The organism is Nonomuraea sp. NPDC059023 (assembly GCF_042740095.1).
In the GTDB taxonomy this organism is placed as follows: Bacteria; Actinomycetota; Actinomycetes; order Streptosporangiales; family Streptosporangiaceae; genus Nonomuraea.
The window spans coordinates 1-54,408 of sequence record NZ_JBHYIO010000040.1 but is presented as its reverse complement, the minus strand read 5'-3'; the positions used below and the strand labels follow the sequence as shown (position 1 = coordinate 54,408).

Genomic DNA, 54,408 nt, shown 5'->3' with positions numbered 1-54,408 from the left:
GCTGGCCCTCGCCGCCGAGATCGACGACTCCGACCTTGAGCGGAATGCCGCGTTCGAGCGCTTCGACGATCGCCGCCCGGGTCCGGGCGTGGGAGCCGGGCCTGCGAGTGATCTTGTCGTGCTCGGCGGCCACGTCGCTGTAGTAGCTGGTCGCGACATGCACGCCGGGTCTGCCGTACAGCGCCCACAGGGCGTCGGTGACCCGGTAGAGGTTGGTGAATACCTGCAACTTCAGGCCGGTGCCGAGCACGTGGTCGGCCAAGGCCAGGAAGTCGGGGTGCATGGTCGGCTCGCCGCCGATCAGCTGGATGGTTTCGATCCCGGCCGCCGGTGCGGACGTGATGACATTGTGCCAGCGCTCGCTGGTCATGCTGCCGTGCCCAGCTGTGGGGGACGCGCCGGAGTAGCAGTGGGTGCACGCGAGCTGGCAGCGGTTGGTGAGCTCCAGTTCCAGGAACGTCACCGGGTTCAGCGCGGGCACGAGCGAAGTGATGACTTGTTCAGTCATGGTGGTGCCCTTCCGTGAGGGGATCTTTCCTAGCGTGGTGCTGTTCGAGGTAGTGGCCGCGGCCGTAGATGGTCAGGTGCGCGAGCTGCTCGGCGAGCAGTGGAGAAACCGGCAGATCAGGGCCCGGAGCGGCGAGGCAATAGGCATCCACCACGCTGGTGTCCAGCGTGATGGCGGTCAAGTCGTCGTCGGTGAGCGTCCGGGTGGCGAACAGCAGCACCATCCGGTCTGGGTGGCCGGGACCACCGGCGATCCAGGACGTGAGCAGCAGGTCGTGGGCGGGCAGGTCGAGGCCGATCTCTTCCCGGGCACCCCGCGCCGCGGTGGTGCGGGGACTCTCCCCTGTCCGGGCCTGACCGCCGGGCAGCCGCCAGCGATCGCGGTCGTGCGCGTCACGCACGATGAGCCAGCGGCCCAGCTGATGCATTCCGAGCAGACATGCGGTCACCACGCACGTGGGCGTCTGCTCGCTGATCGAGGCGGCGAGCACCCGCTCGGCCTGGGTCATGGCTCCTCCGTATCAACGATGAGGGGAACGCCGATGATCCTGGAAGCCAGTGCACGCAGGGCGAGGTCAAGGTGCGGCCCGGGTGCGGGCGAACGGACCGGTGAGGCGGCTGGCTCCGGGGCGGGCTGTGCCGTGATGCTCTGCCGGGGCCTGATCCTCACGCGGACGAGGGCAGTGCCGTGGGTGGCATTCTGCGGTGGGCAGGCCGTCTGGTGAGTGCCCGATCCCCGGAAGTAGCAGACCTCGAAGCGTTGAGGCCCCGCGATCTCCAGCCCTTCCGTTTCCAGCTCCTCGCGAAGCACCCGGCCGAGCTCGGCGAGCGCCGCCACAGCGGACTGCCTCGGGTCCTTGGCCGGGTCGACGACGAAGTCAATCTGAAAGAGCTGATCCGGCGCGCCGGACGAATCTTGGCTCGCGCTGTCGGAGTGGCCCTGTCCCGAGCGGCGGAGATTGATCTGCGCGCCGGGCTGCGGCTGGAATGAGGACGACGGGGGCGGCACCTTCATCCCGGCCACTCCCCGGCGTGCGGGGGTCGGCGGCCAGGACCTCGACGACGAGCACCGTCACGGACTGGCAAGAGGTCGTGGCGGTACTCGTCGCGGAGGCCCTGGCCGCCTCGGCTGGCCGGCCCTCCCGGTGTGAGGCGGCCGCCTCCGGGAGCCGGTGACACGGTAGTTACCAGCGCCGACCAGACGTCTGGGTGGTGGAGCTCGAACTCGACCGCGACCAGGCGCTCCTCCAGCGCGGCCTGATCACGGGCGTCGACGGGGTCCACGACCTCGTGGCCGCGATAGAAGGCGGTCAGCCCCTGGCGCCATGGCGACTGCATCACGGCCCACAACTCCGGTGTCGGCTGGAGCGGTATGAGCTGGGGCCTGCTCATGGTCGGGCTCTCCTCAGGGTTGAGCGTGACAGGGGGCGGGGGTGGCGGGCCGAGCTGTCTATCGAGGCTGTGCTCGGGCTCGGCCCGCCGTACGGCCAGACAAACGCCGCCCACGAGGAGGCTGTCCGGCCGTGACCGGTCAGAGCGGCGGCTGCGCGCCGCGCTCTGACCGGGGCCTAGTTGTAGTCGCGGAGACCGCGGCACCTTCCGGTGTCGGCCGCCCGCACCCCCACGGGGGGGGCGGCCCGGGGGGGGTGCTCAACCTCCCCGGCCGGGGCTGGTTCCCGCGGGGAGGGGGCGCACGGGGGGTGCTGGGGGGGGGGGGGGGCGGCGCGCCGCGCGCGGCGGGGGGCTTTGTGGTCGGCGCGGCCCCCGCGCCCCCTGCGGGGGCCGCCCGCCCCCCCCCCCCGGGGGCGGGCGCCCGGCAGGTGGATCTCACCGTCCACGGCCGTGCAGGATCCCGTCGTGGACGGCGAGCTCGTGGAGAGCTGGCCGAGGGCGGCGACGGCGGCCGCCGCCTTCTCGCGCAGCTTCGGGTCGACGTCGAGGATGCGACGCCATAGCCTGCGCACGGTCTCGGCCTCCACGAGGAGGACGGCGGCGTCGTAGAGCGGGTATCCCACGTAGAGCCCGTTGTGCGGCTCCGGCATCACCCGCCAGCGCTGGCCGCACCAGCGTTCGAGGTCGTGCGTCAGGTGCTGCGCGCTCATGGTGGGGCCTCCTCGGGAGTTCAGGGGTCAAGGGGTTGAGGGGTGGCGGGCCGGCTTGCCTATGGGAGCGTGCTCGGCCCGCCGAGCGGCCGGACCCGGATTGGTCCCTCCGGGGTTCTCCTGATCCGTCCGCATAACCGGATCGGGAACGCGCCCCGCCCCCGATCCGGTCGCCTAGCTGCCGGGCCCGCCGCCGCTGAACCTTGCCATTGCGGCGAGGAACTGGGCGTCGCCGACATCGAGTTCCAGCGGGGGATCCGGCCGCCACTTGGACGCCTCGACCAGGCCAGGCTCCTCGATGTCGAGCCCTTCCAAGAGCTTGAGGATCGCGGCGGAGCTGAACGGGTAGATCGGTGCCAGCTGGGCGTAAAGCTTGAGAGCTTTGGCTCTGACCTCCGCAGACAGCAGGTCGTCACAGGCGACGGAGAGAATCAGGAACCCTGACTCGAAAGCGGCCAGGTATTCGCGCACAATGTCGCGCGGGTCCAGGTCATCGGGCCAGAAATGGACCAGCGCAGCCATGATGATCGCGGTCGGCTGCGTGAAGTCCAGCAACTCGCCGGACGCCGCCACCACCCGCGGCACGTCGAGGGCGTCGGCCTCCACGCAGGCGGTGTATCCCGGTACGGCGAAGATCGCCCGCGCGTTCGCCATCACGGACGGGTCGTTGTCCACGTAGACGACCCGGGCATCCGACTGATGCCGGCGCGCGCTGCTAAGGACGGTACGGCCGCCGGGTCCCGGAAGACCACATCCCAGGTCAAGGAATTGGCGGACGCCGGCGTCGGCGGCGGCCTCCACCGCGCGGTGCACGAAGGCGGCGTTCGCCTTGGCCGCAACGGGCAGCTTCGGCAGCAGCGCGCACAGTTCGTCGAGCACCCTGCGGCTCCCGAGCGCGTCCTTGCCGCCCACCAGGTGGTTGTAGCCGCGGGCGGAACCCGCCCTGACGATCATGGGCGAGTCCGGTGCGCGATCGGATGGCATAAGAACCTCAGCAGATCGGGGCCGCCCAGGCGGCCCTGCGATTTCGGTTGACGCTCAGTAAACGCCGCTCGTATGCCGTCAGTCACCGGGCTCCCGTACATATTTCCTATGTACGGCCGCGACCCCCTGACCTGCGCTTCTACGGCGTGGGGCAGCGGTTCTATGTATAGAGACGAGTCGCCGCCCGAAATGCGTGGTTGCCGAACCCGACCCTCAGCCCTGACTCTGCATATAGATCCTCGGTTGGGAGCGTCATGACCCAAGAAGTTCACCGACGACAGGTAAACCGCTTACGAGCGCAGATGATCAGCCACGGCCGACCTGTTGCGGCGATCGCGATCGAGATGCGGATCAAGTTCGGGCTGACACCGTTGGCCGCCTACCGGTTGGCGCTGGGCCTGTCCCAGAGCGACGTGGTAGAGCGCTACCGGGAATGGGGATCCGGGCCCTTCGTCGACCAGGCGCTCCTGTCACGGTTCGAGTCATGGCCGATCGGCGGCAAAGCGCCACAGGCCACGCACATCATGACGCTCGCGACCATCTACCAGACCGCACCGCTTGAGCTCCTCGACACCGAGGCGCTTACCCGTCTGGGCGAAACCGAGCGTGAGGTCCTCATCCGCTGCAACCCGGGGTACGCCGTCGCGTCCCACGTTCCAGCCAGTGAGGTTCTCGCATCCCCCGCACATGCACCGGCACGACCTCTGGTACGGCCAGCAGCATCCAATGATTCCCTGCAGGAGGTAGTCGAAGTGGCCGCACGCAGAGCCCGTAGATTTATCACTCTTCAAAGCAGCAACGTGGGACCCGAGACGTTGCCGCAGTTGCTCGACGACGTGTCGAGGGTCGCCCAGCACTATCCGCGAGTCCCTCTGGTTGAGCTGCTGCCGGAGCTGTCGGAGTTGCAGGACATGACGCACACCCTCCTGGAGGGGCGGCAACCTCCCGGCGAGACCAGCAGTCTGTATCTGCTCGCCGGCGTCATCGGCGGCCTGATGGCCAAGGCGTCGCACGACACCGGTGACGCGCACGCCGCCATGACGCAGGCCCGGTCCGCTTTCATGTGCGCCGAGCGCATCGGGCACGACGGGCTGGCCGCCTGGATCCGCACACTCCAGTCGATGATCGCCTACTGGTCGGGGCGGCCGCACGAAGCAGCACGGTATGTCGAGGACGGGGCGAGACTGGCCGCCGGCGTCGACGGGACCGTCAAGGTGTGGGTCGCAGCCCAGCACGCCCGCGTCCTCGGCGTGCTCGGCGACCACGAGGGCGTGGCGGCCGCCGTCCACAGCGCCGTCGATGTCCGCGACCAGGTACGCGAAGACGACCTCGACCGCCTCGGCGGCATCCTGACGTTCCCCCAGGCGCGGCAGGACTACTACGCCGCCGACGCCAACGTGTGGATCCCTGGCAACGAGCAGCAGACCATCCAGGCGGCCACCGAGGCGATCAACGCCTACGCGCAGGCCGCGCCAGAGGACCACTCCTTCTCCGACGAGGCAGGGGCCCGGTGCGACCTGGCGGTGGCCAGAGTCAGCCTGGGTGAGCTCGATGGAGCCGCCGAGGCGCTCGACCCCGTCCTTGACCTGCCGGTGGGGCAGCGAATCGAGGGCATAGCCGCGAGCATGCACCGCGTGCACGCCGCTCTTCGCGGCCCGCAGTACCGCGGGGCGCCGCTGGCCAGAGACATACAGGTCCAGATCGAGGGATTCACCGCGCTCCCGTCGCAGGCGGCGCTGCCGCCCGGTCGTTAGAGTCCCCGCATGTATCCCGTAGAAGTCACCTCAGGCAGGCTCGGCCTGCGCGAGTTCCAGGCCGACGATGTGGACGCGGTCCTGGCCATCTATGGCGACCCGGCTGTGGCTGAACACATGAGCTTCGAGCCGCGCAACCGGGAGCAGGTCGAGGCCACCATCTCGGCCGTCACCAAGGCGGCTTTGGAAGAGCCGCGGCTGGAGTACTCCCTCGCCGGCGTCCTGCCGGACGGCGAGCTGGTGGCGTACACGCGGCTCGCGATCGACACCCAGCATCCTGACCAAAGCTCCGGCCAGGTCGGGATGGCGTTCCGGCACGACCAGTGGGGGCACGGCCTCGGCTCCGAAGCGCTCCGGCTCCTGATGCGGTTGGCGTTCGACGAACTGGGCCTCTACCGCGTGTGGGGTGCCCGCAGCCCGCTGAACACGGCGTCGGCTCGCATGATGGCCAAGCTCGACATGGTCGAGGAGGGCACCATCCGCGGCCACATCAAGGTCCGTGGCGCGTGGCGCGACTCTGTCGTGCACTCGCTGCTGGCACCCGAGTGGAGTGACGGCCCGCGTTGAACGTGGCTGCCCGGGAGCATCCGTTTCGGCCCCACCGCGCGGCATGCTCCCGGGCACACGAAGCCCGCCGATCCAGAGCTGTCCCTGGTGTGAATACGCGCGGCGGCTAGCGTGCCAGCAGCGTAGAGCCTATGACCCTAGGGTCACAAGATGGAGGTGCCTGGGTGCCTAGGATCATAAGTTCTCATGATCGACTTCGGGGCGGACCGGCCAGTGCACAAGCAGCTGGCCGACCTGGTCCGCGCCGACATCGCCGCCGGCCGGTTGCAGCCGGGAGACCTGCTTCCGTCCGAGTCTCGGCTGGTCCAGATCCACGGCGTCGGCCAGATGGCCGTACGGCAGGCCCTGCGGGTGCTGCGCGGTGAGGGCCTCATCGTGACCATCAAGGGGCGCGGGTCGCAGGTGGCAGGCGGGCCGCGCGAGCCGTACCCGGTCGAGCCTGGCTCCACCATCGTGTTCCGCATGCCGTCCCCTGATGAGCGCGCCCAGCTCGGCGGCGTCCCCGAGGGCGTGCCGGTCGCCGAGATCCGGCCGCCGGGGAAGGGCCGGCACCGGAAGCTGATTCGTGGGGACCGCTACACCTTGGAGATCCCAGAAGGGCCGGACGCGTGATCGCGGCTACTCGTCGTCTGGGTCGGCGGGGTACAGGATGTCGAACGCCTTCCCGGCCATGAAGGACGCGCCCATCGCGGCCACCCAAGGGTTCAGGCCGGACGCGGTGATGAGGACGTCGGCCTGCTCGTAGTTCATGAGGCCAATGGCGGTCAGCGCTATCCAGACGTAGATGAAGACCTCAGCTTGAGTGAGTAGGCGCTTCTGGGCGCGGCTCAGGCCCTTTCTCGTCTCCGCGAGACTTGTTTCCCTCGTGACCAGGATGGTGTCCTCCGCCATGCCGCTGTCGTTGATGATCGTGACAGTCGGCGCGTAGACGGTGGCTTTGACAATGATCGGGGGTAGATCCACGAAAGCGTCTATGCGGCGCTTGGCGTGCGGCAGGACCTGCGGCAGCGAATCAGGGTTCGCCACGAGGGCGTCCAGAACGCCGCGGGCACGGTCGAGGATGCCGGGAAGGTCAGGGAATTCCCCACGCTTCACGTCGAAAAGGCTCAGCTCAAGGGCGTTCAGCAGTTCCTCGCGCGCCTGCTGCTCAGCCGGGCTGGCTGGTGATGGGATGAGCTGAGCCATGATCTTCTCGATGAGGCTCGGAGGCTCCTCAGTGGTGCTCACCCTCCGGACCATAGCGATTCTCGTCCCAGGGATGCGTTGTTCGTTCTGTGATTGGTGGTTTCTGAGTCACGATGTGCGACACGCCGAGAGAATCTGCCGCCCTGACTCTGAATCAGGGTATGGTCCGTGACCATGAGTGGACACGTGAAGCCTGGACCGCAGCCCAAAGGCGGCAAGCGGCACAGCGTCCGTTTTAAGCATGTGGACCTCCTCGAGCTGTGGGAGCAGCTCGGGTTTGCGTCCTTCAGCGACTACGTGGACTTCACGTTCTCCCTGGCCCACGGCCGGTGGGAGGACTTCGGGTTCAAGACCGCTGACGAGGCTGCGGACTACCTCCTGGGCCTCGCCCGCGGAGTGAGAGTGTCGCCGCCGCACCTGCGGCGTGAGCCTGCCACGCCACTCTTCGAGACTGCTGCCGCTTAGCCGTTCGTACGGCTGACGCCGAGAGGAGATATGCCGCCGTAGCCCGGCGGATCTACCTGAAAACCACGAAGGCCCCTGCGCTGTCAACCGCCAAGCTGCTGCGCAAGGACCTTCGAAAGGGCAACCGGATCCCGGCGGGCTTTCGCATGCCTGGAGGCCGGTTCACCAGAAGCTAGGAGCCACGATAACCGACTGGCCCCCGGCTCTGCCAGTCATGCCCAACATGCGCGTGTCGCAATCGGGTGATTCTGGCGTTGCCGTCACGGACAACCTCATAACGCAGCCGAACCATTCCCTGCGCTCGGCTGGACACCTGTTGCTGGACGCGGCCCGCACGTGGGAGCTGTGCGCTCCCCGGCTGGGCGCCCGCGACACGGTCAAGGTCGCCCGCTCCGGGAAGGCCCGCGGGTTCGGCGGCTGGCTCGAGCTGCCGCTGAATCGGCGCCTGCCGGCGTTCACCGCCGCGGTGTTCATCTACCACCACGACATGACCCGGCTCCTCGTCGGCGACTTCGACCCGAAGACAGCGTCGGCCGCTGGCGCTGCCGACCCGGTCGCGTTCGTCGAGGCTGAGGCCGCGGACATGGCCGCCCTCATCGCGGCGTGTGGCGGGGACTGCTTCACCGACGTCAACCCGGTCACCGGTGGCCGCCACGTCTACGTGCTGTGGAAGCGGAAGCTCTACTACCCGGAGATGCTCCCGATCGTCGAGGCCCTCGCCAAGCGGTACCAGTCGTTCGACCCGAAGCCGATGAAGAACCGCAAGGTGGGCTTGGTCATCCCGCCCGGAGCGTGGGTGGCCACCGACGAGTTCCGGCGGCTGACCGACGAGCCCGCCTACGTCGACTGGGTGCTGGACAACCCCTGCGGGCCGCACGTGTGGGACGCGCTGATGGACGCGCTCACCCCCGAGCTGGAGGCGCTCGAGGCCGATCAGGAGCGAGCCGTGGAGATCGCGGCCGCGGGCGTGGCGTCAGCCGTACCGCTCTCGGGCGGGCAACTGGCCGAGGCCGGGCAGTCGGCGGCGTGGACCGTCCGCGACGACGAGCGGGGTGTGAAGTGGCTCCCCCGGCCCGGCGGCCGCCTCCCCGCGCTCTCTCCCCGCATGGAGCACATCGCCCGCACCGGCCAATACCGGCAGGGCAAAGGGCCGGGCGAGTACGTGTCGAACTCCGATGCCCGCCAGGCGGTGATCGCCGGCGCAGTCTCCTGCGGCTGGCAGCTCGCCGACGTCACCGCCCGCCTCACGTCCGGCCGGTGGCCGGGCCTGGCCGACTTCTACAGCCGATACCGGGACGAGCAGGGCCGCATCGACGCGCTTCGCAACGACTGGGAAAACGCCGCCCACCACCTTGCGGGGCGCGAGCTTGGACGTGAGATCCACACAAGGGGGAAAACACACGGCGGGGCGACCGAGCTCCTCTTGGCGGGGCTGCCCGTGCAGGTCAAACATCCGACCTCGCCCATGGAACCTACGGCGGCGCTGCGGGAAACCCGGCGATGGCACTCCGCGTTCGAGGCCGCAGCCAGGAAGAGGTGGACGGGCGCGCACGGGATCACCCTCCGGAGGGTATTGGCGGCCGCGCTGAAAGCCGCCCAGCTTGCCCGTTCGATGGTGATCGGGTTCGGAGTTCGAGAGCTGGCCCTGCTGAGCTGCTTGGACTACTCGACCGTCGCGAAGGCACTGCGCGAGCTGAGGGAGGAGCGTGACCCGTTCCTCGTCCTGGTCCTGGAGAGCTGGCAGGAGCGAGCCGACATCTACCAGCTGGTCATCCCGGACGCCTACGCCGAGGCGGCCGCGTGGCGTCGCTGGCAGCCCGGCAAGCTCGGCGGCATCCACCCCGTCTTCCGAGAACTCGGCGGCCCGGCCGCGCTCGTGTACGAGCGGCTGTCGAGCGAACCGACGCGGAAGACGGACCTGCCGCTCCTCACCGGAGTCGCGTCAACGGCGTGCGGGACGGCGCTGCGCAGGCTGGCCGAGGAGGGCCTGGCCGTCCGGGCGCCGGAAGGCTGGGTGCGCGGGCCGGCTGACCCGACCGACGTCGCCGAACGGCTCGGCGTCTACGAGGAGATCAAGCGGATCAAGAAGCGATACGCCGAAGATCGAAACCTGTGGAGGAAATGGCTGGAGATCCTGGAGGTACTGGCCCCGGAGTTCGACCGCGAGGACTGGTCGTTCCCTCCCGAGGTGATGGAGACGCTCGGGACGCCGGACTGGCTGATCACCGAGCCGACCGGACCGCCGGACCCCGGCGGGTTTCTGAATGCGCCTGCCCGGATAGCGGCGGCCGGTATCGAAGATGTTTTCGATACCGGGCTACGATCGGGGGATGCCTGAGCAGCCTGACCTCGAGCCGCAGCCGGTGAAGATCCCACCGGATGGAGCTGGCTATGTTCACCGCCTGCGGATGGTCGACGGCGAGCCCGAGGCGCTGGTGACCTGGGTTGAGGACATCCGGGAGGGGTTCATCGGCGGGCTGAAGGAGCACCAGGAGTGGATGCCGCTGCTCGCCCTGGAACGGTTCGACGACGTCGACTACACGCGCCTGCCCTGGGACGCCCCACCCGCGCCGGCGGCCGCGGACGCGGCGGCTCTGCCGGACGCATGGCCACCGGACGTGCCGGCGCCCGGCGCTGACGGCTGGCCGGACAAGGCGATCGACTGGCTGCTGGAAGCGATGCCGCCGGACTACCGCAAACACCGCGCTGTGCTGGCCAAGCACCCGGTGCAGTTGGCCCGCTCCGCGTACGAGCACGCCGTCCGCGCCCGCAACGCCATGCAGGAGAGCTACCGCGGCGCCGCCGTCGACCTGCGCGACCAGCTGCCGCCGGAGGCGATCACCAAAGTCCTCGACGTGCATCGCGCCGAACTCGCCCGCCTGGCCGAGCTGCAGCAGGCGATCGAGCACGTCGGCCGAGCCCTGCTGCCCTGAGCCAAGGTCCGTAAGAAACGTGTCGTGGGCCCCAAACGAGCCACGGGATGACGTGAGCGGTCAACCCCTGTTGTGCGACATGTCCAAGATCGTCTAGGGTGAGCCCTTCCGCCGTAGGCAGACGAGGCCAAGGGGGCCGCCGCGTGCCGAAGCGCCACCCAGCACAACCCGACGACTGGCCCGTCACCTATACCCGTACCGTCGCCAGGAACGTCCGCGCCCACCGCGAAGATCGCCGCATGTCCGTGCAGGCGTTGGCCGACCGCTGCACGGCCCTGGGCTACCCGCTCGAGCGCACGAACCTGTACAAGCTGGAGTCCGGCGGCCGTGCGTCCATGTCGGTCGCCGAGCTGCTCGTGCTGGCCCGCGCGCTCAACACCCCGCCCATGCTGCTGCTTGTCCCGCTCGACGGCGACGACCAGGTGGAGATCCTCCCCGGCGTCGAGGCGCCCGTGACCGACGCGGCCGCATGGATCGACGGCACCGCGCCGGCCCCCGACGCCGATGACAGCGAAGTGGGCGCCGACCGCCGCGATGCGCTGCGTCTGCTACGCGATCACCACCAGGCCGTCCGCGAGTGGCAGTCCCGGACGAGGGCGGCGGCCATCGCGCGCGACCGCGCGGCTGACGATGGCGATCAGCACCAGCGGGCTTGGCGCGAGGCCTCCCGCGAGCACGTCGACCGCGCGGACCGGGCGGCCGAGCGCGTGGAGTTCCTGCGTGACGGCATGCGGGTGCGCGGGCTATCCCTGCCTGACCTGCCGCCCGGACTGATCCACCTGGAGTCTTAGGGCACAGCTGTCGGGCGCGGCCGGTCGTAGGTGAGTTCCCATGCGCGGCTGCCGCGCACCATGAGGTCCAGGTTGGGATCGTCGAGGGTCCGGGGGCCGATGAGCAGAGCGCGCTCATCGAGCAGCGCCCCGACGAGCGGCCAGGCCATCCAGGCACCCCAGCGCTGGACGTCGGCTGCTGATCCCTGCGCGGCCGCGCCCAGGATGCCGGAGGCGGACGCCTCCATGTCCTTGGCCGACCACGCCAGGGTGGGCTGGTCGGCATGCACGGAGATCGGGATGAGGGTGTCCCACCCCTGGCCAAGGTCGAGGAGCAGCCGCAATTCGCTACGGCGGACGTTCATATCCCATTCCAGATGGATGTACGTGCCGTACAGCCACGGCCCCGTGTGGTCGTCAGGACGTGATTGTGGGATGACCAGGTAGTAGCACGCGCCGGCGAGCTCGCTGAGCAGCTGCTCGCGGGGGATGGCAAGGTCAGTCTCCCGAATGTCGGGCGTCGGGCCGGGAACGGCTTCGCTGGCCACGGCTTCCGATGGCATGACGATGGCCCGGTCCACGAGCTTCCAGTGGGCCACGGCGGCGACCCGGCCGATGTCGGCCGGGTTGGAGAACGCGGAGCGGCCGCCGCTGGTGACGATCGCGTGGGCGGCGCCCATGGGCAGCCAGCACCACTCCGGCCAGTCCAAGGAGGCGGACTGGCCGCGCTCCCCGGCGAACTGCTTCATCTGGGCCAGCGCAGAGGGGTAGCGGGTCCGCAGCTCACGCACGTGACCGGCAACCCTCGTCGCCGCGGCCAGCACCGGGTCGTCGCTCGGCTCGGCCACGGTGGCGTCGGGGCCGCCTGCCTCGCGCATGATGTTGGCGTAGTTCTTGACCCACGCCGTGGCCGCAGCTTCGGGACTCTGGGCCTCGGGACACTCGTACAGGGCCCACACCACGATGGCGTCCTGGGGAAGTTCGACGGCGACGGTGTCGTCCTGGGCGCCGTCCCGCCAGGTGCGCGCCGCCCGCTCGAAGAGGTGGGGCTGGTCGGCGGCCAGCCGGTCGAGCAAGCCGCGGATCTCCGAGTGCGCCTGCGCCTTGGTCATGCCGCCTGGGCCAATGATCGGCTGTCCGAACTCGCCGGCCATCTCCAGTTGCAGGTAGTTCCACATGGGGTGTCATTCTCCGGGGTCGGGCTGGGCTTGGGCGGTGGCGCAGGTCCCGCGCTCACGGCGGTGGGCCCAACCCTGCCCTACGTAGGCTCGGGACGCACGGGGGAAGCGGCATTCCGGGTCGCTCGGGGCACCACGGTGTCCGCGCGGAGCTGGCCCGGGTTCACGCGTGTGAAGGCCACGGGTGGTACTGCAGGGCGTGAGCTCCGTGTGCGTCGGCGAGGTCGTCGTAGCAGCCGGGGCAGGCCGTACCGGTGGAGGCCGACATGAACCCGCCGGCGGCGTACGTGGTGCCGCACCCGTAGCAGTGCGGAACGTCGAGCCCCGGGCATCCCCGGTCCCGGCGTCCGCGGGGCTGGTGCGGCCGCTCGTCCGACCACTGCATGCCCCGGTAGAAGCCCTGAGCGTCCTGCAGCCTGGTGAACGAGGTGGCCTGCCCCATGTCGGGGTCGTTGTCGACGCCTGCCCAGCCCTGCCCTGCGGCTTGGACGGTGACGCCCCATCGCGTGGTGGTGGTGCCGTCCTCCAGCGTGTCGGTGTACTCCAGCAGGTGTGCGCGCAGGCCGGGCGCGATGTTCTTGGCGAACAGCTCCTGCGCGGCGCGGGACGTGGTCTTCAGCCCGGCGACGCGGTCCTGCTCTGCCTGGTGGGCGGCCTGCTCGGCGGCCTTCTTCTCCGCGGCCTTCGCCGCCCGCCGCTCGGCTGCCTTCGCACGCTTCGCCTGCGCGCGCTGCTGCTCAGTCTTCTCAGCCGTCAGGCGCTCCTGCAGCTCCTCCCACGTGTCGAGCGGGGTGATGGTGCAGTTCAGACGCTCGAAGTGTCTGGGCTCCCACCGGCCATCGCCTTCGCGCACCATCACGACCTCGGTCTCACTGAGCCGGGCGACCATGGTGCGGCCGCACAGGGAGCAGACGTCGCCGTCGCGGGCCGAGCGGATCGGGCAGCGCCGGTAGTGTTCCACCTCGGCGTCCTCGCCATGGCCGACGACGTGGCCGACACCCTGGGGGACCCGGGTGTGACACCAGCGGCATTCTCCCGGCTTGTGGTTGGGCCGCTTGGCCTCGTCGATGACGGTGACCTCGCCGCCGGGCGCGGGGTGCGCGTCCAGCAGCGCGGTGATCTTCTTCATGGTGGTCGCGCCGAACGCCGACGTGGCCGCCTTGTAGTGGCGAGACCACAGCTCGGTCAGGCCGTCGCCGGTGACGAGGTGGACGGCGACTTTCGCGTCCTCGACGGCGTAGCGCTGGCCGGTGCGGTGGTGGTTCGCCCAGCCGAGCGTCTTCTTGTCCACCGCGACGATCAGCGTTCCCGGGGTGGCGTCGACGATGTCGCCGGCGTGGAGCCAGGCGCCGATGATCTGGGCTCCGCCTCGCTCGCCGTCGTTGAGGGCGGCGATGGTCTTGCGCCAGCAAGCGGCGGATTTGAGCCCTTCCGGGAGGGGAGGGACGGTGATGTTCATCGTGGTCTCCAGGTTGACCGCCTTTGCGAATCGTGTCGCCTGGCGGATGGCCGTCCAAGGGGGCGAAGGGCGGGTGGTCCCCGCCCCTTGCGGGGCGGGGACCACTTACCTTTCATTTCTAGTTGGGGTTGCCGGTTGCGACGCTGCTACCTGCGCAGCGCTTCCTGGTTCGCGGGTCGTTGTGGGTGATGTACGACCCGACCGGCTCGTTGAAGACCGTGCCGCAGAGCTGGCACTCGCTCTTGCTGGTCTTCTTGTTTGGCATGTTCCCTCCTCTCTTGCCTGGTTGGCCTTCCGGGTGACTAGTCCGGTAGGGCGGATTCGCCAGGGGCCGCAACCCCTCGGCCTTGATTCAAATAATACAGTCTATTTACTTCAAGGGGAAGGGTCTTGGCGCGAAAAGGCCCGCCGACCTCTGGTCGGCGGGCCTTTGGAGCCGCTCCGATGGGTCCGGGTAGTCAGTCCGGAAGAGCGGCCCGAATCCCAACCAGGCAATGGGAAGGGTTGTCAGGAGATCCTACGTGGTGGCCTCGGGCGCGATCTGAGAGATCCGCTGGTGCGAGTAGCCCAGCACGCTGCCCACGTCGCGGGTGGTCCAGCCCCGGCTGCGGAGGAGCTCGGCGGACTTGAGGACTACATCCTGCTCATCCTGCTCGGCGGTCGCCCGAGCGGCTCGGGCCGCTCGAGCGGTCTCCACCGCGCGCGCCTCGTCGGCATCTTCCGGTACCAGCAGCACGCCCACGGTGTCATGCGCCGAGCCCAGCAGCTCGGCCACTCGCTCGAGCGCGTTGTCTCGCGTCTCCGCCCAGGTCTTGCCCTGGATCTGGAGATGCTGCCCGTCCGGAAGGCCGAGCACGTTGGCGGTCCAGAACTTGCCGGTCCGCTTGGTGGGGGCGAGGAAGGTGGGGACGAGGGCCTCGTCCTCGACGGTCGTGTTGGCCGGGGTTGCCTGGTCGTTTCGGTTCATGCAGGCACCGTAGCTCCAACAGCCTGAACTTGTCCACCCTACTAGCCAAAATTTGGCTAGTAGGGTGGACATGAATCGAGGGGCGGGATTGTCAGTGCCGGTCCGTACCTTGAGGCCCATGTCGTCAGAGGCGATCACGCCGCTGTTCGAGGTGGAGGACCCGGCCGACCCAGACACGGCCGCGCGCCTGCTCACCGCCCGCTACGCCAGCGGCGCCGACCGGCAGATGTGGGAGAGCGAGGGCGTCACCCTCCCGCCGGAGCAGGCGGTCCTGGCCGTCCTCGCCGACCCCTCCCCCGGCCGCGACGCGCTCGTCGCCCTCGTCGCACTCGTGCCCCGCGGCCGCCAGGTGTGGGACCTGTACGAGTACATCGGCATGAGCCTCGCCCGCGGCCTCGACGAGCCCGTGCGGTGGGAGACACTCGGGCGCGCCGCCGGCACCAGCAAACAGGCGGCCCAGCAACGGTTCGAGCGCCGGCACCGCGACAGCGCCCGCCTCGAGGCCCGCCGCCCTGACTACGGCCGGCCGCGCCCCTCGCCGCGGGCGTGGCTGGACGAGCACGCCGCCGAACTACGTGCGGCGGCCGCCGTCCTCCTCGCCCACCACGGGGAGCTCATCGCCATCTCCCCCGAGGTCGCTGTGGTCGTACACCGGCTCGGGGTGATCCACTACATGCTCGGCGACGCCGAGGTCCTCGACGGCGTGCGCCAGGCCGTGGCCGCCGTACGGCGAGAGCAGACACAGCGCGAGGACGACCGGTGGGGTCAACTCGTCCTGTCGGAGCGGGCATGGGCCGCCCTCGCCCGGGTGGAGCATCTACTCGGCACGCAGGATTCGTGATCTACACCACCGTGCCCGGCATCCACAGGTATAAGAAAGCTCTGACCGAAGCGAAGGAGGAGCCCGGACATGGACCTCAGCGACCTGTTCGCCGGCCTTGGCGCCGCCACTGGCACGGCCGCCCTCGTCGTCTCGATCTGGTCAGCACGATCAGCCCGCCGTTCGGCAGTCGAAGCGGGCAAACTCCGGCAGATTGAGGCCGACCGGCGCGGCGATGAGATATCCGCTCAGCATGACGGGCTGGCGCCACCACATCCGGGAGCGATCGATGGCTTCCTCAGACCCAATGAGGGCGACCAGGACCTGTGGGGCACCATCAGCTTCCCGCGCGGCTACCGGGTCCGTGCCGAAACTTGGAGCGGCCGCAGCCTCTCCCCCATCAGCCTGCCGAACGTGCTGGAGCCCCACCACGCCTACGAGTTCTACATCGAGAACATGCCCAACGACGGCACCACCCAGCCGACAACCCAGCAGATCCGCTTCCATCTGTGGCCGCCCCTCGTCGGTGACAACGTGCCCATGTGGTCGTGCCCGTGCGGCGTCGCCACCCCGGAGGGCAGCATGAACCCGGGCCACTGGGAACTGCGTGTCCCGCTCAAGTACCTGGATACTGCCCCACGTCTTCATTAAGGGTCAGGCCGCAGGCGTCTTGACCGGGGTACGGCGGAGCAGGCCGGCCCGGTAGATGTCCTCCACCACGGCGCGCACGATCTCCTCGCGAGAGCAGATGTCGGGCAAGAGGTTCGCCGCGTGCTCGGCGACGTCGATCGCCCGGGAGAACGCGTCGGCGTCGGCCAGGGCGGGCGTGAGGGGACGGCGGCGTTCACCGCGGTGGCGGACGGGCCGCTCGAGGGTGCCGTGCCGGTCGGTGGCGAGCGGGGCGCCGCAGGTGCGGCATTCGTACTCGCCGTCCTCGTGCCATTCGATCGCGCGTACGCATCTGCGGTGGCTCATGTCAGCCTCCTCTCCTATATCGCCTGTAATGTGCGTCGCCTGTTCGATTGTGAGGCGGGTGGGGTGATGGCGTCAACGTCGTCTTGACCGGCTGCCGTGGGGGTCGTGAGACGTAAGCGACGAAATGTGCTTACGTCCCTCTCGGCGTGGACGTGGATCGCGTAAGCCACGGAAGCCCCGTAAGGACTTGGCGTACCTAATAAATCTCCTGTATTATTCGAAAATATGGCGAGGGATTGCGGCCCTTGCTGGGTGATCGAAACCAGGAAGAAGGGACCCACCCCCATGACGGCTGTTGCGCCGACGCGATGCCGAGAAGCCTGCGGCACCCTCACCGGCCTGACGATCCACCAGGCCCACGGAGAGACCCCTTGCCATGGCTGCCTCGTCACTGGCGCCCAGCAGGTTCTGGAAGCCAAGCTCCTGGCCGAGCTGCTTCCCGTGCGGCCCACGCCTCCGCACGCCATCCGGATAACCAGCGAACAGGCCGCGAACAACCTGCGCCTCCTCAACGAGGAGATGCAGGCCTTCGCCAAGGCCCACCCCGCCCAGTCCTGGCAGCCCATGCCGCAGCGGCCCAGGCGACGGAAGTTGCTGCCGTGTGGGACCCCCGCAGCCGCCCGCCGCCACCGCCACCGCAACGAGAAGCTCTGCGACCCCTGCCGTGAAGCGGAAGTCCTGTACCAGAAGCAGCTCAGAGCGACCCACGCCCACCTGGCCAGGTACGCCCGTACCCGCCGCGACCGCGACGCCGCGTAGCGCCAGCCACAACCAGAGGTGACCCCCATGAACGACTTCACCACGGTCGCGGCCTACGACATGCAGCCGCCCGACACCTACCTGTTCACCGACACCGACGACCCCGACCGCAGGCTCCTGCGCTACGTCGCCGAGGCCATCGCCCGGCACGCCGCCGACATCCGCGAGGCCTCGCCCATCACGGTCATCCGGCACGACGGCTCTCACGCCGCCACCAACAGGGCCGGAAACAGCCACTACCTGTCCTGGGGCCAAGCGTGGACCGTCCGCCTCACCCCCGGCGACGAGGCGATCATCGTCTCCGTCACCGGCGGCCCCCACGAAACCCCGGCCGCGCCGCCCTCCCCGATCCACACCGAGCGCGTGCCGTACCCGCACGGCCCCGACAGCGACCCGGTCGCCATCGTCACCGGCGACTACCGCGAACAGCTCGACCGCGCCATAGACCAGGCGGTCGATGTCCTCATCGCCGCCCGCCACGCACGCCCCTACTAGGTCACGAGGTGAACCTCATGAGCGGCAACCCCCTGCAGTCGATCTATCCCCCGGAAGGGCGTCCGCACATGATCAAGGCCTTCGTTCACAAGGACGGCGACGGCGACGCATTGGAGGTAGAGGCCTTCCCCGACAGGGCCTGTCTTCGCACCAGCGCCTCTGCTGTGGTCGTCTCCAAAGCCGACGCCCCCGGCGTCGCCACCGCCATCTTGCTCGCCGCCGGGTGGGGCCAGGAGCCCACCTTCGCCGTCGACGCCGACCCACCCGGTGCGGACAGGTGGTTCGACACCGGGCTCGGCGAATTGGAGCTCAAGGGCGACCTGGTGACCCAGACCTTCTCCTGCGGCTGCGGGGAGAACGAGGTCCTTGGGGTCGATGGCGAGACGGCGATACAGATCGGCGCCTTGTTCCTCCGCCTCGGCAGGGCTGCCAAGCAGGCACCCCCTCGGGAGGCAGTGGAACGGCTGATGGAGGTCCTGGAGGAGATGCGCAACGACCCAAAGACCTCCGAAGCGCTGGCGGAGCCAGTGGATGACCGGGCCCTCGCCGCCGCGCTGCTGTCCCGCTTCGACCTCATGGAGAAGCAGGGATGAGCGACGACAGATGGCTGACGGTCGCCGACGTCGCCGAGCAGATGGACGTGTCGAAGATGACCGTCTACCGGCTGGTCAACTCGGGGGAACTCCCGTCCACGCGCGTCACGCCACGCAGTATCCGAGTCCGCGAGAGCGCGGTCCAAGCGCACATCCGTGCCACGTCCACGGGCATCGCCCGCTGATGGAAGGCCGCACCACGCTGATCAGCACCTTCCGAGGCTTGTGCTGCCTCGGCTCGTAGCCGGGCCTGCGGGGGTGGCGTGGAGTAACCCCGTCACCCTCGCAGGCTCACCAACCCATTCCAGCGCTGGAGGAAGCATGGCTGAGAACCTGTTGGAAGCGATGGCCGGCGGTCTGGCTGGCATGTCGGCCGAGGCCCAACGCAAGCTGGTCAAGACGATGACGGAAGCCACGCTGCGGGATGATCACATAAGGCCGCGGGCCCTGACCCTGGGCTGGTTGATCTACTGGACGTGGAACTCCAAGCACTCGCCCAAGGGGTTCCCCGACGTCTTCCTGCTGCACCCGAAGTCCGGAGCGGTCGTGATCCGCGAGCTGAAGATGGTGGGCAAGAAGCCGACTGTGGAACAGAAGCGGTGGCTGGACGGGTTCGGGGCGGCCGGGTTGGACCGTGGAGTGTGGACTCCGGAGGATCTGTTCAGCGGGGAGATCGACCGAGTGCTGCGCGCGGGAGTGGGCCAGAAGCGCATCCCTTAATGGGTGGGGCTTGTGTGACTTAGCCCCTACGCTTAGCCACATGGTCAACACGAGCGCCCCCTGGCTTCCTCTGCGCGCCCGCGCGGCTGGGGTGAGCACCGAGCGCACGCTGGTTGCTGGCACGCCGGACTACCTTCTTCGCCCGCTTCAGGGATGGCTCGAGGAAGCCTCCAACGGGCACAGCGGACTGGATCTGGCCGAGATGGTCCAGCTTCGGCTACGCCGCACTGACCTGTACGGGAACCTTCACTCGACGGGGGCGATCGTCGTCGCCCAGGGCGACGATCTTCTCGAAGCCATCGACGCCGCCCTGGACATCTACAACTTCGTGTTCGACGACGAGTACTACAACGCGCCCACCACACAGTGGTGGGCGCTGATGGTGCACAAGCTGGAGATGATCCTGAACAACGCCGGGTCCATGTGGCGGCTCACCGACAAAGCGAACGGCCTCATCGAACGTGTCGACCCCACCGTGACGGCCGCAGCCGACAGCGCCGTACAGGCGGCCCCGCAGAGCGCTGGCCAGCTCCTACGAAGAGCGTGGGATGCCGCGTACGGCATGAACCCCGACACGGGGCTGGCCTACAGCCACGCGGTGAAGGCCGTTGAGGCCGTCGTCATCCCGGTGACGACACCCAATGACAAGCAGGCCACGCTCGGCAAAGCGCTCTCGCACCTGCGCAACACCGCGGCGTCGTGGAGTCTCGTCATCGACGACAAGAACGGCGACCCGGCGCCGATCGACGCGGTGATCGCCATGATCGCGCTGTTGTGGCATGGCCAGCGGGATCGGCATGCAGGACCGGCCATGAAGCCCGCCAGCCTCGAGGCCGCCCGTACGGCGGTGCACGGCGCGGCCACGCTCGTCCACTGGTTCAGCACCGGCGCCGTACAGAAGCAGCCGTAGTTCGAGCCGGAATAGCCAAGCCGCTAAATAGCCTGTAATATGTGCCTGCTGGCCCCTTGGTGGGGCCCCGCCCCGGAACGATCGGGAGGAATCTCAGCAGGAAGGTCATCTCCGCGATGTCACCGAACACGCTACACGCCGTCGCCGAGCAGGTACGTGAGGCGCACCAGCTCGCGCAGGATCTCTGGTCGAAGCAGAAGCGAGAAGCGGCTCATCCCCGCAACATCGCCGGCATCGTCCTCATCCGCCGGCACGGCCACGACAAGCCGGCCGTGTGGAAGCTCATGGGCGTCTCCCGCACCATGGGCGACCAGGAGATCTTCCCGCACGCGCCGATCGACGCCGAGCTCCCGGACCTCTCCGAGGCCGACGCCCTGCGCATCATCGCCGAGCAGCGCGCGACGATCGACGACATCGACGCCCGTCACCAGGAGGCCGTCAAGGCTCGCCGGGAGGGTGTCAGCAAGATGACGCTCGGCGAGGCCGGGGACCAGGCGCTGGCACCAGCGGAGATCGCGTCGCTGACCGGGCTGACGATCCAGCAGATCGCGTCCGACCTGGCGAAGTCGTGGCAGCCCATGGGCGGGATCGCCCGGATGCTCGGCGTGCACCTCGAGGTCGTCGAGGCGGCCCTGCGCACCGCCCGGGACACCGGCGTGGAGTGGCCGACGTCCCGCGAAGACGGCGAGCTGCTGTTCGACCCGATCGCGTTCCGCACGTGGTGGACCGAGCACCGCTACGGCTGGGCCACCTCCGAGCAGCTCTCCGCCGAGCTCTCCGCCGACCCGATCGACGTCGACCGCATACTCACCATCGCCGACGAGATCGGGGACGCCCCCACGCACGACTTCATCGACGGCGAGCTGCTGTTCGAGCCGACGTCGTTCCGCGCGTGGTGGCTTGGCCGGACACGGGACGCGGAGGAGATCGCGGAGGGCTGGGCGGGCGCCACCGCGCTCGCCTACGAGGTGCGCATGCCCATCACCACCCTGCTGCCCATCCTCAGCGCCGCGAAGAAGAGCCACACCATCCCGCCGAACCGGCAGGGAGGCACAGGCCGGGGCCGGGGCCGGGATGGGCGCCAGTACGAGGTCGAGGCGTTCCGCGCGTTCATGTCGGAGCGCAACACTCGAAGCCGCGGCAACGACCGCCTGGGCGCCCTCGGACACCTCGCTGCGCGGGTGGGCCAGCCGGAGCACGTGGTCTCCGCGTGGATCAAGGAGGCGGTGCTGCGCGGCATCGAGCTGCCGCCGCACGAGCAGGGCCCACGCGGTCGGCTGTTCGACCTCGACGCCTTCCCGGCCTGGTGGGATGCAACGTGGGCGCGCACACGCGGCGGCACCCTGGCCGGCCTGCCCGAGCTGGCGAACCTCCTGGACACAGATGAGCTGACCCTCGTCGCCGGACTCGAGGTCGCCACCATCCGAGGTGTCGTTCTCCCGCCCCAGGAGCAGACCGACAGCGGCACGATGTTCCTCGCTGCACCATTCCGGCTCTGGTGGCCATGCTGGCAGACCAGCCTCGACGCCCAGGAGATGCGGATGCTGTCGATCGCGGAACTCGCCGACGAGGTCGAGCTGCCGCGTGAGAAGGTGAAGCGGCAGATCAAGGCGGCGCTCGAGCGCGGCCGCGTGCTCCCGCCGCACACGGTGAACGAGCGCGGCCACCGGCTGTTCGAGCTGGCCGGCTACAAGGCGTGGAGGACCCTGATCGAGGCCTGACGCTTCTGTCCTCAGCAGTGATGCTGCCCGTTGCACCACGCAAGGTCCATGAGAAGCGGCACCTGAGCGTTCACCGGAGGAACCATGGAAAACGCCACCCCCGGCCAACACTCGCGCCCAGCGGTGAGCTTCCTCTTCGACAACGACGATTTCCACCGCCGCGCGAACGCCGACGATGCCCTCCGTGCCTACTTCCAATGGGTCAACGTCGAGTGGGACGAGGAAGTCCAGGCGATCGGCCAAGGCGAGGACCGCATCGCGTTCCTCGTCAACAGCATCGTCTACAAGCTGGGCGGCCGGGCGTCCGCCAACCCCTACGACCACGAAACGCTCGAGGCCGCCCGCCGGGCCGGGAAGCCGTGGGCGCCCCCCTCCTGCCTCTTCGAGATCACCGTAGAGTTCGGCGTCGAACAGGTGATGGCCATGCCGTACATAGAGAACGACGGCACGGCCGCTGACTCGGACGCTCTGGCCCAGATGTTCGAGGACGCCGGCGGCGAGATCGACTCGACGAACTATCGCGTCATCCAGGGCCAGCCGATCGTCATCGACGGGTGCACCGTCCGCCGGGGCGCCTGGTACGCGTAACCGAGCACCCTTCCGCTCCTGCGGCGGCGGAGCCGAGCTTCCTGACCTGATACTTGGCCCCGGGTGGACGTTAACCGCCCGGGGCCGAACCATGCCCCCGTGATCTCGGGGGCGGACACACGGCGGCAGCGTGCGCGGGAGCGCTGGTGCTGACGCCTGCCCAGACCCCGGCCGGCGACGCGCGGTCGCTGATCGCGCGCCGGATGTTCCACGACCTCATGGACATCCCTCCAGAGGAGCGGCGGCCGCTGCTGTGGGATCTGACGCCGGCCGAGTCGACGCACCTGTACACCGCGGCGTACGAGGTGGCGGGCAGCAGCTACGCGACGTGGGTGGATGATCCGGTCGGGTTCTGTGAGCAGGTGCTCGGCAGCGTGGCGTGGGCGACGCCACGCAAGTTCATGAGGGCGCTCGTGGAGCACAAGCTCGTCGCGGTCCCTTCGTGCTTCGGCTCGTCGAAGACGTTCTCTTGCGGGCAGCTCGTGTTGTGGCACAGCCTCGTGCACCCAGTCGGCACCGGGGTGACGGTGACGCTGGCGCCGCTGTGGCGGCAGGTGACCCACCAGCTCTGGCGCGAGGTCCGCGCCGCGCACACCCGGGCGGGCCTGCCGGGTGAGATCGACACGGCGCAGTACAAGCTGCCCGACGAGGCCGGGCTGATGACCCGGGTCGCCTACGGGATCGCCGCCGCCCCGTACAACGAGGCAGCAGTTCAGGGGATTCATGGCCAGCATCTTCTACTCGTTGTAGAAGAAGCTGGGGGTATCGCCCACACGATCGGCCGCAACCTGTCCGGCCTCATGGTGGGCGAAGACAGCCGGATGATCGCCATCGGCAACCCGCCCACCGACGAGCCGTCGACGTGGTTCGAAGGGCTGTGCAAGGACGTCGACGTCAAGACGATCCCCATCTCGGCGTGGGACACCCCGAACCTCACCGGCGAGAACTTCGGGGAGTGCCAGTCGTGCCCAGGCAAGCCGCACTCCCCCGCGATCCACATGGTCGACCGGGCCTGGATCGAACGCACCATCCGCGTTCACGGGGAGAAGTCGAACTACGTCCGGGCGAAGGTGCTGGCGAAGTTCCCCAAGGGCGTCGCGAACGCCACCATCCCGGCCGACTGGGTTGAACTGGCGGTGGAGCAAGAGGAGCCCGAGACCGGGATCCGGCTGTGCGACCTCGGTCTGCCCGAGGAGACCGCGGAGTGGAAGGTTCACCCGGGCGCGTGGGTGAGGCTCGGCGTCGACGTTGCCGCGGGCGGCGGAGACGAGCTGGCCATCTCCCGGATCGTCGGTGACCTGGTCACGCTCGAGCACGCCTTCTCCGGGGCGGAGAACGGCGACCCGGTGCACGTGTCCGGAATCATCCTGCAGCACATCCGGCGGGCAGAGGCCCTGGCCAAACGGCTGGGCACCCGCGCGAAGGTGCGCGTGAAGATCGACGGCCTCGGCTGGGGGTGGGGGCCGGCCGGGACGTTGAAGGCGTGGGGTGAGGAAGGCGTCCACGACGCGGAGATTGTGATCGTGATGGTGTCGGAGAACACCGGCCGGGAGCCGGATGAGGAGTCGATGCTGCCGTACCGCAAGCGGGACGAGATGTGGCTGGCAGGCAGGAGCTTGCTGCGGCCGGACGAGACGGGCAGGTCGCGGTTGCGGCTGCGGGTGGACGATCTCACCCAGGCGCAGCTGGCGGCGCCGAAGCTGAGCACGAACACGAACGGGTACTCGGTGGTGGAGTCGAAGGAGAACATGCGCAAGCGTGGCCTGTCGTCGCCGGACCGTGGCGAGGCTGTTCTCCTGGCGCCGTACGAGCCGCTCGTAGATGAGGAAGAAGCGCGACTCCTTGTTTAGGTTTACCGGCCAGCCTGAATTGTTACGGCCAGGAGTTTACGGACCGGAAAATCTGAGTGGGTCTCAAGGTCTTGAATCTCCGGCGAGATGATCATTAGGTTGCTAAATGGCCTGCTGACAAGGGGGCCTGACGCTTCCCGCCCGTCATAAGCACGATGATCACGCCGCTACTCGCACACCGGAGCCGCCGTCAACCAAGGGTTGATTTCCGGTTCGGCCAGGGGCTGCCGAGACCATAGTGCGCCGCCCTCAGGGGGAGGAGACGCATGACCGATTTTCCGCGGGGCCATGTTTGGTACTACGCGGTGTGGTTGCCGGCGCCGTCGCTCGCGCACGTGCACCACGCCCGAGAAACGCAATGCGTTGTGGTTCCTGACGACTACCAGGGCAACCCGGAGTGGCTGCTCGGCCTCGTCATGGAGATCAAGGCGCTCGTCTGCATCAAGTGCAGGCGCCCGTACTGGATGGTGGAGTACGACCCGGTTTGCATCGCTGACAGCCCCAAGACGCGCAAGCACCTGCGTGGCGGCAAGAGCGACCGCCGCCTGCGGGACGTGCCCGGCCCAGGCGAAAGCGCTCTGGAGCGCGCTCAGTCGGGAGACATCCGCGCAGAGATCATCGGTGAGCTGGCTCCAGCCGCCGCCGAACCGCTGGAAGAGATCACCGACATCCCCGCGTGGTTGAGCCTCCTGGACGGGCTGGGCCACGACTGGATCTACCAGATCTGGTTGCCCGCCCCCTCATCAGCGCACGCCCGCACGGCCAACGTGAGCCCGTTCGTGACGCTGCCCGACGACTACAACGACGCGCCCGGCTGGAACGAGCCAGTGCTGATCGACATCGAACGGATCAGTTGCCGCGTCTGTGACGAGCTGTATCGGCCGTCCACCCGCACCGTGTGTCGCCCCGGGAAGAAGCAGCAGTATGCCGCCACCCGCGGCCGCCGCGAAGACGCCGCCTACATGCAGGCGTCCCGCCTCTCCGGCCTGGCGTAGACCCGCCAGGACGTAAACCTCCCAGGCCCCTACCTTGCCCGACAGCCAGCGATCACCGCGCTGGCGGGCACGGAGGGGCCTTCACGTTGAACGACCACGATCGCCAGCCGTTGACCGGCCGGCAGCTACGCGACCTGATCGGGCTGATCCTCATCGTGGCCGGGGCCGCGGTGATGTGCGCCGCGGCGTTCGCCTATCACCCGATCGCCGGGTGGGGGCTGCTCGGCGTCCTGTTGTGCGGGGCCGGCGTCCTGCTGGCCAGTGCCCCCGCCGATGACAGGAGGGGGCAGTAAGGTGGCGCGTCGCCGATTCCTGCCCGGCCTGCGCGCCCTCGTGCAGACCAAGCAGTGGGGCGCCTGGGCGGCGCCGTCTGGTGTTTTCATGCCGTCGTCGGACGCGATGCGCCGGGCCTGGCCGGTCGAGCGGGCCGTGGCCGAGGCGTGGGAGCGGACGGTGTGGGTGTACAAGTCCGTGGACGCCATCGCCGGTCACCAGGCCAAGCTGGACTTCCAGCTCCGCGACGGCGACGAGGTGATCACCGACCACCCGCTGTGCGAGCTGCTCAACGACGGCAAGGCCAACCCCCTCGAATCTGGGCGCCAGTTCCGCAAGCGGCTGAGCCAGCAGATCCTGCTCTCCTCGGCCGGCGCGTTCGTGGAGGTCACCCATTCCAACCGGGGCACCCCGATCCGCTATGACCTGTTGCCGCCCGGCCGTACCCGCCCGGTCCCCGGCCGTGGAGCCGACCTGCTGTCCCATTTCGAGACGATCGCGCCGGACGGGCGCCGGGTCGGCATCGACCCCGAGCGCGTCCGCTGGTTCAGAGACGTGCACCCGACCGACCCCTACCGGGGCATGACCCCGATCGAAGCCGCGAGTCTGTCGGTGGATCTGGACTTCCTGTCCCGGCTCTACAACGTGGTCTTCCTGCGCAACGACGGCCGCCCCGCCACGGTGGTCGGGGTCGAGGGCAAGCTGTCGCAGCCGGAGGCCGACCGGATCGAGAACCGGTTCGGGCGCGGCCCGATGGAAGCCGGCAAGGTGTCGGTGATCAATGGGAAGATCACGGTGAACGACCTGGCGGCCAAGCCGCGCGACATGGCCTACAGCGAGGCCGCCTCGCGCGCGAAGGAAGAGGTGCTGGCCGCCTTCGGCGTTGGTGAGACCGTCATGGGCAACGCGGCAGGCCGTACGTACGACAACGCCGACGCCGAGCTGTTTCAGTTCTGGACGATCACCATGGACGCGCACATGGGCATCGTCACCTCCGGGTTCCACCCGGACTCCGACGAGGGGCTGATCGGCAAGCTCGACGTCTCCGGCGTGGAGGTGCTGCGCCGGGTCGAGCTGGCCCGCAGGCAGGAAGCCCGTGAGGAGCTCAACGTGGGCGCGATCACCGTGAACGAGTACCGGACCATCGCCGAGTACGACGAGTTCGACATGCCGCACGCCCGCGCGTTCTACGTCTCCAACACCAAGACTGCCGTTCCGACCACGGAGGACGACGCCATCGCGCTCGGCCTGGCCAGCCCGCCGGAGGACGAGCTGGCCGCGCCCGCCGGTGACGAGGCGGCGGAGGGCGCGCCGGTGGAGGACGGGCCGGAGCCTGCTGGGCCGGAGACGGCGGCCGAACCCCCGGCCGAGCCCCAGAGCGGCGCGGGGCTGGGGCGGCTGCAGCAGCTCCTCGACGGGGAGCAGACCAAGGCGGTGGGCGTCGCCGACCTGCTGCCTGCCGTCGAGCCTGCCACTGCGCCGGTGCCCGTGGCGGCCGATGTCCGCGACGACATCGAGGAGCAGCTGCAGCAGGTGCTCGTCCAGCTTGCGCGCCGTCTGGTGGAGCGGACGGCCGGGCGCGCCAGCGGCACGAAAGCCCGCAGGGGCACGCGCCACTGGGCTGCGGAGTACGAGGTGGACACCCGGGTCGGAGACGCGCCCCTGCCGGTGACGCGCATCGTGGATCCGGACCAGTGGTACGAGGACGCCACCGGCGCGCTGAGGCCCGTCGTGGATGCCGCGGAGAGCGCTGCTGCGGCGGCCCTGGTGGCCAGCTTCCCCCACCTCGCAGACACGGGCGTGGCCGCCTCCGGCGCGGTAGCTGCGGAAGGGGCGGGCGCGGCGACGCTCCACTGGCTCGCCGACTCCATCAAGCAATCGGCCACGCTGCTTGGCGCGAAGATCACCGGCCTGGACGGTGCAGGCGCGGACATCGCCGCCATCACCAGCAGCATCCGCGCCGACCTCTCGCTGCGGGAGGAGTGGGCGAAGCGCATGGCCATCACCGCCGCGACCGACATCGTGCACGCGGCCGAGGCCGCCGCCGCCCTCGCGCTGGCGGGAAAGACCGGAATGGCGACCGCCACCTGGACGAACCGCGACGACGGCCCGATGCAGGCCGCCCACGCGACCGCTGACGGCCAGGTGCAGCCCGCCGAAGGGAAGTTCCGGGTCGGTGACGCTCTGCTGCGCTGGCCCGGCGACACGGCAGGCCCGCCACACGAGGTGAACGGCTGCAAGTGCCGGCTGCGCTGGCTGATCGTGCCCGGCCTCAGGACGTAAACCGGCGAATCCGGCACCATTCCGCCCCGACAGCAGCCCGGAACGACTGCGGGGGCACCGTGACGCAGGTGGTGGAAGAGCCCGTCCTTCAGAGCAAGGCACGGCGGGCCGTATGGAACGCCGACGACCATCCCCGGGACCGGAAGGGCCGGTGGATCGAGACCGGCGCCGAGGTCCGCATCTGGGGCCGCCGCGGCGTCGTCGGCAAGGTGGTGCGAAACGTCGGCGGCGGCCGCCTGGAGGTGGAGTTCCCGGACGGCACACGCCAGCAGATCCACCGCAACTACCTCACCGTCGAACGCACCCCGGACGGGAACAAGCCGACCGGGCAGGCAGACGCCCGTCCCCAGCCGGTGCCGGTCGAAGAGCCCGCCGAGGGCGCCGCTGACTTTTCGCCGGACACGGACGGCCGGATCTCGGTCTCCGACCTCGTCGAGGGCGACGCCGTCCTGGTGTACGGCGAGGACGTCGACGGCAACGACGTGACCCGCGTCGGCGTGGTTCAGCAGGTCACGCCAGATGAGGAGCGCGGCCACCTGATCGAGTTGAGCGCCGGCGACGACACGGTCACCGTGTACTCCGGTGCCGCGGACGCCACCGCGCGGAAGATCCCGCGCGAGGACCTCGCCCAGCTCGACCAGGCGCTCAGCGACGGCGATCCCGAAGCTGACGAGATGGCGCGCGAACTGCTCGCCCGCATCGTCGACGCCGATGATCGCGAAGCCGACGCCACCCCCGATGAGGAATCGCCGGCGGCCCCCGTCGCGGACCTTCCCCAGCAGGGCGAGCGGGTACGGCTGGCCAACGGCGCGGAAGGCACCGTGGCCGAGGTCCGCAGCGATGGCGCAATGATCGTCACGCTCGACTCCGGAAGCCGCGTCAACGCCAACGCCGCAGCGGTCACCCGCCTACCCGCCGAACAGACCGCGGACGAACAGGTCGCAGACGTCCCGGAACCCGCTGGCGATACCCCCGAGGGGCCGGGCCCCGCCCTCAGCGAGGCATCCCCTGGCGGGAAGCTGATCCTGGAACAGGACACCCCCGACAGCGGGCTGATCATCCGCGCCGCCAACGTGCGCAGCGGCCGGCTGCCCCAGCCCCTCACCGATGGGCTTGGCGCCGACGAGGCTCGCGACCTGATGGCCGACCTCGAATCCAGCATGGCGGGCCCAGACGGCGACTCCCCGTGGGACCTCGAAGACCCCGCCGAGGTGTTGCGGTGGCGTTCGGCTGAGGGTTACCGGTTCCTCACCCAGGTCCAGTTGCAGGCCGCCCGCTGGCGCTTCCGGAATGGGATGGAGCCCGATCCGTACGGCTACGCCCGCGACTCGGCCGCGCGCGATGACCTCGCCCGCATCGGCATCCTCGACCGCGGCGGCCGTCTCGCCGACGCCGGGCCGTCTGCCGGGCTGCCCGCCGTCGAGCAGTTGCTGCCCCGCTTCCGGCAGCTGAGCACGCCGGCGCTGACCAGCCTGGCCAGCGTCTTGGATGAGCGTGCCGCCAGCCGCTACTACCGCGAGGGCGGAAGCCTGGACCGGCGGGGTGAAGGGGAGCCGACCTGGGGCCGGCACGCTGCCGCAGCCCGCCAGGTCCTGACCGAGCACCAGCAAGCCACTGCCCTGTCCCGGCAGGCCGCCGCCAAGTACAAGGCAGGCGACGTCGCCGGCGCCCTGGCGGACCTGGACGCTGCGGCGCAGCTCGCGCCGAACGTCCGCGACTGGGAGGCGATCCGCGCCAAGATCAGCCCGCCGGACGGCAGCCAGGCGACAGCGGCCGACGCCGCGGCGTCGGCCGACCTGGAGCCGCTTGACCCGGAGACCAGCGGCGGCTACATGCGCGCCTTCCAGTTCCAGCCCGGCGACAGCGTCTTCCCCGGAGGCCGCGACCACCCCGACAGCGGGCCCGAACTGGTCGAGGCCGTCACCGACAACGGTGACGGCACCCTCACCCTGCGCCTGCACACCGGCCAGGCCCTGACGGTGCCGCGCAATGAGGCGCTCGTCCGCGGCGGGGATCTGATCGCTCGTGACCCGGCAGGCGACCGGTACGGCGTCACCACCCGCGCCGCCGCCCTGGCGGAGGGCGATTGGGTAGAGCTGGCCACGCTGGATCGTGAGCAGCTCCTGCAGGCCGGGCAGGGTGACCGCACCTCGGAAGGCGTCATCGTGCGCGGCCGCGTCATCTCCGGGCCTGGCGCCGCCCGGATCCGGCTGCAGCAGGTGACCGTCCACGACCCGCGCACCGGCGCCCTGCTCGACGCGATGGACACCTTCGACATCAACCCGGGCGCCCGCCCGGCACGGCTGGACGCTGCCCCGGACTCCGCGGCCGCCGCCGCTGGCCGTACCGAGCGGGCTGTCCCGGATGGTGGCCAGTGGGTTCGGCCTGGTGACGTCCGGTCCGGCGGCCAGGTGGCGATCCCGCTGCGCGGCAGCCATCCCACGCTTTCGCGGCTGGGGCTCGGCCCCGTCGACCAGGTCACCGTGTCCGGCACCGTCCGCGATCAGAGTGCGGTCGACCAGGGGTGGGGCGGCCACGATCTGCTGCTTGACGGCGGCCGGTGGGAGAGCTCGGATGGCCGCTCCGGCGACCTGCCTGCGGGCTGGTTCCGCCTTCCGGCCGGCAAGGGCCTCTACTACCGTCCCGGCACGGCTGGTCCCGGCTCGGTGCCCGTCCCGGCCGACGAACTTGCCGTGGGTGACGTGATCCCCGAGGGTGAGATCACCCAGGTCACCCGGACCGACGACTACGTGTTTCTCGCCGTCCGCGACCTCGACGACCACCGCTCCATGCTCGCGCTCCGACCCGGGCAGGGCGTCAACCGGCTCCAGGCCGGCGGCGGGCAGGCGCCGGAGCCCGTGACCATCACCGACGTGCCAGTCGGCTCGCTGCTGCCCGGAGATCGGGTGCTGGCGAAGCGAGGCTGGGAGCACGCGCCCGCCACCGTCACCGGCCTCGAGGCCAGTGACATCGGCAACGTGGTGCACGTCGTCTTCGACAACGGCTCCGCCAGCATGCTCCTGGCCGTCGACGGCAGAGTCGTGAAGCGCCTGGACGGCCCGGCCGCCCGCGACGACGACGGAAGCGGAGACGCTGACGGCGGTGAGGTGACGCCGCTGGAGCCGCCCCGACCTGACCGGCTGCCCAAGGAGGTCCCAGCCGCCCGCCCGGTCCTGTACACCTACCAGCGGGCCAACCTCGTTGCGCTCGGCCTCGACACCGTCGAGGATCCTGCGGTCAGCGACGCCGCACTCCGGCTGCGGCACCGGATGCCGCTGTCAGCCGACCACGCCGCCGCGCTCGCGGACGCGGTACGGCAGGCCGCCGAGCAGCCTCACGTCAAGACCGTTCAACGCCGGGCGCTGCAGCGGGCCGCGCACCGGCTGGACGCGGCCGCCGCCGAAGCCCGCGGCGTCCCGGCGCCGGAACTGCCGCCCGGCCGGTCCGCGCCCGAGCAGGTCCGCTCCGGGAACGTGGCCGCCGGCGACGTCATCGCCGTCCCCGGCGCAGGCGAGCAGGCGCAGTTCGTCACCGTCCGCGCCGCCAGGTCGATGATGCGCGGCCGGCTGGTCGAGCTGGAGGTTGAGCACGCGGACGGGACCGTGGAGACGCGGGTGCTCACCGGCCGCACCGACGTGTGGCTGCTACCTGATCTGCCCGACGACGAGCCTGAGGAGCCTCCCGGCGGCCGGGAGCACATCCACCACAGCCGTCTGCATATTGGCGACCAGATCGAATGGCACGGAGGCCTGGACGGCGAGCCTGGCGTCTACACCGTGGTCAACGTCTCCTACGACTCCTGGAGTGGCCAGGCCGAGGTGAAATTGCAGGGCGCCGATGGCCGCACCCGGTGGGAGATCTTCTACAACCGGGAGGGCCTGCCAAGCTTGGTCCGCGTCGGCCGTGGCCCCGGCTCATCCGACCAGCCTTGGGACGGGCTGATGCCGGACGAGGACCCGGTCGACGTCGCCGTCGACGAGGTACGAGCAGGCGACCTGATCAGGATCTCTGACCCCGCCGGCGACACCGTCGTCGGTCACGTCGGCGCAGTCACCCCCGTCGTGGGCGGCGAGAGAGAGGCGTACGCCGTCTGGCTGACGACCAGAGACGGCGGGCTCATCACGCGGACGCTTTCACCCGGCGACGGGAAGACGATCACCAGGCTGGCGGCCTCGGAGAGCTACACCCGCTACCTCGCCGACGCTCGGCGACAGCATGAGCGGGACGAGACCGCTCGGAAGATCAGCGAGGAGTTCGGCGCCATCTCGGTGGCCGCCTACAAGGAACACGTCGGCGCCGCAGGTCAGGCAACCGACGACGACACCCCCGACACGATCGCCGAACGGATCGAGGCCAGCCATCGGCAGCGTGTCCAGGAAGGGCCCAGCTTTCAGGACAGGCAGCGTGCTCGCCGGATCGCCGACCACCTGAACATCGGTGACGGCGAGGCCCGCAAGGCGGCGGTGGCGCGGCTGACCGAGGTGTTCGGGGAGTTGCGGGCACAGGCGAAGGATCACCTGATCGAGTCCATCAGGCAGGCCCGGCCGATCGGTGGTGAGGACCGGCCGAGAGCCTACGGCCGGGTGCTGGTGCAGTACTACGACAACCCGCCCGCCGACCGCACCACCTACCTGGCGGCGGCGTCCACGCTGGCTGAGCTTGCCGGCCTGCTGGATGTGCCCGACAGCGGCGCCGACGACGACCTGGCCCGTGTCCCCGAGCGAGGCGACGGTGCCGACATCGGCGCTCGCGTCGACGCCTACCGCAAGGCTCTGGGCGGCGGGCACGCATTCGGAAAGCGCCGGCTGAAGCGGACGGTGTTCAAACGCACAACCTTCGCCGACCTCGACGCCGGCCGGGTGCCCGAGACCGAGCAGATCGACGCCTTCATTCGTGACGAGGCCCCCGATGGAGGGCCCGGGGAGCACGCTATGGCGCACCTGGCGCTCGTGCGCGCCGCCGGCCGCGAACTTGATGACGTCTACCAGGCCAAGCGCGCCCAGAAGGCCGTACCGCTCGAGCAGGAACAGAACGCCGTGGACGAGGAACTGGCCGAACTGCGGCGGAAGATCCAAAGAGCCGAGTTGCGGTGGTCGCAGACGTGGGATGCGGAGAAGGACCGCCAGGCACGCCTGCAAGGCTTCGCCTCCTATGAGGCGATGCATGTTGCGAGACAAGCCGCGCTCGACCGGAGGGACAACGCCGAGTTTGACCGCCTGGTCGATCAGATGCTGGAGATCACCCGGACGGCGCGGGAACAAGCGGAGACCGAACGCGTCGACCTCGAAGCTGACCAGGAACGGCGTCAGAAGCTCCTGGTGCGGCAGCGCGAGCTCAAGGTGGAGCTCGGGCAGGCCAACCGTGACGCCGCGATCGAGCTGCTGCGCGAGATCCGGCCGGACGGCGTCGGCGGGGTCCAGGTCGACTGGCGCAACGACCGCACCGGCAAGAAGGTGACCGGCCGCTCCGAGCTGGTCAAGTCGCTGCGGTTCGCTGAGGAGTCCTACCCGACATCGTGGCTGGAGGCCTTCCGCGCCCATGGCGGCACCAACGGCTGGACGATCAAGCAGGTCAAGCGCGGCTTCTACAACGACTACATGAAGGTGGTCGCCCTGTCGCCCGAGGTGCAGAAGACCTCCAAGGGCGGCAAGTTCGGCGCGGTGTCCGTCCACGAGATGGGCCACGGCATGGAACGCGCTGTGCCCGGTCTTCTGGACGCGGAGTGGGCGCTGCTGTGGGCTCGCACCTCAACGGGGCCCGTCGGGTCCCGGACGAGGGAGAAGCAGACTTCGATCTACCGGGGCACGTCCGAGATGGGCTACAGGGACGAGTTCCCCGAGCACTACACCGGTAAGGACTACGAAGGCCGCGCCTACGAGGTGTTCACCACGACCATCGAGAGCCTCATGGGCGGCTCCTCCTATCTGGATGACGACCTGCGCCAGTGGCTGCTCGGCGTCCTGGCCCTGCTGTAACGACACCCTGGGCAAGGGCTGGCCGGCGCTACCCTCCTGATAGAGCGACGGAGGCGATCCTGGCCGCCCCTCGGCCCCTTCAACCACCTACGAAAAAGGGGGAACGATCATGTTCGACGTGAGCGGCTACATCGACGGGGTCGCCTACCACGTCCGGCACGACCCGGCCGCGCTCGACGGACTCGTCGTGGACGGCACATCCAACGTGGTGGCCCTGCTGCGTACCTTCGAAGGCGAGGAGCACTCGGCCACCCCGACCGGGCCGACCCTGGCGCTGAACCTGGCCGACGCCGAGGCGGTGTTGTGCGCGCTGTACGCGCTGACCGAGGTCACGCAGGTGGCCGGCGAGGCTCCCGACCTTTTCGGACCCGAGGTCGACGGCGTCGTCTACTGACCCCCGCCGCCCTCAGGACGTTAGCGGGCGACCTCGCCATCATGCGCCCTGTGAACAAGCAGGTGGCATGGTGGCAGGTCGGTCTCGTGATCGGGGTCGTGATCGGGTGGGCCTTGGCAGCGATGCTCTTCGCCGCCGCGGGCCTGGACGACGACCCCCTGGTGGAGCCCGTACCCACCGAGCCCGGCCTCCTGCGCGCCGCTCCAATCCCGGGGGACAACCCATGACGCTGTATGCCGCCAACGGCACCACCCAGCTGACCAAGACGGCCGCGCAGGCGAAGGTCGCCTCCGTGCCCGTCACCGACCCGGTCGTCCGGGTCACAGAGCACCTGTACGTCGGACACCGCAACGACGGCACCGCCTACCCGCCGGACGGGCGCAGGCTGAAGTTCTACGCGGGCCAGCTCGTCAAGCAGTCGGAGTTGGACGCCTGCTTCCCCGCCGGGGTGATCACCAGCTTCAGCGTGACGAGCGTGCCGCTCGCCGGCGGCACCCTGATCACCCTCAAGGGTAAGAACTTCACCCCGACCGTCGCCGCGAACGCGGTCACGGTGGGCGCGACGAACGCCACCGAGATCAAGGTGATCGACGAGGACACCATCAGCTTCCGGGCCCCGGCCAAGACCGCCGGCACCTACGACGTGGTCGTCGCCACGGACGCGGGCAACGTGACGGCGACCGGTGCCCTCACCTACGCCTGACCGGCGCGGCCGGGCCGCCCCGCCCGTTGAGGGCGGGGCGAAGGCGCTCGGGACGTAAGCGGCCAGCCCTGGCATCCTCCCGGCGACCACGATCTGGGGGAGGTCGCTGTGACGGTGACGGTCGATGAAGCGCAGGAGCTGGAGTACAAGGCGGCCACGCCGACGAGCGGTGCGATCACGACGGGCGATGAGGGCGTCGTCGAAGCGCTCGTGTCGATCACAGGCGTGGTCGACGGCGTGGGCGACGTGATCGTGCCGCGCGCCTACCGGCGCACCCTCGCCGAGCGGAGACCCAAGGGGATCTTCTCGCATGACACGAAGGTGTGGGCCGCGCGCACCGAGGCGATCGAAGAACTCCTGCCCGGCGACTCGCGGCTTCCCGCCACGACGAAGGATGGCAAGCCGTGGCCGCGCGAGGCCGGCGCGCTGTGGGTGCGGTGCCGGTTCAACCTCGCCAGCGCCTCCGGGCGGGAGGCGTACGAGAACGTCCGGTTCTTCAGCGCGTCCAACGAGTGCGAGTGGTCGATCGGCTACACCATCCCCGAGGGCGGGGCGAAGAAGAAGGGCGGCAAGCGCTACATCACCGACCTCGACCTGTGGGAGTACTCGCCGGTGCTGTTCGGCGCGGCGTCGCAGTCGGCCACCCTGTCGGTCAAGGCCCGCGGCGAGGGATTCCCGCTGGCCGACGACAACCCGTTCGAGGCCCTGGGTGAGGAGTGGGCCAGCCTCGCCGAGGCCGAGATGGAGGCCCCGGACAATCCGGGCGTGATGATCGCCCTCATGATTCCTGCTGATGTCGCCGAACAGGTCGCTGTCCCGGGCGGCCACGCCCCCGACGACCTGCATGTGACTCTCGTCTACCTCGGCAAGGACGTCGACGAGGAGACCATGGCAGCCGCCCGCGACGCCGTGCAGAACGTCGCCGGCAGCTACGCGCCGCTGACGGGCCAGGTCGGCGGTCTGGGCGTCTTCCCCGCCGGCGACGACGGCGTGCCCGTGTTCGTGCCCGTCGACGTGCCCGGCCTGGAGGTGCTGCGGCAGCGGCTCGTCGAAGCGCTCGACACCGCCGGCGTCACCTACGCAGCCGATCACGGCTACACGCCCCACGTGACCATCCGGTTCGACGAGCCGGGTACGGCGCTGCCCGCGCCGTACGCGCCGGTCCCGGTCACCTTCGGAGAGATCGCCCTTGCCTCGGGCGGTGACCGCGAACTCTTCCCGCTCGGCGTCGCCCCGGCACCCGGCGAGGGTGAGTCTGGAGACGAGCCGGAGAGCAACGAGCCGGACGAGGGCCTGGAGGAGCACGAGGAGAAGAGCACCCCCATGCCCGAACCCGCCGTCGAAGTTGCCATCCGTGACGTGGAGCTTGAGGTCAAGGCGGGCCGCGTCCTGTCTGACGCCAACGCCACTCGGCTGCGCACCGCGGCCGCCATCCTGCGCGAGGTGCTGGTCGCGGCAGGCATCCCGCTGGACGACCAGGTCCCCGAGGTGCCGTCGAATGAGGATCAGCCGCTGCCACCTCCCCCGTCGATCATGCCGGATTCCACCGCGCCTTCGGCGCTGCCAAACGACCTGCGCAAGTCCATCCTGACTTCGGCCGAGATCAAGGCCGGGCTGGACGTTCTGGCCGAGGCGGCGGTCCGGTGAGCCTCAGCTTCAAGCGGCTGCGCGAGCGCGGCCAACTCGTCACCCGGCTGCGGGAGAAGCTCGCCGCCGCCCGCAAAGAGATCAGCGCCCTCGACGAGTACGCCCGTGAGATCCGCAAGGAACTGGAGGCCCTTCGGTGCGTTCCGGCCGAGCTGGCAGCGAGCCGGGAGCACGCGGCCAAGCTCGCCGCCCGCCTACGAGCCGTCGACGGCGACCGGCTTCGCGCGGAGAACGCCGACCTGCAGGCAGAGAACGCTCGTCTGCGCGCTGAGGCGCCTGCGGTCTCGCGTGAGGAGTACCTGCGGCTGGAGGAGACGAACGCCCGGCTTGCACGTCGGTTGGAGGACATGCAAGCCGGGCGGGTCACTATGTAGAGGCCCCAGTCGGGGCCGGGAACTTAGGCGGCGGTCATGACCGTCACGGCGAACCACATGATGGTGATGACCAACCCGGTGATCGTCACGAACGCTCCTCCGGCCCAGGCGAATGCCGTGAGGGTGCTGGCTTTCAAGGAGCGGGCGACGTGGCCGGCAGCCAGGCTGGCGATGAGCCCCATGAGCAGGGCTATGATCACCCACTCGTGCAAGGCGATGGACACTTCTACCTCCGACGAAATACGCCCGAGGACCTCTGTGCGAGGGAACCACGGTTGAGCCATTGCACACAGAAGGCCCTCCGGGCACGCTTACGCGTATCCATTGGTGTCTGTGTGCCTGATTCATCCCATTTAATGGTTCCCCGGCTCGAGGACGCCTTGCTTCCTCGACTCGGCCAACGGACGCACTCATCGAGTGGTAGTGCTACGGTCTTGCGGGTCTTGCGGTCTAAGCGATCATGTTGTGGGTGCCAGCCACGAACGGCCAAAGCTCCTAGTGACTTCCACGAACGCCTACCGGGTTAGCTGACGGATTCGGGCACGGAAAATCGCCCTACAGGCACTTCGCTTCGCATGCTAGCCGCCAAGAGGCGCACCCGCCTGTGACTCGGGGATACTCCGTCGTCACCGCTTGATGCCGAGCTCGTCCAGCGCGGTGAGCACCCGCTTGAGGCCCTGGCCGCCGGACTTGGCTGGCAGCTTCCACCGCTGCTGGTCGCCGGCCGGGGAGACGTAGACCAGGCTGCCGCCGCGGGCGGTGATGTCGAAGCTGATCACGTACACCTGGTGCTCACCGGGCTGGATATCGGTCGCCAGAGGGGTGTTGACGCGCCCGACCCACGGCTCTTCGGCGCCAGCGTCGGGGGCGAGTGTCTCCCCGTCGTGCTGCCAGAGGAACCCCTGGCCGTTCGCGGCGATCGGCACATGATCGGGTTCGGAGGTGGCTGCGACCTTCACCGCGACCGCGGCGAACGTGCCGTTCTGCGCCAGGCCGTACCGCTTGTCGCCCTTGTGGTAGTAGACGCCGACCGGTGTGATGTCCAGCGGCTTGCCGAGCTCGCCGGCCCCGGCGGCGGTCGTCCCCCACTCCAACGTCGCGGCCGCGGGCTTCGTCGTCGACGACGCCTCGGCGGCCGGCGCGCCGTTCGGCGGCGCCTGCTCGGCTGCGGAACAACCGGTCACGACCAGCGCAGATAACAGCAGTCCGACAGCGTGCCGTTTGGGCATCGAAGCCCCCTTCTTGGGATCGTTCCAGGCCCCCGACCTCAGCAAACGCTCACCTTAGTGGATCTTCTGGGACGTAAACAGAGGAACCTCCTACCTTCCCTCCTGATCACGGGGCGTCCCGGTGCTGACCGGGCGTGCGGATCGCATCCGAACGCATCGAGATCAGCACGGGGGACGGCAGATGACTGCCAACAAGAAGGACGACGGGCGTGTGCGCGAGCTGAAGTCCGCGCTTCAGTCGGCTGCGGACGAGATCAACCGCATCAGCGACACGTTCAACGAGGAGGAGCCGGGCAAGTTCACGATCAGCCCGGAGCAGCACAAGGCGTACGTGGCCAAGATCGAAGAGGCCAACCAGATCCGTGACCTGCTGAACGCCGAGGAGAAGCGGGCGGGGATCGAGGCGTACCTGAGCGCTCCCGCTTCCACGCCGGTCGCGGGGATGCTGGCTGCGGAGCAGGGCCGGCCGCAGCACAAGACCCTGTCGCAGGCGTTCTTCGACAGCGAGCTGTACAAGAAGTTGCGCGAGAGCGGCTTCGACGACCCGCGTGGCGTCGTGAAGTTCGAGCAGGGCATCTACTCGTTCGAGGCCAAGGACGTCTTCAGCCTCAGCGCCGGTACGCACACCAGCCCGGCGTTCGGCCACGACCAGGACGTGGGCATCTCGGAGCGGCAGCGCCGCCCCAACCGCGTCCGTGATCTCTTCCCGGCGGAGAGCACCACGGCGAACATCCTGCACGGCATCCGCCAGACCGGCTTCGTCAACAACGCCGCCCCGGTCCCCGAGCGGACCGCGGCCAACGGCGGCCCGGCGACCGGCGGCCTGACCGACATCTTCGGCCGCGCCCCGCGCTCGCGCCTGGAGTTCACGCCCTACACCGCGCCGATCAGCCTGATCTCGCACATCGAGTACGTGCACCAGAACACGCTGGCCGACGAAAGCCGCCTGCGCGGCATCATCGACAGAGACATGGTGGACGGTGTCAAGCTGACCGAGGACTACCAGGTCCTGTTCGGCAACGGCCAGGGCGAGAACCTTCTCGGCATCACGCAGACGCCCGGCATCCAGACCTACCTGGGTGTGGGCGGCGAGAAGATGACCAAGCAGCTCCGCCGCGCCATGACCAAGAGCATCCTGGCCTACTACGACCCCAACGGCATCGTCGTTCACCCGCTCGACTTCGAGGAGATCGAGCTGGAGGAGGACGGCCACGGCGCCTACAGGGTCGCCGTGTCCGTGGCGATCGGCGCGGAGAAGCGCGTGTGGCGCCTCAACGTCATCGACACCCCGGCCATGGTCGAGGGCAAGTACCTGCTCGGCTCCTACGGCCTGGGCGCCAAGCTCTACGACCGCGAGTCCGTGTCGGTGACCGTCTCGACCGAGAACGCGCACAACTTCGAAGAGAACGTCGTGACCATTAAGGCCCAGGAGCGGTGTGGCCTGGCGGTCGACCGACCGGAGGCATTCGTCTACGGCACCTTCGCCGCGTGATCACTGCAGCAGAGGCCCGAGGGCGGGGCAGCCACCGCTCCCCCGCCCTCCGGTTCGCCGTACCGTTCGGCGGAGGGGCCGCACCTCGTGAGCCACGGGGACGTTAACTCATAAGCCGAGTACGGTCCGCCGCGTGACCACCACCCTGAAGGTGCAAGCCCATGCGGCCACCATCGACATCGTCGACTCCCGCCCTCCGACCGGGGACCGCGAGGGCGCCTACACCGTCATCGTCCCGAACAAGGTGTTCGTCGACGGCGCCGAGCTGTACCTGCCCGCCGGTACAGAGATCAACATGTCCATCAGCGACATACCGCACAGCGCGGTCGCGGTGACGGCCACGTTCTTCGCCCGCCGAGTCCGAGTCGGGTACGCCGACGAACTCGGCGGCCCGATCGGGGAACTGGCGCAGCCCGAAACAACTCCTGCCCCGTGTGAGGGCGAAGACGGTACCGGCCTGGAGGAGCAGCATGTCGGCGCTGGCACAGACTGACGAAGCGCTGGCCGCCGCCTACAAGGACGGCGGCCAGATCCGCGACCTTGCCCGCGCCCACGGCTGCTCCCAGAAGCAGATCTACGACCGGCTGCTCCAGCAGGGCGCAATCTTCCGGCCTGCGACAGTGCGGGGCAGACCAGGCGGCGGAAGGGCACGCACAGAGAACGTGGACGGCATCGCCAAGGCGTACACCGCAGGCGTGGCCGTGCTGGACATCTGCGCCACGTTCGGGGTGACCAGGGGCATCGTGGGGCGGGTCGTGGGCCAGGCTGGGGTGAAGCGGCGGCCGAGCGGCGCCCCCAGGGAGACGGACTGGGCCATGATCTCCCGGCTGATCGATGAGGGCCGAGGCACGAGGGACGTGGCCGCCGCTGCCAGTTGCTCGCCGCGACAGGTCGCGCGCGCGCTGAAGTCGCAGGGCTATCACTACAGCGGGCGGCGGTGGCGGCGCCCGCAAGGTACGCCGGCGACCCGCTAGAACAGCGGGATGTTCTGGGCCGCGATGCCGACCTCGACTCAGCCAACATCAAGATTCTCCATCGAAGAGTGGCTCTTGCCCTGCGGCTCGGAGAGCGGCGACTCGTGTGCGCGCTCGCGTCTGCCGGTGGTGATCTTTGTCGTAGTGCAGGTGGCACCCGTTGCACATGGGCCGCAGGTTGTCCGGTTCGCAGTTCTCCGGGGTGTGGTCCAGGTGGGCGGTGGTGAGCACCACGGTGGAGCCGGTGCCGTAGGCGGGCTTGCCGTGCTCGTTGGGGCAGCGGCCCTTATGGGTTCCGCGGCCGCACTCCCCCGTGCAGGCGCACCGCCACCCGGCCGCCTCCTTGGCGGCGAGACTGATCTCGTCCCAGTCGGCCGGGTAGCGGTGCTTGTTTTCGGGCCGGATCGGCATCAGGGTGCGTCCGCGTCCAGGGGCAGCTGCAGGGTTCCGCCGGAGGCCACGAGCCGATCGCGGCGCTGCTTCCAGGCAGCTGTGGCGAGGTCGGGGTCCCAGCCGCTGATCTGAATCTGCCACGGCTCCCCATCGCTGTAGGGCGGCCACCACTCGACCGCGAGCGCGCCGGCCTGCCCGTCGTAATCGCGGACCTCGCTGTAGCCGTCGAGGTCGAACGGGTTCACCGCGTCGAACAGGTACTCGGGGGCGGCCGGGTCGTTGATCGTCCAGATGGCGCGGATCCAGGTGCGGGTTTCGACGGGGCCAGTGTTCACCTGCCACTCCTCCACGCCGTCCGCGCAGCCGTACGATGCGGCGTCCTCACGGCGGGCGAACACCTTGCGGACCCAGCGGCCGTCGTACTCGCCGCCGATGGCGAGATACACCGTGGCGGGCTCGGCCGGGCCCGTGGTCAGGTGTTCGATTCGGGCCTCGGACTGGTCGAGCTGGGTGCGGTATCCAGGGCTGAGCGCGGGTTCGTCCGTGACGGGGTGGCCGATCTCGTCCACGATGCGTTGGGCGAGGCTCTCGGCCTCCTTCCGGGCCTGATCCCAGCGGGAGGGGTCGCCTGCGGCTACGAGGTCGAGGACCATGCGGGCCGTACCGAGGAGGCGTCTCTCGTACTGGAGCTGCTCGGCCGTTGCCTCGGCCTTGAGGGCGCGTTCCTCAGCGAGGGTCCGGGCCTCGTGCGGGCTGAGCTTCCCGACCCGCTGAACGATCAGGGCGTACCGGTCGGCGGAACCGGCTGGAGAGATCTCGAAGGAGACGGATCGCGTCGCCTCCGGCTGGCCGGAGTCGGGCTCTGGCGGGAACTCAGCGATGGTCTCGCTGTAGTTGGGGGCGTCGCCCAGCATGCCGCGAGCGCAGTGGACCCACTGGGCAGCAAGCTCGCGGGGCGGAAGCAGCTCAAGGGCTACCCCGCGCTTGTCGATGTGGAGGCCACGCATCATCGTCTGGTCGACGAGTTCCTCGGGTGTGCGCGAGACGTCGATGACGGCCAGGTCAGCGTTGGCGAGTGCCTGCATCACGGCTTCACCGAGACGCTGGCCGGGGCGATCGAGGATGTCGACGCCGAGCTGGCTGACGAGCGCTCGCTCGATGACCTCGGCGACGCTGTTGCTTGAAGGGGTGGGGGTCACGGGTTCTCCTCGGTGGGGGTGTCGCCGGTGAGGTCGGCGAGCAGGTGATCGAGCTCGTCGGGCTTGACGAGCACGTCGCGGGCCTTGGAGCCTTCGCTGGGGCCGACGATGTTGTAGCTCTCGAGCAGGTCCATGAGACGTCCGGCCTTGGCGAACCCGACGCGTAGCTTGCGCTGGAGCATGGAGGTGGAGCCGAGCTGGGTGGTGACGATCAGTTCGGCAGCTTGGAGGAAGAGGTCGAGGTCGTCGCCGATCTCTTCGGCGGTGCTGGCCGGGGTCGGGGCCGGGCGGGTGAGGTCGGGCAGGGGGGCGTTGGGGAGCGGCTGGGTCTTCCAGTGCTCGACGGCGGCTGTGATTTCCTGCTCGGTGACGTAGGCGTTCTGGATGCGGATGGGCTGGCTGGCGCCCATCGGCAGGAACAGCGCGTCGCCCTGGCCGACGAGCTTGTCGGCGCCGGGCTGGTCGAGGATGACCCGTGAGTCGGTGAGGCTGGAGACGGCGAAGGCGAGCCGGGAGGGCACGTTGGCCTTGATCAGGCCGGTCACGACGTCCACGGAGGGCCGCTGGGTGGCGATGACCAGGTGGATGCCGGCGGCGCGGGCGAGCTGGGTGATGCGGACGATGGAGTCCTCGACGTCGCGCGGGGCGACCATCATCAGGTCGGCCAGCTCGTCCACGATCACCAGCAGGTACGGGTAGGGCTGGTAGACGCGCTCGCTGCCCGGCGGCGGCTTGAGCTGGCCCGCCCGCACGGCCTTGTTGAACTCGTCCACGTGCCGGAAGCCGCTGGCCGCCAGGTCGTCGTAGCGGCGGTCCATCTCGCCCACGACCCAGTCGAGGGCCTCGGCGGCCTTCTTCGGGTTGGTGATGATCGGGGTGATCAGGTGGGGGATGCCCTCGTAGACGCTGAGTTCCACCCGCTTGGGGTCCACGAGCACCATGCGGACCTCGTCCGGGGTGGCGCGCATGAGGATGCTGGTGATCAGGCCGTTCACGCAGACGGACTTGCCGGCGCCGGTGGCGCCCGCGATGAGCAGGTGCGGCATCTTGGCGAGGTTGGCGACGATCGTGCGCCCCTCGACGTCCTTGCCCAGGCCCACGATCATCGGGTGCTGGTCGGAGCGAGCGACGTGTGCCCGCAGCACGTCGCCGAGCGCGACAAGATCCTTGTCCGCGTTGGGAATCTCCACCCCGATCGCCGACTTACCGGGGACGGGCGACAGGATGCGCAGGTCGGCGGACTTGACCGCGTACGCGAGGTTCTTCTGGATGCCGGTGACCTTCTCGACCTTCACCGCCGGGCCCAGCTCGATCTCGTAGCGCGTGACTGTGGGGCCGCGGGTGAAGCCGACCACCTGGGCGTCGATGGCGAACTGGCCCAGCACGCTGGTCAGCGCTTTGACCACCACCGTGTTGGCCTTGGTGGCGGGCCTGGGGGTGCTCCCGGCGTTGAGCAGCATCAGGTCCGGCAGGACGTATGCCCCGGCCTGCGGGGACAGGACGAGCTGCTCGGCCTTGACTGGCGGCGGTGCCGCCGAGGTGGCGGCGACGGGCGGGGCTTGCTGGGGTGGCGGTGGGGCAGCCTCCGCCGGTTCGGCGGAAGGCGGTTGTGCGGCCGGGGCCGCGTCGTGCGGCGAGGCCGCTGGCGCGAGGTCCTCACTGGACGGTGTGGAGTCGGCGGGCGTCTCGGCCGGGGTGGGCGGCGTGGCGCGGCGCAGCCGTACCCGGTGGCGCAGGCGGGCGGCTTCGGCCGCGCGGGTCTTGATCGTGGCGGCGACCGTGCGCAGAGGCTTGCCCGTGGCCAGCAGCAGCCCCCACCCGCTCCACAAGGCGAGTACGGCGACGCCCCATCCGGTGGGCAGCAGCGCCCCGATGGGGGCGGCGATCAGCCAGCCGAGCAGGCCGCCGCTAGTACCTGAGAAGGCGGAGGGGGCCCCGGTCAGGAGGTGCAGGATGCCGAGCACGCCGAGCAGGGTGGCGGCGCATCCGCTCAACGTCCAGGCGAGCCGGCCAGTGCGCGGGAACAGCATGAGCGTGGCCGCTACGGCGGCCGTGATGAGCGGCAGCGCCCTGGCGGTGCCGCCGACAAGGAGGTGCAGCCCTGTGTTGACGGCGGTGGCGAAGGTGCCGTCCGCGATTCCCCACGTGATCGGGATCAGGGTCAGGGTTAGGGCGGCGAAGAGCAGCACCAGGCCGTCCCTGCGGGTACCGGGCTCGAGGTTCTTGACTGCGGCGGCGACGCCCTTCAGCGCGCGTCCGGAGTGCCTGGCGGCGCTGGTCGCCATCTTGCTGATGAGGGCGCCGATCGGGTCCCTGTGGGAGCGGCGTGACCTCGCGCGGGCGGGCCGGGAGGGCGAGCTCGTGCGGGGTTTGCGTGGGCTGCTGGTTGAGCGGGGGCGTCGCGCGGTGGCGGTGCGCCTCTTGGTGGCCATCGATTCCTCCGGGGGAGGCTCGTGGCCCTCCATGCGGGGAGGGCCACGAGCGGGTCAGGATGCTGTGTGGAGCGCGATCGGTGCGCGCGGGCCGGGCAGCTCGTAGCGGGTGAGGTCGGCGGCCGCGATGTAGTGCTGGGCGTCGAGCGCGGGTGACTGCCCCGGCAGGACTCCCGGGGCGTCGGACGTCAGGCCGTAGACGAGGCGGGCGGTCAGTGCGGCGCCGTAGGCGAGCAGGAAGTCCCTGCGGTAGGCGCGCACCAGCGATCTGCGGTCGCGTTCGGCGTGGTGCTCCTCGGGCTGGCGGCGCAGGAATGCCCGGTGCGTGCGGGCTGCCTCGAGCGCGGCCTGGTCGACGTCGTCGAGGAATTCGCGCAGCAGCGTGGAGATGCGGGTGACGCGGTCGGCGCGGGCTGTCCAGGTGAGCGTGTAGTCGCCGTTGCGGAAGGTGGCGTTCTCCACGCAGTACAGCGACGGCCAGCCGTCGAGCCGCTTGATGAGGTTCACGACGAGGTTGAGCCGGATCCGGCCGAAGCCGCATCTGGTCGGGATGACGACGTGGCCGCTGCCGGTGGGCAGGTCCTTCTCGATCGCGTGGATGCGGTTGCGGATGCGGTGGGCGAGCGCCTGGGCGTTGTCTCGCTCGGCGGCCTCGGGCGCGCGGTCGACGAGGACGAGGGCCGCCTGCAGGCGTAGGCGGCGCTTGTCGAGGTTGGTGAGGAGTTGGTCGAGCATGGCTGGGGTCTCCAGAGCAGGGAGGGTGCCCCGCCCCCTCGGGTGGCGAGAGGGGGCGGGCCGCTGGACGGGGTTAGGCGATGGCGGCGAGGTGACGGCGGCCGCGCACGAACTGGTCGATCCAGGCGAGGGAGCCACGGTCCAGGCGCTGCATGGCGCGGGTGACGGTGACGTAGGAGAGCATCAGTTCCTCGCGGTTGACCGGGGTCTCGCCGGTGGCGCCCGCGTCGGGGTTGGGCTGGCGGAAGTCGTTGGCGACCCGCACGTTGGCCCACTCCAGGCCCTTGGACTTGTGGCTTGTGCAGACGATGGTGTCGCCGGGTCCGGCCTGCGCGGCGTCCTTGACCTGGAATGCGGCGTCCTTGATCTTTTCCACGCCGTGGGCGTCTACGAGTTCGACGAACACCTTCAGGTCCTGGCCGAGCGGGTCCTGTGCGACGTAGTCCTGCAGTTCGGCCCAGTTGGAGAAGGCGCACAGGTCGGGGTGGTCGGTCAGCGAGCCCTTCTTCAGCTCCCCGGCGGCCATCGCGAGCGACGCGATCTCGCTGCCGCCGCCGACCAGCGCCGGGGTGCCGTCCTTGTCGAGAATGTCGAAGATCTGGCCCATGGCGGCGGCGTTGGTACGGCACAGCACCGCGTCGGGCCGCTCGATGGGGCCGATGGTGGAGCCGACCGGCTCGTGGCCGTGCAGGCGCAGGGGCGCCCCCAGGAGGGTCAGCCACTTGTTCGCCTCTTCAGCGACGGCTGGGCCGAAGCGGAAGCTCTTGGACAGGAAGAGGAGCTGGTCAGCGGGGAAGGTGCCGAGGATGTCGATCGCGCCGTTCCAGCCGTTGATGGCCTGCGCGGAGTCGCCCACGATGATGCGCTGCAGCGCGGTCTGCATGTCCAGGTAGAGGCTTGCGGCCACGGGGTTGACGTCCTGGCACTCGTCCATCATGACCACGTCGAACGGCAGCGTCTGCTGGTTGGAGCGGGCGAGCATGAGCTGGGCCATCTTCAGGTAGTAGTCGTGCTGCCACTTCAACCGGCCGCTGGCGGACTTGATGTCGGCGCGAGCCTTTTCCGTGACGGGGAGGATGACCTCGCGAAGCCGCTGAATGTCTTCGGCCTTGGCGATGCCGAGCGGGGTGGGGATGTGCTCAGGCCGCAGGTCGGTGTCGGCGCTCTTGCACCAGGCGAGCACGGCGCCCATGGCGAGGCGGGCGCGCGCGGGCGGGGTCAGGACGGTGTCCTTGTTGATGCGAACGGGGCCGACCTGGTCGAGGATGTCGGCCTGCACCTTGGCGTTCTGCCGGTTGCCGTTGATCCGGTCGAGGTGGCCGCCCCAGCGGTTGAGGACCATGGAGCGGGCGAACGAGTGGTTGGTGTGCACCGTCACGTTCTTCGGCATCTTCCGCGCGAGCTCCTGCCGGACGCTTTTGTTGTAGACGACGCACAGGATTCGCTTGCCGGGCAGGGCGAGAGCGATGTCTTTCAGCGTTGTGCTCTTTCCGCATCCGGCTCCGGCCTGAAGCTTGATGGTTTTTCCGGCGCGGGCTGCGTCGATGGCTGCCTGCTGCTCGTCGGTGGGGCGCATTTGATCTCCTGGTTTCCATTCGCTTTGGGGCCGCATCCCCTCTGCTGAATCAATATTACAGGAGATTTAGTGAAGTGGGAAGTGCCTTCATTTCAGCCGGGGCGCGACCCTGGAAGGTGGCCGCCATGACGTAAGCACGGATCTCTGCTTGCCTCTGCCACGAACCACTGGATCAGGAAGGCGGTGGCCCTTCGTGGCACCTCGTAAGCCCCGCACGCCCGCCACCGAACAGGCGGAGCAGCGCACCGAGACGGCGCCGGAGACCGAAGTCCCCGCGACCCCTCCGAAGGACGACCCGGCCAAGCCCGCCGCTGGCGATCCCGCGGCGGCCGCGCCCCCACCGGCCGACGAGCCTGTGCAGGCCGCCCCGCCTTCGCCGGAACCGCCGGCCGCGCCCCCGCCGACCAGCAAGCCCGCGCAGGCCGCGCCCCTCGAGCCGCCGGCCGCGCCGCTCACCCCGCCAGAGCCGATCGGTGCACCGGTGCAGATCAACATGCTGGCCACGCCCGGCAGCGAGTTCGTGGACCTGGTGTGGGATGACGGCACCCCGTGCCAGCCCGAGGACTTGTTCACCGACCCGGGCCCCCAGTACACGACTGTGCTCGCGCGAGCGGCAATCATCCGCCGCCACTACCAGCCGGGCGCCCGCCGGATTTCGGACCAGCTGCTGATGCCCGCCGGCTGGAAACTGGCTCGCGACCACGCCGAGAAGATCAAGGCGGACCTCGCGGAGCAGCGCGCGAAGGCGGCTGACCAGGAGGAGTAGAAGCTCCGCGGCCGCGCAGACCGGCACGGTGCCTCAATGGGGGGAGGGCGCCACCCGGCAGCGCGGCCGCGGTTGAACCGGTGCTGGGTGGGAGCACGACCGCCCCCGAGGGCCCGGCTGGTGGCGGCAACGCCGGTGGGGACCCGACGCCGCCACGAAGCCGTGACCCGGAGACGGAGCCGTTGCTCCCGCCCACCACCGCCTGTTCGTTCCGCGTCTGCTGAGGAGGCCACGTGGCCGCTGTCACCCCGGAGCAGGTCGCCATCCACGCTGGGCTGCCGCTGCCCGTGGCCGAGGAAGACCTGCCCATCGTGGAGGAAGCGCTCGCCGACGCCTACCGGGCTGTTGCTGCGCACCTGAACTGTGCGCCCACACCGGTCACCGTCACCCAGGCCGGAGTCCCGGCCGGCCGCACCTGGCAGCTCGACCAGGGCCCGGTCATCGTGATCCTTTCCGCTGTCCCGGAGACGGACCCGGGAAGCGGGCGGCCCACTGGCCTGTTCACGATCACCTACCGGGTGGGCCGCGACCCGGACGCCGACCCGGCATACGGGCTGGCGCTGGCGCGGTACGTTGCCGCGGCGGCGGCCAACTCCCGGCTCGTGCGTCGCCTGGCCGACCGGTACGGCGTGGCGCGGACGAAGAAGAGCGTGTCCGTCGAGGGCCAGTCCGTCACCTACGACGACGCCGAAGCCTCTCCGGGGTCGGCGGCAGCGGGGGCGCTGCCGACCCTGGAGTCCCTCGACGGCTGGCACTACCACGCCATCTCACAGCGGCCGGGAATCGGGCCGCATCCCGCGCAGACGGGCGCGGCGTGGCTGTTGTAGCCGCGGACATGCTGCTCGGCGTGCGCCGCCCGGTCGTGGGCCGGGACGCGCACGGCAGCCGCGTGGTCACGAGCCTCGGACCGGTCGAGGGGCCGGAGCCCGGCCGGGTGGTGTCCGAGCCCAGGGCCGACAACCGCTCCGAGACGGGGCCCGGCGTGTGGGTGCTCGCGCTCGACCCCGGCTTCTGGCCAGTCGCCGAGGGCGTCCAGGTAGTCGAGGTCGGCGGCGCCGGCCGTACATGGACGATCTCGGCCGCGGAGTTCCGGCCGAGCGCCTTCGACGCAGGTATCAGCTACATCAGGGCCGAGGCGGCGCTGAACGTCTCCTGAAGGACTTCCACCCAGACGCGGGAAGCCCGATGCGTTTGGATCATGCTGGTTGTGGTGCCGTCCGAGAACCGGCCGGTCCGGGCGAGGAGATACCACTCGCCCTCGTCGAGGACGCTGATCACCAGATGCCCCCGGTCGTCATCGTGGACGTTGGAGACCGCACGCAGGTTCTGCTTCCACGCGCCGTGACGGGTGCGCACGATGACCCGCTCGCCGAGCACGTGCATGCGCTCGTCAACCGGCACCGGGACCCGGGCGGGCGGATCGACGGGGTGGCGTCGAACTCTCGGGGTGGTGACGCTCATGGTCTTGAGTGTGCGCGCCAGCACCGACAGAATCCCACCGCATCCAGGGCGGCCGGCCGCGTGGCCGGCCGCCTCTGCTGGGGCTCAGCTATACATCCAGTCCTGCGACTGGTCCTCAAAATCGCCTTGGGCAATCAGCGCATCAAGATAGGCGACGACGGCGGTGGTCAGGACGGCCTGGACATCGACGTCAGTGGCGCCGATGCTGCGTAGCCGGACGCGCATCGTTCGCACGGTCTTCAGCACCGATTGGCGGAGCAGGGTGCCGATCTGTTCGTAGTCGTCGCTGGTGGTCTCGGAGAAGATCTCGGCGCGCTCCGCCCACTTGGCCAGCTCGGTGTCGCTGCATTGCTCTGGGCGCAGGACCGCCAGCGCGGCGTCGACGTGTGGCCACAGGGGCTGTTCGCGTCCCGCCTTCATAGTCTGGGCGAACTGCAGCCTGCCGAGGGTGACAACCACTGGCTTGAGCAGGTTGATGGTGTGCTTGAGGCGGGGATCGCCCTTGCAGTCTGCGTTGGTGGTCGGGCGGACCTTCGGTGTGGTGCGGTGTCGGCGTGTTGCGGGCTCCTGAGCGGGGGCCTTGGCCGTCTCGGCTTCTGCAGTTGCTGTGTCCGGCTCCGTTGTCGGCGGTTCTTCTACCACGGGGTCGGTGACCGCGTCGACGGGCGCTTCCCCGGCAGTACGCTCAACGGTCTTGGCCTGAGGGACTGGCTGCTCGATCGGCCGGACCGGCGTGATCGTGATGGTCGGGGGAGGCGCAAGCCCCGGTACGGCATGGGACGCAGTCTGTTGGACTGTCCTGCTCATGTCGCGCTTTTCCTTACGCTCGGGGGACATTAAGCGACACCGGCCAGGAGGCCGACCGAGCTCAGGATGTTGCTCGTGAGGGCGGCGTAGTCGCGGTGCGCGCCGCGGTGGTTGGGGTACTGCCACACGGCGGGGTTGCCGTACATGTACGCCTTGGGGATGTACTCGCCGTGTTCGATGATGGGCTGGTAGGCGGCGATGTTGTTCTCTTGGATGAGCCGCAGCACCTCCCGCCCCTCCTCCATGTCGGCCCACTTGTTGAGGATCCAGCCGGAGATGTTCAGGGCGGGGTTCTGCAGTTGCTTAAGCCGCTGCGCCTTCTGGACGGCGGCAATGGTGCTCTGGAAGGAAGGTACGCGCGGCTCGGTGATCGGGATGACGACGTTGGAGGCGCACATCGCGGCGGTGGTCAGGTTGCCCAAGGTGGGGCGCGTGTCGAGGAGGACGACGTCGAAGTCGTCCAGGATGGGCTGCAGGACGCGGTGGATCGCCCATGGGCCGCCGAGTTCGAGGTCGCTGGAGAGCTTGGCGTCGACCTCTTCCATCTCGAGGTAGCTGGTGGGCAGCACCCAGAGAGGGGCGTCGCTGCTGGGCTGGACGATCACGTTGCGGATGTCGGGGCCGCCCGCTTGCGGCGGGTTGATAAGCTGCGCGAATCCTGCTCCGGGCTGCCGCTCGATACCGAACCAGTCGGACAAGTGCCCTTGAGGGTCTCCGTCTGCGATCAGGGTGCGGAGGTTGAAGTGAGAGGCGGCCGTCGCGCCGATGTTGGCGGTGGTGGTCGTCTTGCCGACGCCACCTTTCAGACTTGAGAGTGACATCACGATCGCAGGCATTGAGACTCCTGTGCTTGGCGGTTTTGCGGTGCTGATCGTAGCGACGGCAGTGAGGCCGCGTCTGGGGGACGCGCCCGACAGACCCGCGAATTTCAACTCTCTGCAGCCTCTCCGAGAAAAGCAACGCCGGTGACGGAGAAGTATGGGTTCTCAGGCGATCGGGCCGCGAGTTGGGCAGTTAGACGGCCCGCCAGTTAGAAAGTTAGAACGTGTCGGTGCTTGATAGACGGGCGAACGGGCTCTAGCTTGTACGCCTCTCCCCCTGCCGGTCTGGTCGGGCGCGCGGATGTGTAGATCCAAGGCTGCCGGTATTGGTGTCGCTCTCGACAGCCCGCAGGATGGCGAGGCACCATAAGTCACATGGAGAACGCTGGCGAGTCGCGTGGTTCGGCGCACGTGCTGCCTGGCAGCGTGGCAAACCGCTGGCTATCCCGTGTGAACGTTGCCGGGTCCGTCCCACAGCATGACCCCAACCTAGGCCGGTGCTGGCATTGGGACGGAGGAACTAACAAGCGAGGCTATGCGGTCATCTCAGTAGGAGGCAGACCCGAGCTGCTGCATCGCATCCTCTATCCCACCTTCCACGGCCCGATCCCTGACGGGTGGCAGGTTGATCACCTATGCCATCACCACGATTGGTGCCATGAAGGTGACACGTGCCGTCACCGCTCCTGCGCGAACCCATCGCACTGGTATGCCAAGACCGGATGGGACAACAACCGCAGATCGGGATCGCCGACCGCCGTAAACGCGCGCAAAACGCACTGCTGGCGGGGGCATTCCCTGACGGGGGACAACGTGCTGTCTCGTGGAGACCGGCCGGGACACCGCGAGTGTCGCACCTGCCGACGCCTTCGGAAGTTCGTCGCCGAGCAGGAACGCATGGCAGCCGCGGGGCAGCTCACTCTCCTGTGACGCCTGCCTACTGGCCGGGATGGGCGGTCACGGTCACCACGGCGACGTAGCGCGGCCGCCCGTCCGCGAGGGGCACGTAGCCGCCGCCGGCCGCGGATTCCACCTCGGTGATCACCGTCTGCCCGGTCCCGGCGGGCGCCTCGGGCAGCTCCAACAGCGCCTGGAGCGCGGTGTAGAGGATGTCGCGCAGCGCCTTCTTGCCCAGGGCGGGCCCGTCCAGGGTGCCGAGCGCTTCGATCTGGATGCGCTGGCCGACCACGCGGGTGCGCAGGTTCTCCCGGCCACCGGGCGGGTCGGTGACGCGCAGCCGAGGGTACGGGGGGTCGTTGCCGTCGCCGACCCGCCCTGGGCCGCCGAGCGCAGCCGTGACCGCAGGGTGCCCCGTCAGGTGGGCGATGACCGGCGGGAGCGGGTCGGCGTCCGGCAGGCCCGTCACTCCTCGTCGCCGCCCTTCACCTGCTTGGGCTTCACGGGCGCGGCCGGTGCCGTGGTCTTCTCCGCTGCCGCCACGGGGATCAGCTCCCGGCCGGCGACGAACCCGGCGCCGTTGAGCCGATCGGCGTAGGCGCGCGGCAGGGTGAGCTCGGAACCCACCGCGTAGGGCCGCTCCTCCAGGCCCAGCTCCACCGCGTCCTCCGTGCGCAGTGGGTGGGCGAGCTTGATCTTGACGTGGTTCGACATGCTGGGCTCCCAGGCTCGTGTGCGAGACGGGGCGCATGCTGCCGTGTCCTGCCGCTTACGTCCTGGCGGCCACGCTCCGGGCCGCGGCCGCGAGCCAGCCGCCGTCTGGGGCGAACTCGGATTCGGCGACGCGCGGGAAGGTGACGATCACCGTGGCGTGCACCCGGGCGCGTCCGATCTGTACGGGGGTGCGGGTGACGGCGTTGGCGATGGCGCCGGGCGCGGGGACGCTCTGGCATCGGCAGTTGACCCGCTGGTGCGCGGGCAGGCCCGGGTCACGCGGCTCGGCCGCCAGGTCCCACCCGGCCCCGATCGGGCGCGGGATTCGGAACGGCAGGTTGCCGGGGATGATCTGCCCGGACGCTTCGACGTGCTCCGGCCGGATCTGCTGTGTGGAGACCCACGTCTTGGCGTCGGGGGCGTGCTCACGGACCGCGCGCACCGCGGCGTCGGTGACGCGGTCGACGGCGCGCCGTACGGGGCCTTCGGCTACGGCGAGGGTGAGGTTGCGGTGGAGGCGGACGCGCGTCATGCCGGGCACGGTAGCTGCGCCGGCTGGTTACGTCGGCCAAGGGCGGGCGGACATAAGCGCGGCGGCCAGGCAGGTTGTCGCCGTGACGAACACCTCGGCCGACATCGCCATCATGTACACCGAGCAGCGGATGACGATCGCGCAGATAGCAGCCCGGCTCGGCATCTCATCCACGAGCGTGCACCGGCGCCTGGCCGCGCGCCGCATCCCCCGGCGGCCGCGCGGTTCGACCTCTTCACGCCTGTCTCCGCAGCGGCGGCAGCAGATCCTCGCCGCCTACCGGGCCGGCACTCCGGTGGACGTCATCAGCACGGAGCTGCGCACCTGCGGGCGCACGATCGTGCGCGTCGCTGCGGCGGCGGGTGAGCCCGTCCGGGGGCGGGGCGGCCGCGGGCGCCTCGACTGGGACCAGATCGAACGGCTGCATCTGCAGGGCTGGCCTGCCGACGCGATCGCGCTGCTGGTCCACGCCAGTGTCCGGCACACCTACCAGGTGCTCGCCGACCTCGGGTACGGCCGGCCACGGATCGAGCTGCCCACCGCCGCCGAGCTGGCGGCGCTGTATCAGCGACTGGGATCGGTGCGGGCTGTCGCCGCAGAGCTCGGTATCGGGTTCCGTCGTGCTCGGGAAGCCTTGACGGCTACTCGTTCAGGCCCCCGCCATGGCCCGATTCTCGCGCGTCGTGTTCTGGGGCATTGAGGGCGTCGTGGGCCGCGAGGATGAACGAGCGCCGGGCCTCATCGTAGAGGTCTTCGATTCGCTCGCTGAGATTTCCGCTCACCCCGGGGTGGAGCTGGGGGTCCGGGAACTTGCCGTTCAGATTCGGAATGAAGTCGAGGAGCTGCCTCATGGCCTCAGCGTGCTCGCTGACGTCGGCGGGGCCTTCGATCTCTCCAACGGCCATGGCGTCGTGCAGGTTCGCCATGGCCTGGAGATATTGGTCCCGCAGGACGGACACGATGTCCCTGGTGCCACTTCTCGCTATGAACTGCCGGGCGGCGGCTCTGCTGCGGTCGGCTGCGATGAGGAAGCCGCTCCACGCTGCTCGACGCTGCGCTCGCCGTGCGTTGACGGCCTGTTCGATGGCGATGCGGTGTGCCTCCGCCATGTGCTGCCGCGCGACGTCGGCTTGCTCGCGAGCGACTTGGACTTGCTCGCGCGCTGCTTGTGCTTGCTCCTCTGCGCCGGCGCGTTGGATACGGGCAGCGCGGATGGTTACGAAGGCGGCAATGAGCCCGACGATGAACACCACGGCGCCGCCGATGATGGCCCCGGGTAACTCACTCACGGGAAGTTCGACGGACGGTTGGCGACAAAGGTTCCGCTGTCAGAAGAGAGACGGGGGGGCCGCCCCTACGGCGGCCCCCCCCGCACGGGCGTGCTCTAGTTGGGGTCAACGCGCCCCAAATCGGCGGGCACTTAATCACAAATGA

At 69.5% G+C, this 54,408-nt stretch carries 61 protein-coding genes (1 of these 61 only partly in view); 35 read left to right on the top strand and 26 right to left on the bottom strand.

Annotated elements, in window-relative coordinates:
- The 6 genes from ACFWYW_RS46715 to ACFWYW_RS46690 all read right to left on the bottom strand — a co-directional run.
- Nucleotides 1–508, bottom strand: partial view of a radical SAM protein gene (locus ACFWYW_RS46715; RefSeq protein ID WP_379624012.1) — the 5' portion only. 425 nt of this gene lie to the left of the window's left edge; only the first 508 of its 933 coding nucleotides appear in the window; it begins with the start codon at nt 506–508; its stop codon lies beyond the left edge, outside the window.
- On the bottom strand, nt 501–1,016 hold the full coding sequence (locus ACFWYW_RS46710) for an NUDIX domain-containing protein (protein WP_379624014.1): 516 nt from the start codon (nt 1,014–1,016) through the stop codon (nt 501–503). Before ACFWYW_RS46710 ends, ACFWYW_RS46715 begins: the two co-directional genes overlap by 8 nt.
- Nucleotides 1,013–1,522 (bottom strand): hypothetical protein, encoded by a 510-nt coding sequence (locus ACFWYW_RS46705; RefSeq protein WP_379624016.1) that lies wholly within the window; start codon nt 1,520–1,522, stop codon nt 1,013–1,015. Before ACFWYW_RS46705 ends, ACFWYW_RS46710 begins: the two co-directional genes overlap by 4 nt.
- The gene (locus ACFWYW_RS46700) at nt 1,519–1,899 is read right to left on the bottom strand and encodes a hypothetical protein (RefSeq protein WP_379624018.1); all 381 of its coding nucleotides are present in this window, start codon (nt 1,897–1,899) and stop codon (nt 1,519–1,521) included. The genes ACFWYW_RS46705 and ACFWYW_RS46700 overlap by 4 nt, the downstream gene beginning before the upstream one ends.
- A 176-nt stretch (nt 1,900–2,075) precedes the next feature.
- Entirely contained in the window at nt 2,076–2,609 is a 534-nt protein-coding gene (locus ACFWYW_RS46695; protein WP_379641288.1) for a hypothetical protein, read from the bottom strand.
- Between the two features lie 174 nt (nt 2,610–2,783).
- Nucleotides 2,784–3,563 carry an SAM-dependent methyltransferase gene (locus ACFWYW_RS46690; RefSeq protein ID WP_379621663.1) on the bottom strand — a complete coding sequence of 260 codons (780 nt, stop codon included), beginning with the start codon at nt 3,561–3,563 and terminating at the stop codon, nt 2,784–2,786.
- A gap of 830 nt (nt 3,564–4,393) precedes the next feature.
- On the opposite strand from ACFWYW_RS46690, the gene ACFWYW_RS46685 reads away from it, so the two are divergent.
- From ACFWYW_RS46685 to ACFWYW_RS46675, 3 genes are all read left to right on the top strand, one after another.
- Nucleotides 4,394–5,347 carry a hypothetical protein gene (locus ACFWYW_RS46685; RefSeq protein ID WP_379641287.1) on the top strand — a complete coding sequence of 318 codons (954 nt, stop codon included), beginning with the start codon at nt 4,394–4,396 and terminating at the stop codon, nt 5,345–5,347.
- Nucleotides 5,348–5,356: 9 nt separating this feature from the next.
- Nucleotides 5,357–5,914: a GNAT family N-acetyltransferase gene (locus tag ACFWYW_RS46680; RefSeq protein ID WP_379621667.1), complete on the top strand. Its 558-nt coding sequence runs from the start codon at nt 5,357–5,359 to the stop codon at nt 5,912–5,914.
- 186 nt (nt 5,915–6,100) lie between these two features.
- On the top strand, nt 6,101–6,526 hold the full coding sequence (locus ACFWYW_RS46675; RefSeq protein ID WP_379621669.1) for a GntR family transcriptional regulator: 426 nt from the start codon (nt 6,101–6,103) through the stop codon (nt 6,524–6,526).
- A 6-nt stretch (nt 6,527–6,532) separates the two neighbouring features.
- On the opposite strand, the gene ACFWYW_RS46670 is transcribed toward ACFWYW_RS46675, so the two are convergent.
- The gene (locus tag ACFWYW_RS46670; protein WP_379621671.1) at nt 6,533–7,141 is read right to left on the bottom strand and encodes a hypothetical protein; all 609 of its coding nucleotides are present in this window, start codon (nt 7,139–7,141) and stop codon (nt 6,533–6,535) included.
- Nucleotides 7,142–7,273: 132 nt separating this feature from the next.
- Here ACFWYW_RS46670 and ACFWYW_RS46665 point away from each other — a divergent pair, with 132 nt between their 5' ends.
- The 4 genes from ACFWYW_RS46665 to ACFWYW_RS46650 all read left to right on the top strand — a co-directional run bounded on the left by ACFWYW_RS46665 (nt 7,274) and on the right by ACFWYW_RS46650 (nt 11,288).
- Entirely contained in the window at nt 7,274–7,564 is a 291-nt protein-coding gene (locus ACFWYW_RS46665) for a hypothetical protein (RefSeq protein ID WP_379621674.1), read from the top strand.
- 316 nt (nt 7,565–7,880) lie between these two features.
- Nucleotides 7,881–9,902: a hypothetical protein gene (locus ACFWYW_RS46660; protein WP_379621675.1), complete on the top strand. Its 2,022-nt coding sequence runs from the start codon at nt 7,881–7,883 to the stop codon at nt 9,900–9,902.
- Complete coding sequence (locus ACFWYW_RS46655) at nt 9,895–10,497, top strand: hypothetical protein (RefSeq protein WP_379621677.1); 603 nt, start codon at nt 9,895–9,897, stop codon at nt 10,495–10,497. The genes ACFWYW_RS46660 and ACFWYW_RS46655 overlap by 8 nt, the downstream gene beginning before the upstream one ends.
- Before the next feature lie 143 nt (nt 10,498–10,640).
- A complete protein-coding gene (locus tag ACFWYW_RS46650) occupies nt 10,641–11,288 on the top strand; it encodes a helix-turn-helix domain-containing protein (RefSeq protein WP_379621679.1) in 648 nt (215 codons plus the stop codon).
- Here ACFWYW_RS46650 and ACFWYW_RS46645 read toward each other — a convergent pair.
- From ACFWYW_RS46645 to ACFWYW_RS46630, 4 genes are all read right to left on the bottom strand, one after another.
- Complete coding sequence (locus ACFWYW_RS46645) at nt 11,285–12,445, bottom strand: hypothetical protein (RefSeq protein ID WP_379621681.1); 1,161 nt, start codon at nt 12,443–12,445, stop codon at nt 11,285–11,287. The genes ACFWYW_RS46650 and ACFWYW_RS46645 overlap by 4 nt on opposite strands.
- Nucleotides 12,446–12,608: 163 nt before the next feature.
- Nucleotides 12,609–13,904: a hypothetical protein gene (locus ACFWYW_RS46640; RefSeq protein WP_379621683.1), complete on the bottom strand. Its 1,296-nt coding sequence runs from the start codon at nt 13,902–13,904 to the stop codon at nt 12,609–12,611.
- Between the two features lie 118 nt (nt 13,905–14,022).
- Nucleotides 14,023–14,169, bottom strand: a complete 147-nt coding sequence (locus ACFWYW_RS46635) for a hypothetical protein (protein ID WP_379621685.1) — start codon at nt 14,167–14,169, stop codon at nt 14,023–14,025.
- 252 nt (nt 14,170–14,421) lie between these two features.
- Nucleotides 14,422–14,871: a hypothetical protein gene (locus tag ACFWYW_RS46630; protein WP_379621687.1), complete on the bottom strand. Its 450-nt coding sequence runs from the start codon at nt 14,869–14,871 to the stop codon at nt 14,422–14,424.
- A gap of 118 nt (nt 14,872–14,989) precedes the next feature.
- Between ACFWYW_RS46630 and ACFWYW_RS46625 the strand changes: the two genes are divergently transcribed.
- Nucleotides 14,990–15,712 carry a hypothetical protein gene (locus ACFWYW_RS46625; protein ID WP_379621689.1) on the top strand — a complete coding sequence of 241 codons (723 nt, stop codon included), beginning with the start codon at nt 14,990–14,992 and terminating at the stop codon, nt 15,710–15,712.
- A 69-nt stretch (nt 15,713–15,781) separates the two neighbouring features.
- Complete coding sequence (locus tag ACFWYW_RS46620) at nt 15,782–16,342, top strand: hypothetical protein (protein WP_379621691.1); 561 nt, start codon at nt 15,782–15,784, stop codon at nt 16,340–16,342.
- A 3-nt stretch (nt 16,343–16,345) separates the two neighbouring features.
- Here the strand turns inward: ACFWYW_RS46620 and ACFWYW_RS46615 are convergent, their stop codons facing one another.
- Nucleotides 16,346–16,666, bottom strand: a complete 321-nt coding sequence (locus ACFWYW_RS46615) for a hypothetical protein (RefSeq protein ID WP_379621693.1) — start codon at nt 16,664–16,666, stop codon at nt 16,346–16,348.
- A 285-nt stretch (nt 16,667–16,951) separates the two neighbouring features.
- On the opposite strand from ACFWYW_RS46615, the gene ACFWYW_RS46610 reads away from it, so the two are divergent.
- From ACFWYW_RS46610 to ACFWYW_RS46525, 18 genes are all read left to right on the top strand, one after another.
- The gene (locus tag ACFWYW_RS46610; RefSeq protein ID WP_379621695.1) at nt 16,952–17,425 is read left to right on the top strand and encodes a hypothetical protein; all 474 of its coding nucleotides are present in this window, start codon (nt 16,952–16,954) and stop codon (nt 17,423–17,425) included.
- Between the two features lie 27 nt (nt 17,426–17,452).
- Entirely contained in the window at nt 17,453–17,920 is a 468-nt protein-coding gene (locus ACFWYW_RS46605; RefSeq protein WP_379621696.1) for a hypothetical protein, read from the top strand.
- 17 nt (nt 17,921–17,937) lie between these two features.
- The gene (locus tag ACFWYW_RS46600) at nt 17,938–18,513 is read left to right on the top strand and encodes a hypothetical protein (RefSeq protein ID WP_379621698.1); all 576 of its coding nucleotides are present in this window, start codon (nt 17,938–17,940) and stop codon (nt 18,511–18,513) included.
- Complete coding sequence (locus ACFWYW_RS46595; RefSeq protein ID WP_379621700.1) at nt 18,510–18,698, top strand: helix-turn-helix transcriptional regulator; 189 nt, start codon at nt 18,510–18,512, stop codon at nt 18,696–18,698. The genes ACFWYW_RS46600 and ACFWYW_RS46595 overlap by 4 nt, the downstream gene beginning before the upstream one ends.
- 136 nt (nt 18,699–18,834) lie before the next feature.
- Complete coding sequence (locus ACFWYW_RS46590; RefSeq protein WP_379621702.1) at nt 18,835–19,233, top strand: VRR-NUC domain-containing protein; 399 nt, start codon at nt 18,835–18,837, stop codon at nt 19,231–19,233.
- 40 nt (nt 19,234–19,273) lie between these two features.
- The gene (locus tag ACFWYW_RS46585; protein ID WP_379621704.1) at nt 19,274–20,143 is read left to right on the top strand and encodes a hypothetical protein; all 870 of its coding nucleotides are present in this window, start codon (nt 19,274–19,276) and stop codon (nt 20,141–20,143) included.
- 116 nt (nt 20,144–20,259) lie between these two features.
- Nucleotides 20,260–21,864 carry a hypothetical protein gene (locus tag ACFWYW_RS46580; protein ID WP_379621705.1) on the top strand — a complete coding sequence of 535 codons (1,605 nt, stop codon included), beginning with the start codon at nt 20,260–20,262 and terminating at the stop codon, nt 21,862–21,864.
- 84 nt (nt 21,865–21,948) lie between these two features.
- Nucleotides 21,949–22,452 carry a hypothetical protein gene (locus ACFWYW_RS46575; RefSeq protein WP_379621707.1) on the top strand — a complete coding sequence of 168 codons (504 nt, stop codon included), beginning with the start codon at nt 21,949–21,951 and terminating at the stop codon, nt 22,450–22,452.
- A 146-nt stretch (nt 22,453–22,598) separates the two neighbouring features.
- Entirely contained in the window at nt 22,599–24,302 is a 1,704-nt protein-coding gene (locus ACFWYW_RS46570; RefSeq protein ID WP_379621708.1) for a hypothetical protein, read from the top strand.
- Between the two features lie 266 nt (nt 24,303–24,568).
- On the top strand, nt 24,569–25,297 hold the full coding sequence (locus tag ACFWYW_RS46565) for a hypothetical protein (RefSeq protein ID WP_379621710.1): 729 nt from the start codon (nt 24,569–24,571) through the stop codon (nt 25,295–25,297).
- An 86-nt stretch (nt 25,298–25,383) separates the two neighbouring features.
- Nucleotides 25,384–25,590: a hypothetical protein gene (locus tag ACFWYW_RS46560; protein WP_379621712.1), complete on the top strand. Its 207-nt coding sequence runs from the start codon at nt 25,384–25,386 to the stop codon at nt 25,588–25,590.
- 1 nt (nt 25,591) lies between these two features.
- Nucleotides 25,592–27,853 (top strand): phage portal protein, encoded by a 2,262-nt coding sequence (locus ACFWYW_RS46555; protein ID WP_379621714.1) that lies wholly within the window; start codon nt 25,592–25,594, stop codon nt 27,851–27,853.
- A 68-nt stretch (nt 27,854–27,921) separates the two neighbouring features.
- Entirely contained in the window at nt 27,922–33,828 is a 5,907-nt protein-coding gene (locus ACFWYW_RS46550; protein WP_379621716.1) for a hypothetical protein, read from the top strand.
- 109 nt (nt 33,829–33,937) lie between these two features.
- Nucleotides 33,938–34,222: a hypothetical protein gene (locus ACFWYW_RS46545; RefSeq protein WP_379621718.1), complete on the top strand. Its 285-nt coding sequence runs from the start codon at nt 33,938–33,940 to the stop codon at nt 34,220–34,222.
- Nucleotides 34,223–34,272: 50 nt separating this feature from the next.
- Complete coding sequence (locus ACFWYW_RS46540) at nt 34,273–34,449, top strand: hypothetical protein (RefSeq protein WP_379621720.1); 177 nt, start codon at nt 34,273–34,275, stop codon at nt 34,447–34,449.
- Complete coding sequence (locus ACFWYW_RS46535) at nt 34,446–34,925, top strand: IPT/TIG domain-containing protein (RefSeq protein ID WP_379621722.1); 480 nt, start codon at nt 34,446–34,448, stop codon at nt 34,923–34,925. Before ACFWYW_RS46540 ends, ACFWYW_RS46535 begins: the two co-directional genes overlap by 4 nt.
- A 114-nt stretch (nt 34,926–35,039) precedes the next feature.
- On the top strand, nt 35,040–36,572 hold the full coding sequence (locus tag ACFWYW_RS46530; RefSeq protein WP_379621724.1) for a 2'-5' RNA ligase family protein: 1,533 nt from the start codon (nt 35,040–35,042) through the stop codon (nt 36,570–36,572).
- A complete protein-coding gene (locus tag ACFWYW_RS46525; RefSeq protein ID WP_379621726.1) occupies nt 36,569–36,946 on the top strand; it encodes a hypothetical protein in 378 nt (125 codons plus the stop codon). Before ACFWYW_RS46530 ends, ACFWYW_RS46525 begins: the two co-directional genes overlap by 4 nt.
- 23 nt (nt 36,947–36,969) lie before the next feature.
- Here the strand turns inward: ACFWYW_RS46525 and ACFWYW_RS46520 are convergent, their stop codons facing one another.
- Together ACFWYW_RS46520 and ACFWYW_RS46515 are read right to left on the bottom strand one after the other, a co-directional pair.
- Complete coding sequence (locus ACFWYW_RS46520; protein WP_379621728.1) at nt 36,970–37,170, bottom strand: hypothetical protein; 201 nt, start codon at nt 37,168–37,170, stop codon at nt 36,970–36,972.
- Between the two features lie 402 nt (nt 37,171–37,572).
- Complete coding sequence (locus ACFWYW_RS46515) at nt 37,573–38,175, bottom strand: hypothetical protein (protein WP_379621730.1); 603 nt, start codon at nt 38,173–38,175, stop codon at nt 37,573–37,575.
- Nucleotides 38,176–38,356: 181 nt separating this feature from the next.
- Between ACFWYW_RS46515 and ACFWYW_RS46510 the strand changes: the two genes are divergently transcribed.
- The 3 genes from ACFWYW_RS46510 (at nt 38,357) to ACFWYW_RS46500 (ending at nt 40,641) form a co-directional block, all read left to right on the top strand.
- Complete coding sequence (locus ACFWYW_RS46510) at nt 38,357–39,667, top strand: phage major capsid protein (protein WP_379621732.1); 1,311 nt, start codon at nt 38,357–38,359, stop codon at nt 39,665–39,667.
- Nucleotides 39,668–39,800: 133 nt separating this feature from the next.
- On the top strand, nt 39,801–40,160 hold the full coding sequence (locus ACFWYW_RS46505; protein WP_379621734.1) for a hypothetical protein: 360 nt from the start codon (nt 39,801–39,803) through the stop codon (nt 40,158–40,160).
- Complete coding sequence (locus ACFWYW_RS46500) at nt 40,138–40,641, top strand: hypothetical protein (protein WP_379621735.1); 504 nt, start codon at nt 40,138–40,140, stop codon at nt 40,639–40,641. The genes ACFWYW_RS46505 and ACFWYW_RS46500 overlap by 23 nt, the downstream gene beginning before the upstream one ends.
- Before the next feature lie 48 nt (nt 40,642–40,689).
- Here ACFWYW_RS46500 and ACFWYW_RS46495 read toward each other — a convergent pair whose 3' ends face one another.
- The 5 genes from ACFWYW_RS46495 to ACFWYW_RS46475 all read right to left on the bottom strand — a co-directional run bounded on the left by ACFWYW_RS46495 (nt 40,690) and on the right by ACFWYW_RS46475 (nt 46,976).
- Nucleotides 40,690–41,052, bottom strand: a complete 363-nt coding sequence (locus tag ACFWYW_RS46495; RefSeq protein ID WP_379621737.1) for a hypothetical protein — start codon at nt 41,050–41,052, stop codon at nt 40,690–40,692.
- Nucleotides 41,052–42,233 carry a hypothetical protein gene (locus ACFWYW_RS46490; protein ID WP_379621738.1) on the bottom strand — a complete coding sequence of 394 codons (1,182 nt, stop codon included), beginning with the start codon at nt 42,231–42,233 and terminating at the stop codon, nt 41,052–41,054. Before ACFWYW_RS46490 ends, ACFWYW_RS46495 begins: the two co-directional genes overlap by 1 nt.
- Entirely contained in the window at nt 42,230–44,518 is a 2,289-nt protein-coding gene (locus tag ACFWYW_RS46485) for a DNA translocase FtsK (protein ID WP_379621740.1), read from the bottom strand. Before ACFWYW_RS46485 ends, ACFWYW_RS46490 begins: the two co-directional genes overlap by 4 nt.
- A 201-nt stretch (nt 44,519–44,719) precedes the next feature.
- Nucleotides 44,720–45,400 carry a hypothetical protein gene (locus ACFWYW_RS46480; protein WP_379621742.1) on the bottom strand — a complete coding sequence of 227 codons (681 nt, stop codon included), beginning with the start codon at nt 45,398–45,400 and terminating at the stop codon, nt 44,720–44,722.
- A 73-nt stretch (nt 45,401–45,473) separates the two neighbouring features.
- Nucleotides 45,474–46,976: an AAA family ATPase gene (locus ACFWYW_RS46475; protein WP_379621744.1), complete on the bottom strand. Its 1,503-nt coding sequence runs from the start codon at nt 46,974–46,976 to the stop codon at nt 45,474–45,476.
- Between the two features lie 193 nt (nt 46,977–47,169).
- Between ACFWYW_RS46475 and ACFWYW_RS46470 the strand changes: the two genes are divergently transcribed.
- The 3 genes from ACFWYW_RS46470 (at nt 47,170) to ACFWYW_RS46460 (ending at nt 48,898) form a co-directional block, all read left to right on the top strand.
- A complete protein-coding gene (locus ACFWYW_RS46470) occupies nt 47,170–47,742 on the top strand; it encodes a hypothetical protein (RefSeq protein ID WP_379621746.1) in 573 nt (190 codons plus the stop codon).
- Between the two features lie 233 nt (nt 47,743–47,975).
- Nucleotides 47,976–48,569 carry a hypothetical protein gene (locus ACFWYW_RS46465; protein WP_379621748.1) on the top strand — a complete coding sequence of 198 codons (594 nt, stop codon included), beginning with the start codon at nt 47,976–47,978 and terminating at the stop codon, nt 48,567–48,569.
- On the top strand, nt 48,557–48,898 hold the full coding sequence (locus ACFWYW_RS46460) for a hypothetical protein (RefSeq protein ID WP_379621750.1): 342 nt from the start codon (nt 48,557–48,559) through the stop codon (nt 48,896–48,898). Before ACFWYW_RS46465 ends, ACFWYW_RS46460 begins: the two co-directional genes overlap by 13 nt.
- Here ACFWYW_RS46460 and ACFWYW_RS46455 read toward each other — a convergent pair.
- The 3 genes from ACFWYW_RS46455 to ACFWYW_RS46445 form a co-directional block, all read right to left on the bottom strand.
- Nucleotides 48,862–49,203: a hypothetical protein gene (locus ACFWYW_RS46455; RefSeq protein ID WP_379621752.1), complete on the bottom strand. Its 342-nt coding sequence runs from the start codon at nt 49,201–49,203 to the stop codon at nt 48,862–48,864. The two genes, ACFWYW_RS46460 and ACFWYW_RS46455, sit on opposite strands and share 37 nt — an antisense overlap.
- Before the next feature lie 84 nt (nt 49,204–49,287).
- Nucleotides 49,288–50,010, bottom strand: a complete 723-nt coding sequence (locus tag ACFWYW_RS46450) for a hypothetical protein (protein ID WP_379621754.1) — start codon at nt 50,008–50,010, stop codon at nt 49,288–49,290.
- A 29-nt stretch (nt 50,011–50,039) separates the two neighbouring features.
- Nucleotides 50,040–50,846, bottom strand: a complete 807-nt coding sequence (locus tag ACFWYW_RS46445) for a ParA family protein (protein WP_379621756.1) — start codon at nt 50,844–50,846, stop codon at nt 50,040–50,042.
- Between the two features lie 360 nt (nt 50,847–51,206).
- Here ACFWYW_RS46445 and ACFWYW_RS46440 point away from each other — a divergent pair, with 360 nt between their 5' ends.
- Nucleotides 51,207–51,761, top strand: a complete 555-nt coding sequence (locus ACFWYW_RS46440; protein ID WP_379621758.1) for an HNH endonuclease — start codon at nt 51,207–51,209, stop codon at nt 51,759–51,761.
- 7 nt (nt 51,762–51,768) lie between these two features.
- Here ACFWYW_RS46440 and ACFWYW_RS46435 read toward each other — a convergent pair whose 3' ends face one another.
- The 3 genes from ACFWYW_RS46435 to ACFWYW_RS46425 are packed head-to-tail and all read right to left on the bottom strand — an operon-like array spanning nt 51,769 to nt 52,974.
- Entirely contained in the window at nt 51,769–52,197 is a 429-nt protein-coding gene (locus ACFWYW_RS46435) for a hypothetical protein (RefSeq protein WP_379621760.1), read from the bottom strand.
- Nucleotides 52,194–52,442 (bottom strand): hypothetical protein, encoded by a 249-nt coding sequence (locus ACFWYW_RS46430; protein ID WP_379621762.1) that lies wholly within the window; start codon nt 52,440–52,442, stop codon nt 52,194–52,196. The genes ACFWYW_RS46435 and ACFWYW_RS46430 overlap by 4 nt, the downstream gene beginning before the upstream one ends.
- Before the next feature lie 55 nt (nt 52,443–52,497).
- Complete coding sequence (locus ACFWYW_RS46425) at nt 52,498–52,974, bottom strand: hypothetical protein (RefSeq protein WP_379621764.1); 477 nt, start codon at nt 52,972–52,974, stop codon at nt 52,498–52,500.
- Nucleotides 52,975–53,056: 82 nt separating this feature from the next.
- Here ACFWYW_RS46425 and ACFWYW_RS46420 point away from each other — a divergent pair, with 82 nt between their 5' ends.
- Nucleotides 53,057–53,674: a winged helix-turn-helix transcriptional regulator gene (locus tag ACFWYW_RS46420; protein ID WP_379621766.1), complete on the top strand. Its 618-nt coding sequence runs from the start codon at nt 53,057–53,059 to the stop codon at nt 53,672–53,674.
- On the opposite strand, the gene ACFWYW_RS46415 is transcribed toward ACFWYW_RS46420, so the two are convergent.
- The gene (locus ACFWYW_RS46415; RefSeq protein WP_379621768.1) at nt 53,616–54,263 is read right to left on the bottom strand and encodes a hypothetical protein; all 648 of its coding nucleotides are present in this window, start codon (nt 54,261–54,263) and stop codon (nt 53,616–53,618) included. The two genes, ACFWYW_RS46420 and ACFWYW_RS46415, sit on opposite strands and share 59 nt — an antisense overlap.
- Nucleotides 54,264–54,408: the final 145 nt, after the last annotated feature.

Excerpts from the sequence above, each read along its gene's own strand:
- ACFWYW_RS46495 (WP_379621737.1), bottom strand. The coding sequence starts at position 41,052 with ATGCCGATCCGGCCCGAAAACAAGCACCGCTACCCGGCCGACTGGGAC.
- ACFWYW_RS46455 (WP_379621752.1), bottom strand. The coding sequence starts at position 49,203 with ATGAGCGTCACCACCCCGAGAGTTCGACGCCACCCCGTCGATCCGCCC.
- ACFWYW_RS46630 (WP_379621687.1), bottom strand. The coding sequence starts at position 14,871 with ATGAACCGAAACGACCAGGCAACCCCGGCCAACACGACCGTCGAGGAC.
- ACFWYW_RS46445 (WP_379621756.1), bottom strand. The coding sequence starts at position 50,846 with ATGCCTGCGATCGTGATGTCACTCTCAAGTCTGAAAGGTGGCGTCGGC.
- ACFWYW_RS46480 (WP_379621742.1), bottom strand. The coding sequence starts at position 45,400 with ATGCTCGACCAACTCCTCACCAACCTCGACAAGCGCCGCCTACGCCTG.
- ACFWYW_RS46610 (WP_379621695.1), top strand. The coding sequence starts at position 16,952 with ATGACGGCTGTTGCGCCGACGCGATGCCGAGAAGCCTGCGGCACCCTC.
- ACFWYW_RS46675 (WP_379621669.1), top strand. The coding sequence starts at position 6,101 with ATGATCGACTTCGGGGCGGACCGGCCAGTGCACAAGCAGCTGGCCGAC.
- ACFWYW_RS46645 (WP_379621681.1), bottom strand. The coding sequence starts at position 12,445 with ATGTGGAACTACCTGCAACTGGAGATGGCCGGCGAGTTCGGACAGCCG.
- ACFWYW_RS46700 (WP_379624018.1), bottom strand. The coding sequence starts at position 1,899 with ATGAGCAGGCCCCAGCTCATACCGCTCCAGCCGACACCGGAGTTGTGG.
- ACFWYW_RS46695 (WP_379641288.1), bottom strand. The coding sequence starts at position 2,609 with ATGAGCGCGCAGCACCTGACGCACGACCTCGAACGCTGGTGCGGCCAG.
- ACFWYW_RS46640 (WP_379621683.1), bottom strand. The coding sequence starts at position 13,904 with ATGAACATCACCGTCCCTCCCCTCCCGGAAGGGCTCAAATCCGCCGCT.
- ACFWYW_RS46545 (WP_379621718.1), top strand. The coding sequence starts at position 33,938 with ATGTTCGACGTGAGCGGCTACATCGACGGGGTCGCCTACCACGTCCGG.
- ACFWYW_RS46655 (WP_379621677.1), top strand. The coding sequence starts at position 9,895 with ATGCCTGAGCAGCCTGACCTCGAGCCGCAGCCGGTGAAGATCCCACCG.
- ACFWYW_RS46600 (WP_379621698.1), top strand. The coding sequence starts at position 17,938 with ATGAGCGGCAACCCCCTGCAGTCGATCTATCCCCCGGAAGGGCGTCCG.
- ACFWYW_RS46485 (WP_379621740.1), bottom strand. The coding sequence starts at position 44,518 with ATGGCGACCAGCGCCGCCAGGCACTCCGGACGCGCGCTGAAGGGCGTC.
- ACFWYW_RS46690 (WP_379621663.1), bottom strand. The coding sequence starts at position 3,563 with ATGATCGTCAGGGCGGGTTCCGCCCGCGGCTACAACCACCTGGTGGGC.
- ACFWYW_RS46500 (WP_379621735.1), top strand. The coding sequence starts at position 40,138 with ATGTCGGCGCTGGCACAGACTGACGAAGCGCTGGCCGCCGCCTACAAG.
- ACFWYW_RS46620 (WP_379621691.1), top strand. The coding sequence starts at position 15,782 with ATGGACCTCAGCGACCTGTTCGCCGGCCTTGGCGCCGCCACTGGCACG.
- ACFWYW_RS46605 (WP_379621696.1), top strand. The coding sequence starts at position 17,453 with ATGAACGACTTCACCACGGTCGCGGCCTACGACATGCAGCCGCCCGAC.
- ACFWYW_RS46705 (WP_379624016.1), bottom strand. The coding sequence starts at position 1,522 with ATGAAGGTGCCGCCCCCGTCGTCCTCATTCCAGCCGCAGCCCGGCGCG.
- ACFWYW_RS46565 (WP_379621710.1), top strand. The coding sequence starts at position 24,569 with ATGACCGATTTTCCGCGGGGCCATGTTTGGTACTACGCGGTGTGGTTG.
- ACFWYW_RS46580 (WP_379621705.1), top strand. The coding sequence starts at position 20,260 with ATGTCACCGAACACGCTACACGCCGTCGCCGAGCAGGTACGTGAGGCG.
- ACFWYW_RS46615 (WP_379621693.1), bottom strand. The coding sequence starts at position 16,666 with ATGAGCCACCGCAGATGCGTACGCGCGATCGAATGGCACGAGGACGGC.
- ACFWYW_RS46585 (WP_379621704.1), top strand. The coding sequence starts at position 19,274 with ATGGTCAACACGAGCGCCCCCTGGCTTCCTCTGCGCGCCCGCGCGGCT.
- ACFWYW_RS46440 (WP_379621758.1), top strand. The coding sequence starts at position 51,207 with ATGGAGAACGCTGGCGAGTCGCGTGGTTCGGCGCACGTGCTGCCTGGC.
- ACFWYW_RS46665 (WP_379621674.1), top strand. The coding sequence starts at position 7,274 with ATGAGTGGACACGTGAAGCCTGGACCGCAGCCCAAAGGCGGCAAGCGG.
- ACFWYW_RS46425 (WP_379621764.1), bottom strand. The coding sequence starts at position 52,974 with ATGACGCGCGTCCGCCTCCACCGCAACCTCACCCTCGCCGTAGCCGAA.
- ACFWYW_RS46535 (WP_379621722.1), top strand. The coding sequence starts at position 34,446 with ATGACGCTGTATGCCGCCAACGGCACCACCCAGCTGACCAAGACGGCC.
- ACFWYW_RS46625 (WP_379621689.1), top strand. The coding sequence starts at position 14,990 with ATGTCGTCAGAGGCGATCACGCCGCTGTTCGAGGTGGAGGACCCGGCC.
- ACFWYW_RS46430 (WP_379621762.1), bottom strand. The coding sequence starts at position 52,442 with ATGTCGAACCACGTCAAGATCAAGCTCGCCCACCCACTGCGCACGGAG.
- ACFWYW_RS46575 (WP_379621707.1), top strand. The coding sequence starts at position 21,949 with ATGGAAAACGCCACCCCCGGCCAACACTCGCGCCCAGCGGTGAGCTTC.
- ACFWYW_RS46710 (WP_379624014.1), bottom strand. The coding sequence starts at position 1,016 with ATGACCCAGGCCGAGCGGGTGCTCGCCGCCTCGATCAGCGAGCAGACG.
- ACFWYW_RS46510 (WP_379621732.1), top strand. The coding sequence starts at position 38,357 with ATGACTGCCAACAAGAAGGACGACGGGCGTGTGCGCGAGCTGAAGTCC.
- ACFWYW_RS46595 (WP_379621700.1), top strand. The coding sequence starts at position 18,510 with ATGAGCGACGACAGATGGCTGACGGTCGCCGACGTCGCCGAGCAGATG.
- ACFWYW_RS46450 (WP_379621754.1), bottom strand. The coding sequence starts at position 50,010 with ATGAGCAGGACAGTCCAACAGACTGCGTCCCATGCCGTACCGGGGCTT.
- ACFWYW_RS46475 (WP_379621744.1), bottom strand. The coding sequence starts at position 46,976 with ATGCGCCCCACCGACGAGCAGCAGGCAGCCATCGACGCAGCCCGCGCC.
- ACFWYW_RS46680 (WP_379621667.1), top strand. The coding sequence starts at position 5,357 with ATGTATCCCGTAGAAGTCACCTCAGGCAGGCTCGGCCTGCGCGAGTTC.
- ACFWYW_RS46515 (WP_379621730.1), bottom strand. The coding sequence starts at position 38,175 with ATGCCCAAACGGCACGCTGTCGGACTGCTGTTATCTGCGCTGGTCGTG.
- ACFWYW_RS46635 (WP_379621685.1), bottom strand. The coding sequence starts at position 14,169 with ATGCCAAACAAGAAGACCAGCAAGAGCGAGTGCCAGCTCTGCGGCACG.
- ACFWYW_RS46590 (WP_379621702.1), top strand. The coding sequence starts at position 18,835 with ATGGCTGAGAACCTGTTGGAAGCGATGGCCGGCGGTCTGGCTGGCATG.